Origin of the sequence: Actinomycetospora sp. CA-084318 (assembly GCF_050955885.1) — a bacterium.
GTDB lineage: Bacteria > Actinomycetota > Actinomycetes > Mycobacteriales > Pseudonocardiaceae > Actinomycetospora.
The window spans coordinates 730,527-786,999 of the sequence record NZ_CP192098.1 but is presented as its reverse complement, the minus strand read 5'-3'; the positions used below and the strand labels follow the sequence as shown (position 1 = coordinate 786,999).

The following is a 56,473-nucleotide window of genomic DNA, read 5'->3' as shown; positions in this document are numbered from 1 at the left end:
TCTGCTGGAGGGCCAGGGACGTCGAGGCCTGGGTGTACCCCCGCGTGTCGCTGAAGAACGACGACACGACCAGGTAGACGACGAAGAGCACCACGATCCAGATCAGTGGATTGCGGAGCAGGCGCTTGCGGTCCATGCGGTGGCGGCCGGTCCGGCCTCGACCCTCCCCGGGTTGACTCACTGCCGTCTCTCATGCCAGGGAAGCCCTGATGAGGCCAATGTACCCCGGCCCACCGACACCGACCCGCGTGCGGCGTGACGTGCGCGACCTCAGCGCCGGCGGCGCGCCGTCCCGAACATCCCGCGGGTGATCTCCTGGGTCGCCTCGCGGGCCACGGTGCGCACGATCTGCTTGAAGATGGAGCTCTTCATCGCCTTCTCGAAGAACCCCGGCCCCTCGTCGGCCTCGGGCGGCGGGGCCTGGGGCGGCGCCGGCTGCGGCGGCTGGTCGGCGGGGACCGGCTCGGCCTGCCCCTCCGGGGCCTGCGTCGCCCCGGTCCGGGCCGAGAGCCGCTCGTAGGCCGACTCGCGGTCGATCGTCTCGCCGTAGCGGGCCCACAGCGGCGACGCCTTCGCCGCCTCCGCCACCGCCGGCTCCCCGATCGCCGCCATCAGCGAGCGCGGCGCCCGCAGCCGCGTCCACGCCACGGGGGTCGGCGCGCCCCGCTCGGAGAGGACGGTGACGATCGCCTCGCCGATGCCCAGGGAGGTCAGCGAGGTCTCGATGTCGTAGACCGTCGACTTCGGATACGTCCGCGCGGTCCGCGTCAGCGCCTTCTGGTCGTCGGGCGTGAAGGCACGCAGCGCGTGCTGCACCCGGGCGCCGAGCTGGGACAGGACGTCGTTCGGGATGTCGGTGGGCAGCTGCGTGCAGAAGAAGACGCCGACGCCCTTCGAGCGGATCAGCTTGACGGTCTGCTCGATCCGCTCGAGGAACGCCTTCGACGCGTCGGCGAAGAGCAGGTGCGCCTCGTCGAAGAAGAAGACGAGCTTGGGCTTGTCGAGGTCGCCCGCCTCGGGGAGGTCCTCGAACAGCTCGGCGAGCAGCCACATGAGGAAGGTCGAGAACAGCGTCGGGTCGGCCTGCTGGTCGGCCAGTTCGAGGAGCGTCACCACGCCCCGGCCGTCCTCGACCGCGAGCAGGTCGGCGGGGTCGAACTCCGGCTCGCCGAAGAACTGGTCCCCGCCGCGGGCCTCCAGGTTCACCAGGGCGCGCAGGATGACGCCGGCCGTGGCCGTCGAGACGCCGCCGATGCCCTTGAGCTCGGCCTTGCCCTCGTCGGAGAGCAGGTGCGCGATGACCGCGCGCAGGTCCTTCGTGTCCAGCAGGGCGAGGCCCTTCTGGTCCGCCCAGTGGAAGATCAGGCCGAGGGTCGACTCCTGCGTGGCGTTCAGGCCGAGGACCTTCGACAGCAGGATCGGGCCGAAGGCGGTGATCGTCGCGCGGACCGGGACGCCGACGCCGGAGGCACCGAGCGAGAGGAAGCGCACCGGGTAGGCGGTGGGCGTCCAGTCGTCGCCGGTCTCCTCGGCGCGCTTCGTCACGCGGTCGCCGGCCTCGCCCGCGCGGGCGAGACCGGAGAGGTCGCCCTTGACGTCGGCGAGCATCACCGGGACGCCCGCCGCGGAGCACTGCTCGGCGAGGTTCTGCAGGGTCTTGGTCTTGCCCGTGCCGGTGGCGCCCGCGACGAGGCCGTGGCGGTTCAGCGTCGCGAACGGGATGCGCACCCGCGCCGCGGGGTCGGTCGCTCCGTCGATCACCACCGCCCCGAGCTCGAGCGCTGCCCCGTCCGTGGCGTACCCGGCGGCGATCTCGGTCGCGGCCTCGTTCCCGGTCACGGCGGGCAGAGTAGCGGGTCCGGTGGCGCACTCCCGGTTCCCGACGACGCGTGGGGTCCGTCCGTCCGACCGCCGCCCCGACACGCCGCGCGACCACCGAAGACCGACCGATCGGGGGACGCCGACCGTCCGGGTGCGGACCGCCGAGGACGGGACCGGTCCGTCGTCCCCCACTCGTCTCCCGCGACCCGGCCGGGCAGCCCGGTCGGGCACGCCGCACCGTGACACTGGGTCGGAGGGCTCACCCACCCGGCCGAGCAGGGCTGGGCATTGGACCCGGAGGCTGCCACGCTGCGGACATGGCGCTCCCCACCGCCCAGCACCGGGTCCCCGACCCCGGCGCGACCCCCCGTCGTCAGGTCTCGGCCGAGGTCGCCCGGGTGCTGGACATCGCAGCTGGAGAGGCCGCCGAGCGCGGCCACCACTGGATCGGCACCGCACACCTGCTGCGGGCCCTCGTCCGGGCCGACGGCCCGGAGGCCGGACTGCTCGCCGCGGCCGGCGTGACCGACCGCGGCAGCGACACGGCCCTCACGCTCGCCGTGTGGTCCGCCGTCGGCGAACCCGACCCCTCCGGCCCGCCCGGGCCCCCGATCGCCAACGGCGCGGTCCGCGAGGTGCTCGCCGCCGCCCACGTGCGCGCGGCCGGGCTCGACCACGACGTCTCGGTGTCCGACCTGCTCACCGCGCTCCTGCGCCACGGCGGGGACCAGGCCGCGGACATGCTCGCGACGCTGGGCGCGGACGCCGACCGGCTGCTCGACGCCCTCGCCGGGCTCGACGCGCTCACCGGCCCCGTGCCGGCGGAGGTCGTCGCCCGGCGCCCGTCCCCGGTCCGCCGGATCGCCCCGCGCGACCCGGGCACGCTCCTGGGGTGGCGCTCCGCCTCCTAGGAGGAGGAGGTGGCCTTCGGCCAGGTGAGCAGAAAGGGTCGTTATAGCGACCTTTTCTGCTCACGAGCGCGAAGCGCACCCCGCACCAGGTCCGCCGCGGTGCGGGCGGGCGACCCGGCATCGTCGGGCACGCCCTCCCGCCACCCGGCCCAGGCGCGCCGGGCGGCCTCGAGCCCGGCCCGCACCCCGGCCTCGTCGGGACGGACCGTCCACACGCCGTCGGCGCCGGCGAGCGACGCCGCGACCCCGGCCACGTCCGACACGACGACCTGCAGGCCCGCGGTCCGCGCCTCGATCGCCGTGAAGCCGTAGACCTCCTCGGTCGAGGGGAGCACCAGGCTGTGGGTCTCGGCGAGCACCGCGGCGACCTGCTGCTCGTCGAGGAACCCGTGGAACGTCACGCGGTCCGCCACGCCCAGCGCCGCGGCGTGCGCCCGCAACCGGGCGGCCTCCGCGCCGTCGCCGACGACGTCGAGCCGCGGTGCGCCGTCCAGCGCCGCGAACGCGGTGAGCAGGACCTCGACGTTCTTGCGCGGGATCAGCTGCCCGACGACGACGAAGCGGTGCGGCCCGCCCGGGTCCCGACCCGCCCGCAGCTCCCGCGGACGGCGGGCGAACACCTCGTGGTCGACCGCGTTGACCGTCTCCACGATCCGCTCCGGGGCCACCCCGTCGGCCAGCACCGCGTCCCGTGCGGCCGGGCCGGGCACGACGACCGCGCCCGCCCCGGCGAGGAACCAGCGCCGCACCCGGTCGACCGGTCCCGCCGCGACGCGTCGACTGTCGAGCGTGCTCTCGGAGAACACCACGTAGGGCACCCCGCGGCGGCGCGCGGCGAGCGCCACCGTGACCGACGCGAGCTGTGCCCAGGTCAGCATCACGACGACGTCGGTGTCGAGCACGCGGCGCAGCGCCCCGGGCCGGAGCACGGCCTGGTAGGAGTCCAGGGCCCGCAGCGGGCCGACCCGCGGCAACCGCCACGCCCGGAGGACCTCGGCCGCGTAGCCGGGGTGCGGCCGGAAGGCCATCCGGCGCTCGGGCTCGTCGTCGAACAGGAAGACCGCGCGGAACGTGCTCCGCCGCGCCAGCTCGCAGAGCACCGGCTCGCGGTAGGGGGCCTGGACGTCGTCGAACCAGACGAGGCGCACCTCAGCGTCCCGGCAGGTCGACCCGGGTGGCGATGATCTGACCGCGCTGGTCGCGCTCGCCGGTGATCGTGACCTGCTGGCCGGTGCTCACCGCGGCGACCCCGTTGGTCACCGGAGTGGCCACGACCGTGCCCGGCGTGGTCTGCAGCGGGGTCAGCGTGCCGTCGGCGGCGCGGATGGTGAGCACCGGGAAGCCGCTCGGGGTGACGTCCACCGACTCCACGGTGCCGAGCACGGGCGGGACCGAGCCCGGGCCGGTGGCGGGCGCGGTGGCCCGGCCGACGAACAGGCCGATCGCGAGGACGACGATCGCGCCGAGCACGAGCAGCAGGATGCGGGTCGAGCGGGCCATCCCGGGCCGCGACAGGCGGTCCCGCAGGGGCACGTCGTCGACCGGGCGGTCGAGGACGCCGACCCGGGTGGGCTGCTCGGCCTCCCAGCCCGCGGCCGGACCGCCGTCCCGGGGGCCCGCCTCCGCGCCGAAGTGCGGCTGCGGGCTGGGCGACATGATCGGCCCGGTCTCCCCCGGGTCCCGGGCGTCACCGCTCGCGCGGGTCTCGGGCTCCGGCGCCGCGCCGGACTCCTTCGGCTCTGTCATGACGACACTCCTCTACTCACGGCGCAGGGCCTCGATCGGGCGCAGGCGCGCCGCGCGGCGGGCCGGGTAGCCGCCGAAGAACACCCCGATGGCGATCGACACCCCGACCGCGAGCACCACGGCCGAGGGCACGACGACGGGCCGGAAGTCTCCCAGCGGGATCAGGGTGCCCGCCGTCCCCACCGCGACGCCGATGAGACCACCGAGCACCGACAGGATCACCGACTCCACCAGGAACTGGCCCAGGATGGCCGACGGCGGGGCGCCGAGGGCCTTGCGGATGCCGATCTCGCGGGTCCGCTCGGTGACCGACACCAGCATGATGTTGGTGATCCCGATCCCGCCGACCACGAGCGAGATCGCGGCGATCGCCGCCAGCAGCAGGGAGAACGCCGACAGCGTCTGGTCCAGCACCTGGGCGAGCTGGCGGGAGCTGATCACCTGGTAGTCGCGGTCGTCGGGGGTGGCGATCCCGTGCCGGCGGTCGAGGATCGAGTTGATCTCCGACTCGGCGGCGGCCTGCGCGTCGGTGGAGCGCGCGCCGACGACGATCTGCGACAGGTTCCCGTAGCCGGTGAGCGAGCTCTGCACCGCCGTCAGCGGGGCGAGCACGTTCTGGTCGGGGTTCGCGAGCCCGCCGCCCTGCCCGCGGGCCTCCAGCACGCCGATGACCTGGAACGGCACGTTGTCGAGCAGGATCTCCTGGCCGAGCGGGGTCGAGTTCACCCCGAACACGTCGTCGGCCACGGTCCGCCCGATGAGCGCGACCTTGCGCGCGGCGTCGAGGTCGGCGGCGTCGTAGGCGCGCCCCGCCGCGATCTTGGTGTTGGAGCCGGGGAAGTAGTCCGGCGTCGACCCGACCACCGTCGCCGTCGTCGAGCTGCGTCCCGACGCGGCGTCGACCGAGGTCTGCACCACCGGCGCCACGTAGGCGACGTCCGGGGCGCCCTGCGGGTCGGCGATCGCGGCCGCGTCCTCGGCGGTGAGCGGCCGCGCCGACGCCCCGGACGTGGACCCGGCGGACCCGCCGGCCGCCCGCGGGATGATCGTGATGCTGTTCGCGCCGAGCCCGGTGATCTGGCCCTGGATGTACTGCGCGGCCCCGTTGCCCAGCGCGGTCAGCAGGATCACCGCGGCGATGCCGATGATGATGCCGAGCATCGTCAGCAGGGACCGCAGCCGGTTCGCGAGCAGCCCGGCGACCGCGAAGCGGACGACCTCGACGACGTTCACCGGCTCACCCGCCCCACGGCCTCCTCGCGGGCGGCCGGGGTCGCCTCGCGCAGTACCCCGTCGGTGACGACGACGATGCGGTCGGCCCGCGCCGCGACCTCGTCGTCGTGGGTGATCAGCACGATCGTCCGGCCGGCGCGGTGCAGCGAGTCGAAGAGCCCGAGGACGTCGGCCGTGCTGGCCGAGTCGAGGTTGCCGGTGGGCTCGTCGGCGAGCAGCAGGGCCGGGGTGGTGACGAGGGCCCGGGCCACCGCGACGCGCTGCTGCTGGCCGCCGGAGAGCTCGTTGGGCCGGTGGTCCTCCCGCTGCCCGAGCCCGACGAGGTCCAGCGCGGCGCGCGCCCGCTCGCGCCGGACCCGGCGGTTGACCCCGGCGTAGACCAGCGGCAGCTCGACGTTGGCGAGCGCGGTCGTGCGCGGGATGAGGTTGAACGACTGGAAGATGAAGCCGATCTGCCGGTTGCGCAGGATCGACTGCTGGCGCTCGTCGAGGTCGGCGACGTCGAGTCCCTCGAGCAGGTAGTGCCCCGAGGTCGGGGCGTCGAGGCAGCCGAGGATGTTCAGCAGCGTCGACTTGCCCGAGCCGGACTGGCCGATCACCGCGACGTACTCGCCGCGCTGCACGACGAGGTCGACGTCGCGCAGCGCGTGCACGGCGGTCTCGCCCTCGCCGTAGACCTTCGACATGGCCCGCACGTCGAGCACGGGCACGTCGGTCACCGGCCGCCGCCCTGGCTCCCGCCCTGAGAGCCGTTGCCCTCGGTACGCGGCGGGCCGCCCTGGCCGAAGACGTTCGGCGTGTTCGGGTCGGGCAGCACCACCAGCTCGCCCATCGACAGGCCCGAGGTCACCTGTGTGACGGTGTCCGAGGAGAGCCCGATCCCGATCTGACGCTGCTGCGTCGTCCCGTCCGCGGCGAGGACGTTCACGGTCGCCGCGCCGGAGTTCGGCCCGCCGAGCGGCGTCACCGCCACCGACGGCAGGAACGTCACGTTGTTCGCCTGCCGGACGGTGATCGCCACGCTCGCCGACATCCCCGGACGCAGGCCCAGCGGCGGCGGGGTCATCGCCACGGCCGTGCCGTACTGCACCGTCGAGCCGGAGCCCGGCAGGACGTTGACCGTCGAGACCGTGCCCGGGATCTTGTCACCCGGCAGCGCGTTCACCGACACCGTGACCGGCTGGCCGCCGAGGACGCGCCCGACGTCGAGCTCGGGGATCTGGGCGAGGATCTGCATCGAGGCGAGGTCCGCGATCGTCATGACGGCGGGTGCGGCCGGCGCGGCGGTCACGCCCGTACCTCCGGTGGCGCCACCGCCCGAGGCCGCGGCCCCGGCGGCGGCCGCGCCGGACGCCGCACCCGACGACGCGGACTGCCCGGACCCGGCGCCGCTGGAGATCGCCGACCCGTCGGGCAGGCGCCCGCCCGCGGGGTTCCCGGTCGCGGTCGAGCTCACGACGATGCCCTGCGGCCCGGCGAGCTGCCCCGCCACGCCGTCCAGGCTCACGACGGTGCCGTCCTGCGGGGCGACGAGGTCGAGGTTCTCGGTGGACTGGAACGCCTGGATGCGGTTGGCCTTGGCGGTCGCCAGGGCCTGCTCGGCCTGCCGGACGGCGAGCTCGCCCGGGTCCTCGGAGGTCTGGGCGGTGGCCCCGCCGGTCTGGCCCGACGTCGAGGCGGTGGAGCCGCCGGTCGAGCCTCCCGTCGAGCCACCGCCACCCTGGGTCTGGGCCGGGAACGCCTCGATGCCCTGCGAGGAGCCGGAGAAGTTCATGCCCCCGCTCAGGATGCCGCCCTGGCGCTCCGCCGGAGCCGGCACCGGCGCGGGCGGCGCCGGCTGGCCCTGGCCGCCGGTCGGAGACCCGGAGCGCAAACCGGTGCCGCCGGTCCCGGTCGTGGTCGATGTGGTGTTCCCGCCCGTAGCGGTGCTCGCGCCGTTCGGCGTTCCGGTCGAAGGCTGGCCGCCCCCGGCCGTCGTTGACGTGTTCGGCTGCTGCTGCGTCGACTGCGGGTGGTCCTTGGCGTACCGGGCGTCGTCGAGCTGCTGCTCGGCCGTGGCCACCTGCGCGTCCGCGGCGTCCAGGTTGGCCTGCGCGTACTCGCCGTCGAGCACGGCGACGGTCTGTCCCTTGGTGACCCGGTCGCCCAGGCGCACCCGGACGTCCGCGATCTTGCCGCTGGTGGAGAAGTTGAGGGTCGCGCTGGTGGCGCTCGTGACGGTCCCGGAGGCGGTCACGGTCTCCGCGACCGTGCCCCGCCCCAGCGGCGTCGTGCGCAGCGACGTGTCCTCGCTCGACGAGGTCCGGGTCAGCCCGTAGACCGTCCCGCCGGCGGCGAGGAGGACGGCCAGCACGACCAGGCCGTTCACGATCCAGAGTCGCCGGGACCCTCCAGCCGCCATGCGGCGCAGACTAGGGGGACCCGCACCGTGCGTTGCGCCCGGGGGGTGACGATCCGGCAGCGCACTCCCGGCTGTGTGACGCGAGCGTGACGCTCAGGCGTACACCGAGGGGTCGAGGGTGCCGATGTAGGGGAGGTCCCGGTACCGCTCGGCGTAGTCGAGGCCGAACCCGACCACGAATTCGTTCGGGATGTCGAACCCGACATAGCTGACGTCCACGTCGAGCTTCGCGGCCTCGGGCTTGCGCAGCAGCGTCACCACGTGCAGCGAGGCCGGGCCCCGGGACTCGAGGTTCTTGCGCAGCCAGGACAGCGTCAGGCCGGAGTCGATGATGTCCTCGACGATCAGGACGTGGCGCCCGGAGATGTCCCGGTCGAGGTCCTTGAGGATGCGCACGACGCCCGACGACGACGTCGCCGATCCGTACGAGCTGATCGCCATGAACTCCAGCTGCGTCGGCACCGGGAGCCGGCGGGCGAGGTCGGTCATGAACATGACCGCGCCCTTGAGCACGCCGACCAGCAGCAGATCCGGCTCCCCCGGACCGGGCGAGCCGTAGTCGGCGGCGATCCGGTCCGCGAGTTCCCCGATCTTGTCCTGGATCTCCTCGGAGCTGATCAGCACGGACGCGATGTCGCCGTCGTACACCTCGAGCAGACCCCTTCGTCGCTACGTCCCCGGCCGCGCCGAGCGCACGATCAGCCTGCCACGCGTGCGGATCACCTCCAAGCCGCCGGGGAGTGACGGCGGCCCCTGTCCGCGCCAGCGGGCGATCAACCCGTCGACCGCCCGCAGCTGCGCCTCGTCCCAGCCCCGCGCCCCCTGTGCGGTCAGCCATGCCCGCAGCACCCGCCGCCGCACCGCCGCGGGTTCCTTCCCGACGACGGGTGTGGCCAGGCCGCCGTCGTCGTCCTCCGCGGCGCGGCGGACGTCCTCGGCGAGTGCGGTCAGCGCCGCGTCGTCGTCGGCGAGCTGGGCGGCCGTGCGGGCGAGCGCCGGCGCGACCCCGCCCGCGAGGACCTCCTCGAGCAGCGGCAGCACCTCGTGGCGCAGTCGGACGCGGGTGTAGTGCGGGTCGTCGTTGTGCGGGTCCTCCCAGGGCTCCAGGCCCGCCTCGGCACACGCCTGCCGGGTCGTCGTCCGCCGCACGCCGAGCAGCGGCCGGCACCACGGCGGGTCCCAGGTCCGCATCCCCGCCAGCGACCGCGCCCCCGAGCCCCGCCCCAGCCCGAGCAGCACGGTCTCGGCCTGGTCGTCGAGGGTGTGGCCCAGCAGCACGGGCGCTCCCCCGAGCCCGTCGGACGCCTCCCGCAGGGCGGCGTACCGCGCGCGGCGCGCCTCCCCCTCGGGTCCGTCCGGGCCGTTCCCGACGACGACCGCGCGGACGACCGCCGCCGCCCCCAGTCCCTCGAGCTGCGCGCGGGCGCGCTCGGCGACCTCACCGGACCCGTCCTGGAGCCCGTGGTCCACGACCACCGCGTGCACCTCGGCGCACACGGCCACCGCCGCCGCGGCGAGCGCGAGCGAGTCGGCCCCGCCGGAGCAGGCGACGAGAACCGGCACCGACCCGACGTCCGGAACACCCTGCCGCAGCGCCCGCCGGACATCGGCGACGGCCGGAGGGACCTTCATCAGCCGTGGACGCGGTCCATCCAGGCCGTCGGGTCGGTGATCTCCGAACGGCGGGGCAGCGTGTCGGGCGAGGTCCAGACGGCGTTGAAGCCCTCCATGCCGATCGTGCCGACGACCTCGTCGACGAAGACGCGGCCCTGCTCGTACTGCTTGACCTTGGCCTGCACGCCGAGCAGCACCCGCAGCAGCCGGTCGATCGGGCCACCGCCGCGGCGGCGCGCGGAGAAGCGCCCGCGGATCGTCGCGACCGAGGGGATGACGGCGGGCCCGACCTCGTCCATGACGTGCTCGGCGTGGCCCTCGAGCAGCGTGGTCAGGGCGAGCAGCCGGTCGAGGATCGCGCCCTGCTCGGGGCCCTGGAGCAGTTCGAGCATCGACAGGTCGCTGCGGGAGCGGATGGCGCGGGTGATCTCGGGCAGCCGGTCGAGCGCCGCGGTCACCCCGCTCTCCATGCCGGAGGCGAAGGCGGTGACCTCGTCGCGGAAGTGGTCGCGCAGCCAGGGGACGGCGGTGAACTGCAGCCGGTGGGTGGCCTCGTGCACGCACACCCACAGCGCGAAGTCCTCGGCGTCGACCTCCAGCGCCTGGCGCGCTGCGGTGACGTTGGGGGCGACCAGCAGCAGGTGGCCGGCGTTCTGCGGGCCGGCGAACGGGTCGTACTGGCCGAGCACCTTGGTCGACAGGAAGGCGAGCAGGCCGCCCATCTGGGCGCCCGCGACGGTGGAGGTGACGCCCGCCGCAGCCCGGGAGATCAGGCTCGGCGACGTCCGGGCGGCCGTGGGCAGCCGGACCTCCGAGGTGAGCGTGCGGATGCCCTCGACGCCCGAGGCGATCCAGCCGGGCCGGTCGACGACCGCGGCGTCGGGGATGTCGTGCCCCGCGCCGAGCCCGGTCAGCTCGCGGACGTGTCCCTCGCCGACCCGCGCTCCGGTGGCGAGACGCGCGACCTCGGCGGCCGCCTCCTCCCGGTCGACGGCGGGGCCGGGCGGGACGAGGCGCGAGCCGGTGGCGACGGCGAGGTCCCAGCGCACGGGCAGTCCGGTCGCGGGGCTCTCGGTGAGGGTCACGGGCTCCACCGTACGGATGCTCTCCCGGCCCGCCCCCTAGCGGCAGCCGCAGCCCCGCAACGCCGTCGCGAGCGCGTCGAGCCGGGGGCGGGCGCCGACCGGGTCGGGCCCGTTGGACATGAAGGCGAAGACGAGCAGGCGGCCGTCGGTGTCCGGGACGACCCCGGCGAGCGCGTTGGTGCCGGTCAGGGTGCCGGTCTTGGCGCGGACCCAGCCGCGGCCGTCGGCGTTCGTGGAGCCGGCGGTGAAGCGGTCGACCAGCGTGCCGGTGCCCGCCGCGACCGGCAGGCCGTCGAGCAGGGGCCGCAGGGTCGCCGTGCGCGGGTCGGCCGTGGTGGGCGCGGCGGCGGGCGTCAGGACGCCGGCGAGCACGGAGGCCGGGATGCGGTTCTCGGTGGAGAGCCCGGAGGCGTCGGAGGTGGTCACGCCCGTGGTCGCGAGGCCGTTCGCGTCGAGCACCCTCCGGATCGCCGTGGTCGCGCCCTCGAAGGACGCGGGCGCGCCCTCCCGGATCGCCACCTCCCGGCCGAGGGCCTCGGCGAGCAGGTTGTCCGAGTTGGTCATCGCGGTGTGCACCAGCTCGGTGAGCGGCGGCGACTCCACCCGACCGAGCACCGGCGCCCCGGCAGGTGCCGTGCCGTCGCGCACCGTGACCCCGCCGCCGAGGCGTTCGCCGAGCGCGGTGCCGGCGTACTGCGCGGGCGTGGCGGTCCGGGCGCCGTCGAGCGCGGTCGGGTCGAGCCGGCCGCCGTCGAGCATCAGCGGCACCATCGGGGCGAGGTTGCCGCCCGCGATGTCGATCGGGTCCCAGCCGGGGGCGAGCAGCGGTCCGCTGTAGCGCGACGTGTCGACGTAGACCGTCCGCAGCGGCTGTCCGCCGCGCGCTGCCCGGACCTGGGCGACGAGGTCGTCGAGGTGCGCGGCGCCGGGGTAGACCGACTCGCGTCCGTCGGGCAGCGAGGAGAGCGAGACGTCCCCACCGCCGACCAGCACCACCGAGTCGGGCGTCGGGCCCGCCGTCACCGTGGTCGCGAGCCGCGTCTCCGGGTCGAGCGAGAGCAGGGCGGCCGCGGCCGTCAGGATCTTCGTGGACGACGCCGGGACCTGCGGCTCGCCGGGGTTGCGGCTCCACAGCGGCGTCTGCGGCGACGCCGGGTCGACCACCACCCCGGTCAGGTCACCCAGGCCGGCGGTCCGGCCGTCGAGGGCGGCGGCCACCCCCTGCGGCGTGGGGGTCGGCGCGGAGGTCGGCAGGGCGTCGAGCTGCGGCCGGAAGGCGACCGGGGCCGGCGGGTCGACCGACGCGGAGACCGGCAGGCCCAGGGACCGCGCGAGGCCGGGCGCGGTGAGCACCGCGGCCGTGCCCAGACCACCGAGCAGCGCCAGGACCACCAGGACGACGAGCGCGCGGGTGAGGAGGCGGCGCGACCGCGGCACCTCCGCGCGGTGGCTCGTGGGTCGCTCGTCCGCCCGTCCCTCGGAGCGGTGATCGACCTCGCTCGCCGTCAGGACCGCCTCCCCCGTCGCCGATCGGTGCGACCTGGCCCACGCCCGTCCGTGGTCACGTCCCGGTACCGGTACGACACACTAGAGGCGACCGACGACGGCACCACCGACCCCGGTCGGGTGACGGGCCCCAGACGACCGCAGTGAGGACGCGCCGTGGAGTTCGACGTTCTGATCGAGATTCCCAAGGGGAACCGGAACAAGTACGAGATGGACCACGAGTCCGGGCGGATGCGTCTCGACCGAACCCTGTTCACGGCGACCCAGTACCCCGCGGACTACGGGTACGTGGAGAACACGCTCGGCCTCGACGGGGACCCGCTCGACGCCCTGGTCCTGGTCCAGGAGCCGACGTTCCCGGGCTGCCTGATCCTCGCCCGCACCATCGGCATGTTCCGCATGACCGACGAGAAGGGCGGCGACGACAAGCTGCTCTGCGTCCCCGCGGGCGACCCGCGCCAGGAGCACCTGCGCGACATCCACCACCTCTCCGAGTACGACCGCCTCGAGATCCAGCACTTCTTCGAGGTCTACAAGGACCTCGAGCCCGGCAAGAGCGTCGAGGGCGCCTCCTGGGTCGGCCGCGCCGACGCCGAGCAGGAGATCCGCGACTCCTACAAGCGGGCCGAGGAGCAGGGCGCCCACTAGCCCTTCCCGACGACGGACCGAGAGCCCCGACCCGGCGGGTCGGGGCTCTCGTCGTCGGCGCCTCAGTGCACGCCGCGGCCGACCTCCCGGGGGCCGTCCTTCCGGTCGAGCCCGTTCTCCACCGCGCCCCAGGCGAGGATCGCGGCGACCGGGGCGATGATGAGTGTGGTGGCCCGGAGGACGGGGCCGATCGCTCGCAGGGCCAGACCGAGAACCATGGGGACGCTCCTCCGTGTCGCGGGATCGCCGAGATAATGCCCGCGGCACCGGACGACGAACCACCGCCTGAACTCGGGGTGGCGCCCGCAGCGCGCTCAGGCGGAGACCGGTTCGCGAGCCGGGGTGAGGGTGAACCCCGGGTATCCCTGCTCCGCCTCGGCCGCCAGCTGCTCGCGGTAGGCCCCGATGCCCGCCATGTAGAACATGACGGCGTTCTTCTTGCCCGGGATGTTCGCTCCGAAGATCCACGAGTCGGCCTGCGGGAACAGCGTCGCGTCGGCGATCTCCCGGCAGGTCTCGGTCCAGCGCTCCTCGGCCGCCACGGTCGGCTCCACGGTCCGCAGACCCCGGTCCTCGGCGAACCGGATCAGCTCGCCGATCCACTCGACCTGCGACTCGATGCTCGGCGGCAGGTTGGTGAACGGGCCGTTCGGGCCGAGGATCATGAACATGTTCGGGAACCCGGCCTTCGACAGGCCCAGGTAGCTGGTCGGCCCGTCGTTCCAGTGCTCGTCGACGTGCCGGCCGCCGCGACCGCGGAGGTCCATCGCGCGGTAGTTGCCGTCGACGGCGTCGAAGCCGGTGGCGAACACCAGGACGTCCAGTTCGTGCTCGACCCCGTCGTCGGTGACCACCCCGCGCTCGGTGATCTCCCGGATCGGGTTCTCCCGGAGGTCCACGAGCTCGACGTTGTCCTGGTTGTAGGTCTCGTAGTAGCCCTCGTTGCACAGCGGGCGCTTGGCGTAGACGTCGGTCGGGGTCAGCTTCCGGGCGGTCTCCGGGTCGTCGACGATCTCGGCGATCTTCTCCCGGATGAAGGCGGCCGCCGCGGCGTTGGCGTCGGGGTTCGTCGCGATGTCGGAGAACGTGCCGAACATGAACCGGAAGCCGTTGCCCTTGTCCCAGTTCTCCTGGAACACCCGGTGGCGCTCCTCCGCCGACACGCTCATCGCCTCGACGGTGCTCTCCTCGAAGCCGAACGCCACCACGGAGTTGCGGACCTGCTCCCAGATCGGGCCGAAGTTCTCCTTCGTCCGCGCCACCTCGTCCCGGTCCACCGGCCCGTTGCCCGACGGCACGGAGTACTGCGGCGAGCGCTGGAAGACGGTGAGGTGCCCGGCCGTGCGCCCGGCCGCGACGATGAACTGGGTGCCGGTCGACCCGGTGCCGATGACCCCGACCCGCTGCCCGGTGATGGTTAGGTCGTCGGGCCAGGCGTTCGTGTGCACGAGGCGCCCGGCGAAGCGGTCGCGGCCGGGGATGTCGGGCATGTTGGTGCGCGCGAGCAGGCCCAGGGCGTTGACGACGTAGCGGCAGGTGGTCGAGGCGCCGTCGGCGGTCCCGACCGTCCAGAGGTCGGTGTCCTCGTCGAACCGGGCCGCCGTGACCTCCGTGCCGAGCCGGATGTCGCGGGCCAGGTCGAAGCGCTCGACGACGTGCTCGAGGTAGGCCAGGACGTCGGGCTGGTCGAGGTAGCGGGTGCTCCAGTCCCACTCCTGCAGCAGGTCCTCGTCGAAGGAGTAGCGGTAGACGAAGCCCTCGGTGTCGGACTTCGCGCCGGGGTAGCGGTTGAAGTACCAGGTCCCGCCGACGCCGTTGCCCTTCTCGAAGGCGCGCACGGTCAGGCCGAGGCGGTCGCGCAGGGTGTGCAGCATGTAGATGCCGCCGAAGCCGGCGCCGATCACGACGGCGTCGACGTCCGGGGTGGTGGTGCTCATGGTCGTCTCCTCGTGGGTGTCGGAACGGGGTCAGCGCCGGTGCCAGGCGGCGATCGCGGCGATCTCGTCGTCGGCCTCGGGGGCGTGGCCGGCCGAGAACGGGAAGACGTGCTGCAGCCCGTCGGCGACGGACAGGGTCACGTCCACCCCGGCGGCCTCGGCCCGGGCCGCGAGCCGCCGGGCGTCGTCGAGCAGGCACTCCCCGCCGCCCGCGTTCACCCAGAGCGGGGGCAGGCCGGTGAGGTCGGCGTGCAGCGGGTTGGCCAGCGGGGTCCGCGGGTCGATCGCGCCGCCCGCGAGGACGCCGGCGATCATGCCCTCGAGCAGCGGGACGGTGACGAGGGCGTCGGTCGCCGCGTTCGTCTCGAGCGTCCCGCCCCGGTTCTCCATGTCCAGCCACGGCGAGAACGCGATGACGCGACCGGGCAGCGGGTGCCCCCGCTCGCGCAGTGCGAGCGGGATCGCGACGGCGAGGTTGCCGCCCGCCGAGTCGCCGATCGTCGTGATGTCGGTGGGTGCGACACCGCGGGCGGTCAGCCCGAGGAGGGCGGCGACCCCGTCCTCCACCTGGGCGGGGTGCGGGTGCTCGGGCGCGCGGCGGTAGTCGAGCACGAAGGCGGTGACCCCGAGGGCCTTCGCGACGTGGCCCGCGAGCTTGCGGTGGCTCGCGGCGGAGCCGACCGCGAACCCGCCGCCGTGGGTGTAGAGCAGCACCCGGGTGGCGTCGGCCCCGAGGGGCAGCGTCCAGATCCCGGGGATCCCGCCGACGGTGTCCTCGCGGTAGGTCACGTCCTCCGGCTCCCGCGTGGCCTGGTGCCATTCGTCGAAGATCGCGCGGAAGAGCCGGGTCGTGAGGTCGGGCGTCGTCGCGATGATCCCGGACCAGTCGGCGTAGAGGGCGCGGAGCGCCTCGGCCCCGGGCGAGGTCTCCGGTGAGATGTCGGGCGAGCTCTCCGGCGGGCGGGTCGACGGCGTCGTCGTCATCGGTGTCCTCCGTGCGGTCGGTGCTGGTGTGACCTGGACCTCACGGTGGCGCAGGAGGCACCATCGACGGGTGTTCCATCCTGGAACGCCTCGCGTGTGACCCACGGCGCGACGCTGAGCAGGTGATCGTCATGGCCCACGACCGGAGCCGGGTCCCCGTCCTCTCGCCCCGGCAGCGGGAGCGGGTCCGCCGCAGCCGGGAGTCGCTGACGCACGGCGGGCTGTTGGAGGTGCCGCCGGGCTCGACCGGCGTCCCCGAGGTGATCGAGGCGAGCTGGCGGCGCTGCGTCGGCGAGCAGGTCCCGGTGGCGCCGGCGCGGATCGACTACCGCGAGCCCGACGACGAGCCGTCCCCGTTGCGCCGTGCGGCGCAGCCGGTGCTCGACCGGCTCCGCTGGAGCCTCGCCGACGTCCCGGTCGCGATGGTGCTGTCCGACGCCACCGGCCGGATCGTGGCTCGGCACGTCGAGGTCCGCCGCCAGCGCCGCCTGATGGACCGCGCGCACGCCGCGGAGGGCTTCGACTTCTCCGAGCCCTCCATCGGCACCAACGGGCTGGGCACCGTGATCGTCGAACGACGCCCGGTCCTGGTCCGGGGGCCCGAGCACTACAACGCCGAGCTGGAGGGGCTCACCTGCGCCGGGGCACCGGTGGTCGAGCCCTACACCGGCCGACTGCTCGGCTGCTTCTCGCTCGCGTGCGCCACGCGGGACGTGCACCCGCTGATGACGGCGATGACCGGCGACGTCGCGCACCAGATCCGGGCCGCGCTGCTCGACCAGCTCGGAGACCGCCGGCGGCAGCTCCTCGAGGCCTACCTCGCCGTCGACCGCGCCGGGAGCGCCTCCCTGGTCGTCGACCAGGAGACGGTCCTGGCCAACCGGGCCGGGTCGGCGCACGTCGGCCCGGACCTCCACGCCGTCCTGTGGGCACACCTCCGGGAACACGGCCGCTCCGGCCGGATGGCGGTCCCGCTCTCCGACGGCCTGCACGACGCCCTCGTGGAGCCGATCCGCGACGGCGGCCGCCCCGCCTTCGGGCTGCACCTGCTCGACCGCCCCGACACCGGCGCCCGCTGTCGGCCGCAGCCCGCGCCCGTCGTCGGGACGCCCCTGCACCACGACCCCCGGGTGGCGGCCCAGCTCGCGGAGGCCCTCGCGCTCGGCGGCCCCGTGGCGCTGCTCGGCGCGGGCGGCACCGGGAAGCTGCGGGTCGCGCTCGCGCTGCTGCGCCGGCGGGAGGTCGACACCTTCGTCGTCGAGCCGGCGCTGGACCCCGACTGGTTCCCGGCCGCCCGCGCGGCGGCCGCGACCGGACGCGGGGTCGTCGTGCGGCGGGCGCACGAGAGCCCGCACCCGACGACGGGTCGGCTGCAGGCCCTCGCCGCGACGGCTCCGCTGGTCCTCACCGCCGACCTCGACGGCGCGGACGACGCGATCACGGGGACGGTCCGACGGCTCGCGACCACGGTCCGGCTCCCGACGCTCGCCCGCAGCCGCGACCACCTCCCCGCCCTCGTCCGGGCGGTGCTCGGCGAGCTCGACGGGCCCGCCGCCGGGACGGCCTTCTCGCCCGACGCGTGGGAGCGCCTGCGCGCCTGGCACTGGCCCGGCAACCTCGCCGAGCTGCACACCGTCGTCGCCGGCCTCGCCCGCCGGGCCGCGGGAGGCACCGTCACCGCCGACGACCTGCCCGACGAGCTGCGCGGGACGCGAGGGGCGACGGGCCTCCTGCAGTCCGCCGAACGGGACGCCGTGGCCGAGGCGCTGCGGGCCGCGGACGGGAACCGGGCTGCGGCCGCCCGGGCGCTGGGGATCGGCCGGAACACCCTCTACCGCAAGATCCGGGAGTTCGGGCTCTGACGGCGAACCCGAACGGTCGTGGCACGGACCCTCGGCCCGAGTACGGTCGGGGCGCATGACGACGCCGTCGGTGCTCGACGAGGCCCAGCTGGGGCACCTGCGGCACTGGGACGACCTGTCCCGTCGGCTGCCGCACGACTGGTCGGGGATGCAGGGCAAGGGCGCCGGCGAGGACGACTTCGGCAGCTACCGCTTCCAACTCGCGTACATGATCTACGGCCTCGCGCTGACCCACCGCCACCGGCTGCCGGCCGCACCGGGGCTGTTCCGCCCGACGATCCAGCGGCTGATCGACAAGCTGCTCATGCCCGACGTCTGGCTGTACTGGCGCGACGTCTCGCGCGGCGGGATGGTCATGAACGCCCACCTCTCGGAGAACTACCACGAGGAGTGGGACCCGGTGGTGCGCGACAACATCATGTACTCGGCCTACGTGCAGTCCTGCGCGCTCCTGCACGACGTGCTGTTCGCCGACGACCGCTACGCCCGTCCCGGGGCGCTGACCTTCGAGCACTGGTCGTTCTTCTGGGGCGGCGAGCCGAAGCGCTTCGCCTACGACCGCGACTCGCTGAACGAGCACCTGTACTGGCAGATGGTGCAGAACGGCTACCTCGGGATCGCCTGCGAGCCGAACTGCGTGTTCCAGATCTGCAACCAGCCCGCCATCCTCGGGTTCCGGCTGCACGACGTGATCACCGGCGGGGACCGCGCCGAGGAGGTCGTCGCCGGCTACCAGCAGGCGTGGGCCGACTTCGGGCGCCTCGACGACACCGGCCACTACAACCAGATGATCCTCGAGGACTCCAAGGTCGTCCGGCCGAACGCGCTGCAGGCCCCGTGGATCGACGCCTGGTGCGGTGCGCTGATGAACACCTGGAACCGCGACTTCGTCCGCGAGCACTACCCCCGCCAGGTCGCCGACTTCCTGATCCCCGGACCCGACGGGACGATCTCGGTCCGCTCCACCCCGGCGATGAACGTCATGGGGCAGACCGTCGTCAGCGACACCTGCGACCTCGGGTGGGTCGCCGCGTGGGCGTCGGAGATGGGCGACCGCGCCACCCTCGACGGGATCCTCGCGCACGCCGACCGCTTCATGGCGCCGACCTGGCGCGACGGCGCGCTGCACTACCCCCGCCACGACACCCCGACCGACGCCGACGGGAACCGCACCGAGATCGAGCCGATGTCGGGCAACGTCCTGCTCGGCTACGCCCGCCTGAACGTCCCCGACGGCCTGCACCGGCTCTACCAGGAGCCCTGGGGCGCGGAGCACTTCGCCGACCCCGCCCTCACCGAGGTGGGGCGCGACGTCGAGGTCAGCCGGGCGGAGGTCGTCGACGGTGTGCTGCACGCGCGGCTGCGGCGGCGTTCCGGGGACGACGTCCGGGTGGTGATCGACCGCGTGCCCACCGGCGCGCGGCTGCTGTTCGACGGGCAGGAGATCGCGGCCGAGGGCGGTGTGACCCTCGAGGTGCCGGACGGCCCGGCCCGCGACCTGGAGCTCCGCCCGTGAGCGCACCGACGGCGATCGGGTTCGACCTCGTCGACCACCACGGCGCCCCGGTCGACGCCGGTTCCTACCGCGGCTCCTGGCTGCTGGTCCAGTTCGGCTTCACGTCCTGCCGGGTCGTCTGCCCGCGCGCGCTGACGAAGCTGACGGCGGCGCTCGACGCGCTCGGCGAGGACGCCCGGCGCCTCCGCCCCCTCTACGTGACGGTCGATCCCGAGCGGGACACACCCGACGTCATGAAGGCCTTCCTGACGACCGCGTACCCGCGATTCACTGGCCTCACCGGCACGCCGGAGCAGGTCGAGGCCGCGAAGGCGGCCTTCCGGGTCTTCGCGCGACGGCGGGCGGACCCGGACGACCCCGACGGCTACGCGGTGCCGCACACCGCGTTCACCTACCTCGTCGACCCCGGGGGACGACTCGTGCGGCACTGGTCGGACACGGTCGGGGCGGACCCGCTCGCCTCGGACGTGGCCGCCCTGCTCGCCGCGCGTCCCGCGGAGTCCGCCTGATCGGCCCCGCGTGGTGCCGGGATCGCGTGGTCGCGACCGCGCAGCACCGCCACGAGGCCACTGATGCGTTCCGGGCGGTCGCTGTGCCGGTGCATCGGGACCGCGTGGATCACGGCGGTGTCGTCGACGTGCACCCGCTCCCAGTCCTCGTCCGGGAACGTCCGGGCGAGCTCGTCGACGCCGAACGGGCGCGGGGTGGGCAGCCCGGACGCGATCGCCCGCGCCAGCGGGTGCGGCAGGCCCCGGGCGCCGGCGCCCAGGCTCTCCAGGTAACTCAGCAGGGAGCCCCGGTGGTTGGTCTCGGCGACGACGAGGGTGCCGCGTTCGCCCAGGAGCAGTCGGATGTTCCGCACGACCTGCCGTCGTGCCTCCGGGGTGAGCACGTGCAGGACGCCACGTACGAACACATGGGCCCCGTCCGGCCCCTCGTGCACCCCGTCGACCGCACCGGGTGCGGTGAGGTCGGCGACCACGAACGACGGCCCGTCCGGCGCGGCACCCGCCTCGGCGCGCGCGAGGGCGACCGCCGCCTCCGACACGTCGACCCCGACCCCGCGCCATCCCCGCTCGCAGATCGCCCGGGTGAACCGGCCGTTCCCGCAGCCGAGGTCGACCACGGGGAGCGCAGGATCGGCGAACCGCGCCAGGATCGCGAGGTACCGCTCGGGCTCCGCCGGGTCGCCGGAGTCCCACAGCACGTCCCCGCCGTCGCCGGTCGTCCCGACGCCCGCCCAGTAGCGGTCCCACCCGCCCTCGGCGCCACGCGGAGCGCGGATGCCCCACCGGACGAGGTGCGGCAGCATCAGCAGCCGGCGCAGCAGCATCGTCGTCCCCCTCGGCGCGCGGATCGCCCGGGGAGAACGCTAGGGACGCCAGGAGGCCGACCACAGGGCCGAACGGGGGTCGGACGGAGCCGTCAGCGGGACGACCGCCGGCCGTCCCCCGAGGTCCACCAGCGGAAGACCGACGGCGGGTCGGCCGTCCCGAGCAGCCACGACACGGCGTCGGTTTCGTCGACGAAGAACCGCATCGGCATCGGATGGGACGCGACCCCGAGGGCGAAGTTCGCGATGATGCTGTCGACGCGGGAGCGGCCGAGCAGGGCGAGCCGCGACACCTGGCAGGGCCGGGTGAACACCAGCCGGGCGTCCCGGGACAGCGTCCGCGTGCCGGTCATGACCACGAGGAGCGGGCGCTTCCGCTCGCCGTTGAGGTCGTCGACGAGGGTCACGGCGGCGTCGGCGAGCTCGCCGTCGATGTCCAGGCCCGGGGCCCACGTCAGGACGACGAAGCCGCGGTCGTCCTCGCGGACGGCCATCGCGTCGTCGTGCTCCACGGCCGGATCGTAACCAGCCGGGAGGCCCCGGACGGCCGCTCGCGCGCGGGCGGGAGCCGTTCGTGGTCGTCACGACCGTTCGGGGTACAGGGCCCGACGTGGAGAGATACCTGCTCCTGTCCGCCGCCGCGATCGGGATCCTCGTGCTCGGCACCGCCGCGATCCGGGCGGTGCACCGGATGCGGGCCGGGTCCGCGCGCCGCGCCCGGCGGGGCGCCGCCGCCCGACGACGGGTCGCGCACGCCACCGACCGCGCGGACGCCGCGACCGAGACGATCGCCGTGGCCGACCGGTTCGGCGCGGGTGGACCGCTGCTGCTCACCGCCGAGCCGCAGACCGGCGACCTGCTCTACGCGGCCGCGTCCCCGTCGCCGCCGTTCGACCTGACCGCGCCCGGCGCCGCCGACGCCCTGCAGGACTGGGAGAGCGCGGCCCCGGCCCGCCGGCGGACGGTGTTCGTCCGGGCCTACCTGGCCCACCCGCTGCCGCGGGTCCGCACGGAGGCCCTGGAGCTCGTCGGCCGGTTCGGCGGGGAGGACACCCGCGTGCCCCGCCACCTCGCCGCGCTGCTGCGCGACGATGCCGCCTCCGTCCGTCGGACGGCGGCGGGCCTGGCGTGGTCCGGCGGGGTGGAGGCGGTCGTCGCCGTGCTCCGCGAGGAACCGGCCGCGGAGGCCGACCGTGCGCACGCCGAGCTGGTCGCGCACGCCCCCGAGGGCCGCGAGCCCCCGGCCCTCTGATGCACGAACGGCACCCTCGCAGCATCGACGTGCGCGAGAGTGCCGTTCGTGACCGCTGGGGTCAGCGCGTGACCGGCAGCGGGGTGGTCTCGGCGTCGACCGGGCTCGCCTTCGCCACCGGCTGCGGCGGGTCGACCGTGAGCTCCACCGCCGCGGGGCGACCGGTCGCCACCGTCACCTGCTCGGAGACCGGCGCGAAGCCGCTCGCCGTCAGCAGGTAGCGGCCCTCGGCCAGGTCCTCCACCGCGAAGCGCCCGGCGGTGTCGGTGACCGTCGAGGCGACGACGCGGCCGTCGGCGCCCATGAGCACCACGAGGGACTCGGGGACCACCGCGCCGGAGGTCGAGCGCACCTGGCCGCGCACCGCGTGCCGGGCGACCGGCACCCGGACGTCGTGGCGCGTGGTGCGACGCCCGGCCGGGGTGGCCTCGGCGACGACGAGCCGCTCGGCGACCGGCTCGCGCCCGGGGGCGAGGACGGCGACGGTGTAGCTGCCGGGCTCGAGCTCCGGGCACTCCCACGAGCCGTCGGCCCCGGTGCGGCGGACGGCGCGGACGCCGCCGCTCGCGTCGGTGACGGTCACGGTCGCGCCGACCACCGGGGTGTCGGCGGTGTCGCGGACGGACCCGCCGACCGGGGTGGCCCGGCGCAGCGCCAGCGGCCGGTGCACCGGCACGCCGTCGAGCGTGACCAGCTCCGCGTGCGGCTTGAACGTGCTCGGGTTCGCGACCACGACGTAGTTGCCGGGCAGCGGGGCGTGCAGCCGGTACGAGCCGTCGGCGGCGGAGAACGTCCGGTCGACGACGGTGCCGTCGAGGGCGTGCAGGGCCATCGGCACCCCGGCGACGTCGTCGGAGAAGCGCACCGACCCCTCGTCGGGAAGGGGACCGTCGGAGAGCTGCCCCAGGACGACCGAGTCGCCGCGGACCGGTGCCTCGTGGCGCCCGTGTCCGTTGCCGCTGCTGCTGTGGCCGTTGCCGACATAGCCGTTGTTGTCGAACCCGTTGCTGCCGTTGCTGCGCGGCACCGGCGAGGGCCGCAGCACCCGCTCGCTGCCGGCCGCACCGGCTGCACCGACGGGCGGCGTCGTCGTCGGCACGTCGAGGGCGCCGCGGGCGGGCCCGTCGATCTCGGCGGCCGAGTCGACCGCGCCGGGGCCCTGCGCCCGCCCGGCCTCCTCGGCCTGCCGGGCCTGGATGCCCGACGTCGTGCGCAGCGGGACCTCCTTGAGGAACCAGATCAGCACGAAGCCGACCGCGATGACGCAGGCGGCGACGAGGAAGACCAGGTCCATCGAGGCGGCGAAGCCCTCGAAGAACGGCCGCGCCAGGCGCGGGTCCATCTGCTGCAGGATCGACGAGTCCTGGGTGACCTGCGCCGCACCCGACGCCGGGTTCACCGCGGCGGCGTTGATCGGGTTCGACGCGACGGCCGGGTCCGCCAGGGCGGCCTGGAAGTCCGCCGACTGCGACGCCGTGCGGAACGCGGACGTGATGTTGCCGGAGAGCGTCGAGAACAGGATCGACAGGAAGACCGAGACGCCGACCGTGCCACCCATCTGCCGGAAGAACGTGGCCGAGGCGGTCGCGACACCCATGTCGCTCGCCGGCACCGCGTTCTGCACGGCGAGCACCAGGGTCTGCATGCAGTTCCCGAGCCCGAGGCCGAAGACGACCATGAGGACCGCGACCTGCCAGTACGGCGTGTCGGCGTGCAGCAGGAAGTGGAACAGGAACATCCCGAGGGTCATCAGCCCGAGGCCGATGACGGGGAAGACCTTGTAGCGACCCGTCCGGCTGGTCAGCTGACCGGAGATGATCGAGGCGACCATGATGCCGCCGACCAGCGGGATCATCTCGAGGCCGGCCTTGGTCGGGCTCGAGCCGCCGACGATCTGCAGGTACTGCGGGACGATCGCGATCCCGCCGAACATCCCGATCCCGGTGATGACGGCGATGACGGTCGTCAGGCTGAACACGCCGTTGCGGAACAGGCGCAACGGGAGCAGTGCGTCGTCGCCGTAGGCCCGCTCGGCGAGGACGAAGCCGATGATCCCGACGACGCCGATGACGTAGCAGACGATCGCCCAGGTCGAGTCCCAGCCCCAGGTCTGGCCCTGCTCGGCGACGATCAGCAGCGGCACGAGGGCCACGGCGAGCGCCGACGCGCCCGGCCAGTCGATGCGCCGCTCGCGCCGGGTGTGCGGCAGGTTGAGCACGCGCCACACGACGGTGAAGGCGATGATCCCGATCGGCACGTTGACCAGGAAGACCCAGCGCCAGCCGGTGATGCCGATGATCGAGTCGGTGCCGGCGAAGAAGCCGCCGACGACGGGACCGATGACGCTCGAGGTGCCGAACACCGCGAGGAAGTAGCCCTGGTACCGGGCCCGCTCCCGGGGCGGCACGATGTCGCCGATGATCGTGAGCGCGAGGCTCATCAGACCACCGGCGCCGGCGCCCTGGATCGCGCGGAAGATCGCCAGCTCGTACATCGACGTCGAGATCGTGCAGAGCACCGACCCGATGACGAAGACCCCGATGGCGAACAGGAAGAACGGCTTGCGGCCGTAGAGGTCGGACAGCTTGCCGTAGAGCGGCGTCGAGATCGTCGCCGTGATCAGGTAGGCCGTCGTCGCCCAGGCCTGCAGGTTCAGGCCGTTCAGGTCGTCCGCGATGGTGCGGATCGAGGTGGAGACGATGTTCTGGTCCAGCGCGGCCAGGAACATGCCGAGCATGAGGCCGGACAGGATCGTCAGGATCTGGCGGTGGGTGAAGGCGCCCGTGCTGGACGTCCTCGCCGCGCTCGCCGGCGGCGAGGCGGTGGTCGTGCTCATCGGTCCTCCTCGACGCCCGCGGCGTCGGACTCGTGGTGGTTCTCGAGCGCGGTGGTGAAGCGGTCCATCAGCGTGACGAGCCGCTCGCGGTCGTCGTCGTCCCAGTCGCTCGTGATGTCGGAGATCCAGCGGTTGCGCAGGTCGCGGTTCTTGGCGAAGACCCGGTGGCCCTCGTCGGTGGCGGCCAGCAGGCACGCGCGGCCGTCGGCCGGATCGGGGCGGCGCTCGACGTACCCGACCTTGACCAGCGCGGCGATCTGCCGGCTGACCGTGGACGGGTCCGAGTGCACCGCCTCGGCCAGCGCGTTCGACCGGTGCGGCCCCTCGATCACCAGGCGGGCGAGCAGGACGTAGGCGGCGCGTTCGACGCCGTCCTTCTTCGCCTTCATCACCCGCTGGCGCTCGATGAGCCGGATCAGCCGGATGAGCTGCAGGCCGATCCGGTCGGAGGTCACCCAGCGCTCGTCGACCCCCTCGGGGACACCGAGCGGCGACCGGTCGCCGACCACTGCTGTGTTCAATGCGTGCTCCGTACAATCGCTTGTTCGGTACAACTATGCACCTGCGGTCGGACGGGCGCCAACGGGGCTACCCGGTCGGGGCGCTGTGATGTGCGAGTCAGCCCTCGGGTGGCAGGAAAGCTGCCGCGCGGGAGGCGCCGTTACCGTGCGCCCATGCCCGATGCCGCCGAGCGCTTCCACGACCGGGTCCGCTACGAGCGCACCGGCCACGTCGCGACGATCACCTACGACCGCCCCGACAAGCTCAACGCCATCGACGGCGCGATGCGCGACGGGCTGAACGCGGCCTTCGACCGCCTCCGCGGCGACGACGAGGCGTGGATCGGCGTCGTCACCGGCGAGGGGCGGGCGTTCTGCGCGGGCGCCGACTTCGGGTCCGAGCGCAACCCGGCCGGCGAGTTCCCCGGCTCCTACTGGGAGCGCCCGACGGTGAACTCGTTCGAGTCGGGCTGGGAGATCCACAAGCCGGTGATCGCGGCGGTCAACGGCCTGTGCCTGGGCTACGGGCTGACCCTCGTGACGTGGTGCGACATCGTCATCGCCTCCGACCGCGCGACCTTCGGGTTCCCCGAGGTCAAGCTCGGCGTCCCGACGATCGTCGGCGCGCTCCGGCTGCCCGGCCGCATCGGGTGGCAGCCCGCCATGGAGCTGCTCCTCACCGGCGAGACCATCTCCGCCGCGCGGGCGCAGGAGATCGGGCTCGCCCTGCAGGTGGTCCCGCACGACGAGCTCGGCGCGGCCGTCGACGCCTTCGCCCGACGTCTCCTCGCCGGCGCGCCGCTCGCCCAGCGCGCGATCAAGGAGGTCGCCCGGCGGGGCCCCGGGATGTCGCAGACCGACGCCATCCGCTTCGGCGAGACGATGCGCCGGGTCGCCGGGGCCACCGAGGACGCGAAGGAGGGTGGCCTGGCCGCCCGCGAGAAGCGCCCGCCGCGCTGGCAGGGTCGCTGACCAGCCGGGGCTACGACAGGCGCTCGAACACCGCCGCGAGCCCCTGGCCGCCGCCGATGCACATCGTCTCGAGCCCGTAGCGGGCCTCGCGGCGGTCCATCTCGCGCAGCATCGTCGTCAGGATGCGGACCCCGGTGGCGCCGACGGGGTGGCCGAGGGAGATGCCGGAGCCGTTCGGGTTGACCCGCTCGTCGTCGATCAGGTCGATGCCCCACTCGCGGGCCACGCCGAGCGCCTGCGCGGCGAACGCCTCGTTGAGCTCGATGACGCCCATGTCGCCGAGCGTGAGCCCGGCCTGCCCGAGGGCCTTCTCGGTCGCCGGGACCGGCCCGATGCCCATGATCTCCGGCCCGCAGCCGGCCACGCCCCACGACACGAGCCGCGCCAGCGGCCGCAGCCCCAGCTCGGTCGCCTTCTCCGGGGTGGTCACGATGCACACCGCCGCGCCGTCGTTCTGGCCCGAGGCGTTGCCCGCGGTGACGGTCGCCTCCGGGTCCTGCTTGCCCATGATCGGGCGCAGCTTCGCCAGCGACTCCAGGTTCGCGTCCGGGCGGATGTGCTCGTCCTGGTCGACCACGGTGTCGCCCTTGCGGCCGTGGATCGTCACCGGCACGAGCTCGTCGGCGTAGCGGCCCTCCTTGACCGCGGCCGTGGCCTTCTCGTGGCTGCGCACCGCGAGGCGGTCCTGCTCCTCGCGCGGGATCGAGTACTTCTTGCGGACGTTCTCCGCGGTCTCGATCATCCCGCCGGGCACCGGGTGGTTGACCCCGCCGGCGTGCACGCGGCCCTGGGCCAGCGAGTCCTTCATCTCGAACCCGCCGGCCTTGGTGCCCCAGCGGACGCGGTCGGTGAAGTACGAGGCGCCGGACATCGACTCGGCACCGCCGGCCAGCACCAGGTCGTTCGCCCCGGACGCGACGGCCATCGCCGCGTAGAGCACGGCCTGCAGCCCCGACCCGCAGCGCCGGTCGATCTGGATGCCGGGCACGGTGACGTCCAGCCCCGCGTCCAGGGCCGCGACCCGGCCGATCGCCGGCGCGTCCATCGTCGGGTAGCAGTGCCCGAACACCACGTCGTCGATCTGCCCGGCGGTGACGCCCGTCCGGCGCACCAGCTCGCGGATCACGGTGGCGGCCAGTTCCTGCACGGGGACGTCGCGCAGCGACCCCCCGAAGCCACCGACGGGAGTACGGACCGGTTCACAGATGACGGCGTCGCCCACGCCCGCCATCCTTCCAGGTGGCCTTCGGCCCTGTGAGCACTAATCCGTGCCGGAGCACGGATTACTACTCACAGGCGCGGAGCGCTCCTACAGCACGTACCGCAGGATCACCTCGGCCACGCAGGCCGGCTTCTCGGAGCCCTCGATCTCCACGGTGCCGCCGATCGTGGCCTGCACCCCGCCCTTGACGTCGGTGACGTCGACGAGCCGGCAGTGCCCGCGGATGCGGCTGCCGACCGGCACCGGCGAGGGGAACCGGACCTTGTTCAGGCCGTAGTTCACCGTCATCGACACGCCGCTGACCTCGAAGGTGTCCCAGCCGAACTTCGGCATGAGGGCCACGGTGAGGAAGCCGTGCGCGACGGTCTGCCCGAACGGCCCGTCCGCGGCGCGCTCGGGCTCGGTGTGGATCCACTGGTGGTCGTCGGTGGCGTCGGCGAAGACGTTGATGCGCTCCTGGTCGACGAGGACCCACTCACTGGTGCCGAGGTCCTCCCCCACCGCCGCGCGCAGTTCCTCGACGTCGGCGAACTTCCGCAATGCTGCTCCTCGCTCGGTGCTGAACGGTCCTACCCCAGGTCGGACGCGATCTCCTTGGCCTGCCCGACCAACGCGACCCGCTCCTCGGTCGTGCCCCCGAGCGGTGTGATGTTGAGCGTCGTCACCCCGGCCTCGGCGAAGGCGGCCATCCGCTCGGCGACGTAGGAGCGCGGGCCGATCAGGGAGATGGCGCGCAGCAGCTCCTCGGGGACCTCCCGCGCCGCCTCCTCCTTCTTCCCGGACAGGTACAGGTCCTGGATGGTCTCGGCCTCGTCGTCGTAGCCGTAGCGCCGGGCGACGTCGTTGTAGAAGTTCTTGCCCTTCGCGCCCATGCCGCCGACGTAGAGCGCGACCATGTTGCGCATCCCGTCGAGCATCTGTCCGGCGACGTGCTCGTCCTCGGTGACGAAGAACGAGGTCTGCAGGAAGACCTGCAGCGGTCCGAGCGACGGGTCGCGCTTCGCCTTCCCGGCCGCGAGCGACTCGCCCCAGACGTCCTGCGCCTTCTCCGGCACGAAGAAGATCGGCTGCCAGCCGTCGGCCTTCTCGGCGACGAGCGTGACGTTCTTCGGGCCGAGCGCGGCGACCAGGATCGGGATCTCCGACCGCACCGGGTGGTTGATCAGCTTCAGCGGCTTGCCCAGGCCGGTGCCCTGCCCCTCGGGCAGCGGGATCGTGTAGTGCTTCCCGGCGTACTCGACCCGCTCCCGGCGCCACACCTGCCGGCAGATGTCGAGGATCTCGCGGGTCCGGCCGAGCGGGGCGTCGTAGGGCACCCCGTGGAAGCCCTCGATGACCTGGGGACCGGAGGCGCCGATCCCGAGCGTGAACCGGCCACCGGAGACGTAGTCCAGACCGGCGGCGGTCATCGCGGTCAGCGTCGGGGTCCGGGTGTAGATCTGCAGGATCCCCGAGGCGATCTCCAGCCGCTCCGTCCTCGCCGCGATGTAGCCGAGCTGGCTGACGGCGTCGAAGCTGTAGGCCTCCGGCACGAAGACGATGTCGAGGCCGGCCTTCTCGTGCTCGGCCAGCTCGGCGACCGTCTCCGCGAAGCCGCCGGCGTAGTTAATCCCCATCCCGATGCGCACGACCCGGGAGCCTGCCACGATCACGCCTTCGTGAGCACTTCCGGACACCACGAGTCCATCACCGTCCGCGGGTACGAGACCGACGCGAACCGGCACCTCAACCACGCCGAGTACCACCGGTACGGCGAGCACGGGCGCGAGGAGACCCTCCGCGCCGCGACCGTCGGGATCAACGCGCTCTCCGCGGACGGCATCGGCCCGGTGATCCTGGAGACCACCGCCCGCTTCCTCGCCGAGCTCGTCGTCGGGGACCGGGTGGACATCCACACGACGACGACCTTCGGCGCCGGGAAGACCTTCCGGATGGACGCCGAGCTCGTCCGCGCCCGCGACGGCGTCACCGCCGCCACGATCACCGGGGTGCTGGGCCTGCTCGACCACGCCAGCCGCCGGCTCGTCGCCGACCCCTACGGCCGGCTGCGGGCGCTCGCGGAGGACACCGCCGCGTTCGACGCGACGATCCCGCCGACTCAGCTGCCCGAGGGCTCGTAGCCCTCCGGCCAGTCCCGCACGTCGATCCGGCGCTTCTCCAGGACCTCGCCGATCGTCGACCACTGGTTGCCACCGAGGCGCGCGAGCGGCTTGAGCCGCTCGATCCGGGGGCGGCCGTCGACGAGCACGTCGTCGGAGATCGCCGCGTGCACCACGCGGCCGAACACCACCGTCGAGTCGCCCAGGCACACCGTCGAGTGCAGGACGCACTCGAGCGCGACGGGGGAGCGCGCCACGCGCGGCGGGCGCACGTGGGTCGCCGGTTCGCGCTCGAGGCCGACCTCGGCGAACTCGTCCTGGTCGTGCGCGAAGTTCGTCCCGGTGGCGTTGACCTCCTCGAACAGCCACTCCGGCGTCAGCGAGATCGTCATCTCCCGGGTCGCCTCGACGTTGGCCAGCGAGTCCTTCCGCCCCACGGAGGTGAACTGCACGACGGGCGGGTCGACGCACGCGACGGTGAAGAACGAGTGCGGCGCCAGGTTGTCCACGCCGTCGGCCGACGTCGTCGCCACCCACGCGATCGGGCGCGGCACGACCACCGAGTTGAGGAGCTTGTAGAACGCACCCGGGCCGAGCTCGGCGGGATCGAAGTCGGTGCGCACGACGGGGGTCCTCCCGGGGACGATCAGTTGGCGGGCTGCTCCAGCGTCGTGGTCACCGCCGGTTCCCGCGACCGGGACGTGGTGGTGCGTGACCCGGCACTCGTCGTCGTGGTCTCCGCGGGGGCCGTCGTGGTGGTGGTCGGCGCCTCGGAGGTGTCCGGGTCGGTGGTGGTCGTGGTCGCCGCCGAGGGGCGGGTGCCGATGACCTCGCCGACGCTCGTCCCGGTCCCGCCCGACAGCGGGGAGCCCTTCACCCGCTCGATCCCCGTCACGACGACCATGGCCACGAGGAAGACGAGCAGCCCGGAGGCGACGAGGGCGGCGACCGTCGTCCGGCGACGGCGCCCGGACGCGGCCACGGGCGTCAGGTGCACCGTCGGCGACTCGTCGGGCGGCGGTCCGTCGGGCAGCACCGCGGTGGGGGCGGGCGGCGGGCGGCGCGCGTCCAGCCGGGTGCGGACGTGGTCGCGGGTGCGCTCCAGCGAGCGCTGGTAGACGGCCTCGCCCACGGTCGTGACGACGGAGGCGACCGCCGCGCCCGCGATCGTCCCGGTGGCACCGCCGAGCACGCCGCCCACGGCGGCCGTGGTCGTGGCCGCCAGCGCCTGACCCGTGACACGGAGGCCGGAGAGACGGCTCGCCGGCGCGGACGCCGGTGCCGTCCCGCTCAGCAGGACCGTCGCGGACTCGTCGGGTGGGGGTGGCCCGGGCCGCGGGGACCCCGGACGGGGCTCAGTCCCCCGAGCGTCGATGACGACCACCGGAGCCGCGGAGCATGACCGGGCGGGACACCCGGTCCGGTCCGGCGACGCCGTCCTCCCCGCGGAAGGACCGCCGCTCCGCGAAGCGGCCGGACCGTCCGAGCGAACGCCTGACTTCGTCGTAAATCGGCGTGTGGGTCATGCCGCGAGACCCTACGACCACCGGCCTCGGCGACCCGGTTGACCCCGCCCACACGTCCAGGGCGTTTGTCGGGCCGATGACCAGGGCAAACAGGCACGAGTGGGGGCCGGCGGGGGCCGATCCGGAGCCGGAGAGTTCCCGGTCGTCACGGCAGTCCACGCCATCGGACGAACTTTGTGACCTACCCGACACTCTGTGTCACGAGAGGCGCGCGTGCACGGCAAACGGCCCGACATGACCGTCCACTCCGACCAGCCGTACAACGCCGAGCCTCCGCGTTCGGCCCTGGCCGGGGCCGACCTCACGCCGACCGACGCCTTCTACTCGCGCAACCACGGCCCGGTGCCCGAGGTGGACGCCGGGGCGTGGCGACTGGAGGTCGACGGTCTCGTCGGGACGCCGTTGTCGCTCTCCCTCGACGACCTGCGCGCCCGGTTCCCGCAGGCGACCGAGACCGCGACGCTGCAGTGCGCGGGGAACCGCCGCGAGGGCCTGGTCGCGGTCCGCGACATCCCCGGCGAGGCGCCCTGGGGGCCGACGGCCACGGCCACCGCGACCTGGACGGGCGTCCGGCTGGCCGACGTCCTCGCCGCCGCGGGCGTCACCGACGGAGCCACCGACGTCGAGTTCCTCGGGGCGGACGTGAGCGAGGAGGCGCAGCCGCCCCAGGAGTTCGGCGGGTCGGTCCCGCTGCGCAAGGCCGGGATGCCCGAGGTGCTCCTCGCCTGGGCGATGAACGACGAGCCCCTGGCGCCCGTCCACGGGGCGCCGGTGCGGGTCGTGGTGCCCGGCTACATCGGGGCCCGCAGCGTGAAGTGGGTGCACCGGGTCCGGGTGGCCGACGCGCCCTCGCCCAACTTCTTCCAGGCATCCACCTACCGGTTGCTGCCGGCCGACGCCGAGGTCACGGGGACCCCCGGGGAGGGCGTCGCACTCGGGCTCGTCGCGGTGAACAGCGACTTCCTCTCGCCCGACGCCGAGTCGTCCCACCCGGCCGGGCCGCTGACCGTCACCGGGTACGCCTTCGCCGGCGGCGACCGCACGGTCGCCCGGGTCGACGTGTCCACCGACGGCGGTCGGTCCTGGTCGCAGGCCGAGCTCGAGGAGCAGGTGAGCCCGTGGGCCTGGCGCCACTGGTCGAGCACGGTCGAGCTGCCGCGCGGCGGGACCGAGGTGCTCGCCCGCGCCTGGGACTCGTCGGCAGCGCTGCAGCCGGAACGGCCCGAGCACGTGTGGAACCCGAAGGGTTACGTCAACAACTCGTGGGCGCGGCTGCGGCTGCACGGGACGTGACCGCGCCGGGCCCGGACCGGATCAGCCACACCAGCCCGGCGACGGTGACGACCGCGCAGGCCGCGGCGAGCACGGCGCCGCCCGGGCCCCCGGTGAACCGCTCGCCGAGCACGGCGATCCCGATCGACCCGGCGACCACCGGGTCGATCGTGGTCTGCGTCGCGAGGCCGGCGTCGAGCCCGCCGTCGCGGTAGGCGGTCTGGAGCAGCAGCAGGCCCAGCACCGGCAGCACGAGGACGGCCACCCCCGCCGTCAGCAGCCCGGCGTCGAACGGACCGCGGTGCAGGCCGTGCAGCACCGGCCGGACCAGACCCGACGTCGTGCCCGCGCACAACCCCGCGCCGGCGGCGCGGCAGACCGCACGGCTGCCCGCACGCAGCCGCGTGCTGGTCGCGACGAGCAGCGCGAGGACCACGCCCGCCGCGGCGACGGTGATGACGAGGCCGCCCGGGAGGGCGCCGCCGGGCTCCGGACGGTGGGGAGCGAGGGCGAGGAGGCCCCCGAGCCCGGCGACCAGGACGGCGGCCGCGGCCCACTCGGCGCGGGTGACCACCCGCCGTTCGAACCGGGCGTCGAGCGGCAGGGCCAGGACCAGGGCGAGCACGCCGATCGGCTGGACGAGCGTCACCGACCCGAGCCCGAGCGCGACGACGTGGATCCCCGCTCCGGCCGCCATGGAGCCGACCCCGCCCCACCAGACCGGCTGGCGGACGAGGGCGCCGAAGAAGTGCGAGCGCCCGGACGTGCGCCCGGCCGCGAGTCGCTGCAGGGCCGCGGCGAGGGCGTAGAGGAAGGCGGAGCACAGCGCGAGGCCGACGGCGAGGAACGGGTGCGCCGCGACCGGGGGCGGAGGCGGTCGCAGGAGCACGACCCCGACGGTACGTCCGGTGCTCCGACGGCCGGACGGCCGGGAGGTCCGCCGGTGCCGGTCGGCGTGATCAGTGGCCCGCGATGGTGGACACTGCGCGGGAGCCGAGCGGAGGAGGGCGCATGCCGGAGGCCGGAGCGGCATCCCCGCAGGAGGAGCACGCCGGCGGGCCGGACGACGAGCGCGAACCCGACTACCGGTTCACCCTCGCCAACGAGCGCACCTTCCTCGCCTGGCTGCGCACCTCGTTGTCGTTGCTCGCGGCCGGCGTGGCGGTCGTCCAGCTCGTCCCCGCGTTCACCATCCCCGGCGCCCGGGCCGTGACCGGCGGCCTGCTGGCGGCGCTGGCGGTCGTGGCCGCGGCGTCCGGGGTGCTGCGGTGGCGCAGCGTCGAGACCGCCATCCGACGCGACCGCCCCCTCCCGGCGCAGCGGATCCCCTGGGTGCTCGCCGCCGGCCTCGTCGTGCTGGCGCTGTTCGGGTTCGTGCTGATCGTGCTGCGGGGCGCGACGTGACGTCGCCGTCCGACGCGGGGCTGCAGGCCGAACGGACCGGCCTCGCCTGGAGCCGGACCTCCCTCGGGGTGGCGGGCAACGCGGCGCTGCTGGCGATCCGCGAGTTCCAGCACGCCCAGCTGACGCTCGCGGTGGTCCCCGCCACCCTCGCCGTCGTCATCGCCGGCGCGACCGCGATCTACGGCCGCCGACGCACCCGGGCCCTGCGGCACTCCCCGCTCCCGGTCCCGCTCGCCTCGTCCCGGGCCGTGCCGCTGCTCGGGTGGTCGGTGGCGGTGCTGGCCGTCCTCAGCGGCGTCGCACTGATCGTCTAGGAGGGCGCGTGCAGCAGCCGAACGCCCCGGAGGGCCGGCGGGGCCTCATCACGCTGAACCCCCGCTTCTGGGTCGTGGTGCTGCTGACCGGGGTCGGGGCGGGCCTCGCGGGCGGCGCGCTGACGCTGCTGCTCTACCTCGTCCAGCACACCGCCTTCGGCTACACCGAGGAGACCTTCCTCCAGGGCGTCGAGCAGGCGCCGTGGTGGCGGCGCCTCGGGGTGCTCGCCCTCGCCGGTCTCGTCGCGGGCCTCGGGTGGTGGCTGCTGCGCGGGCCGGTCAGCCGGTGGCTCGGACGCTCCTCCGGGGTCTCGGAGTCGGTGTGGTCCGAGCGGGGCCGGATGGGGTTCGTGCGGACCGCGCTCGACGCGGTCCTGCAGATCGTCATCGTCGGCATGGGCGCCTCGCTCGGCCGCGAGGGCGCACCGCGGGAGGTCGCCGCCGCACTGGGCTCCCGGCTCTCCGAGCTCGCCGGGCTGACCTCCGCCCAGCGACGGACGATCATCGCCTGCGGGGCGGGTGCGGGTCTGGCGGCGGTCTACGACGTCCCGTTCGGCGGCGCCCTGTTCACGCTCGAGGTGCTGCTCGGGTCGCTCGCGCTCCCGCTCGTGCTGCCGGCCGTCGTCACGTCGGTCCTGGCCGCGGTGAGCGCCTGGGTCGTGCTCGGCGACCGGCCGGTCTACCTGGCCGCGGCGCTGCCGACGAGCGGCTCGGTGATCGTCTTCGCGGTCCTGGTCGCGCCCGTCGCGGCCGTTGCCGCCGTCGGCTTCGTCCGGCTCGTCGCCTGGAGCCGGCGTGGTCGTCCGACCTCCTGGCGGCTGCCGCTCGCCACGACGGCGGTGTTCACCGCGATCGGGGCGCTCGCGATCCCGTTCCCCGAGCTGCTCGGCAACGGCAAGGGGCCGGTGCAGCTGGTGCTCGACGGCGGGGGATCGCTCGGGCTCCTCGTGGTGCTCGCCCTGCTCAAGCCGCTCGCCACGGCCGCCTCGCTGCGCAGCGGCGCGACCGGGGGCCTCTTCACCCCGACCCTCGCGACCGGCGCCCTGCTCGGCGCCGCCCTCGGCCACCTCTGGGTGCTGGTGTGGGCTGGCAGCCCGCTCGGTGCCTACGCCCTGATCGGCGGCGCGGCGTTCCTCGCCGCCTCGCTGCAGGCCCCGCTCTCGACCGTCGTCCTCCTGCTGGAACTGACCCACGTCGGGCAGGGCCTGCTCGTCCCGCTCGCGCTGGCCGCCACGCTCGGCACGCTGGTGGCCCGGCTCCTCGAACGGCGCTCGACGTACACGGCCGGGCTCGGGGACGACCTCATCGGTGCTCCCGATCCGCTCGCTCCCGACCCGGAGTGCGATCGGGCGGACGCCCACCCGACGATCACGCGTCCGCCGTGGCCGCCCGGGCCTGCTCGACGGTGAGGTAGTCGTCGGTCTGCTCGAACTCGGCGAGCCGCCCGCTGGCGTTCGTCAGGAACCCCATGCGCACCGCGTGGCTCGCGCCGAGACCGTGCAGGGTCCAGTTCGTGGCGACCCGCGCGACGGCGGCCGGCGATCGCAGCGCCCAGAGGTGGTAGCCGCGCGTCACCGCCTGGGCGGGCAGGCCGGCCAGGCCCACGCCGAGCGGCTTCGCCACGGCCTCGCGACCGCCGAGGTCGACGACGAGCCCGAGGTCGCGGTGGCGGTAGTCCTGCACCGGTCGCCCGGCGAGCGACGCGGCGACGTTCGCCGCGGCGACGGGAGCCTGGCGGGTCGCGTGCTGCGCCGTCGGCGGACAGAGCGCGTCGCCCCCGCTCACCAGGTCCGGCACCGCGGCCGCGTCACCCAGCGCGAACACCTCGGGCCGGCCGGGGACGGCGAGGTCGGCGCCCACCACGAGGCGTCCCTTCACCGTGTCCGCGCCCAGCCGTCCCATGAGCGGGTTCGGGGCCACACCGGCCGTCCAGATCAGGGTGTTCGTCGCCAGGGTGCGGCCGTCGGAGAGCGTGACCGAGTCGTCGTCGGCGGCGGTGACGCTCGTCGAGAGGTCGACCTGCACCCCGCGGCCCTCCAGCACCCGCTTCGTGTCCTCACCGAGCTGCCGTCCGAGGCCGGGCATGAGCTCGTCGGCGTGCTGGACGACGTGCCACCGCACGTCCGCCGGGTCGAGCCCGCGGGCCCGGCGGGCCGCCGCCGTCGTCATGAGCTGGAGGTTCGCGGCGGTCTCGACTCCCGCGTAGCCCCCGCCCACGACCACGAACCGACAGCGACGTGCCCGCTCGTCGGGGTCCGACGAGGCGTTCGCGAGCTCCAGCTGGGAGAGCACGTGGTCGCGCAGGAACTCGGCCTCGGCGAGGGTCTTCACGCCGCGCCCGAACTCCCGCAGGCCGGGGACGTCCATCACCTTCGTGACGCTGCCGGGCGCGAGGACGAGCCGGTCGTAGGCCAGCACCTCGCGCTCGCCCGTGATCGACTCGACCACGACCCGCCGGGCGTCCAGGTCGACCCCGACGGCCCGTCCGGGGACGAGGGTCGTCCGGCGCAGCCAGCGGCCGAGCCCGACGACGGCGGCCCGCGGCGGGATCACCCCGGCCGCCACCTGCGGGAGCAGGGGCAGGTAGAGCGAATGGTCGTCGGGACAGACGAGCCGGACGTCGGCGTCGGGCACGAGGCGTTCCAGCCGGCGGGCCACGCCCGCTCCCGCGAAGCCGCCTCCGACGATCACGATGCGCGCCACGGGAGATGCGGTTCCCCCGCTCACGGCGGGCCACACCGGCGGGGCCGTCGGGAGCGGCTACCGGACGAAGGCGCTGTGCCCGGTGATCTTCTTCCCGACGATGAGCGTGTTCATCTCGCGCGTGCCCTCGTAGGAGTAGAGCGCCTCCGCGTCGTTGAAGTACCGCGCGATCCCGTTCTCCAGGATCGTCCCGTTGCCGCCGACGATCTGGCGGCCGAGCGCGACCGTCTCGCGCATCCGGTCGGCGCAGAACTGCTTCGCCAGCGCCGAGTGCGCGTCCGAGCCGCCCCCGCCGTCGATCAGCTGCGCGTTGCGGGCGGCCATCCCGAGCGAGGCGGTGGTGTTGCCGAGCATCTGCACGAGCGCGTCCTGGATCATCTGGAACCCGGCGATCGGGCGACCGAACTGCACCCGCTGCTGGGCGTAGCTCAGGGCCAGTTCGTAGGCCGCCATCTGCACGCCGACGCAGGCCCAGGAGGCGTTGCCGCGTGTGCGCCGCAGGACGCCGCCGGTGTCGGCGAACGTGCCCTGTCCGCCGGAGAGCCGACGGTCCTCGCCGACGCGGACGCCCTGCAGGGTGATGTCGGCGTTCTGCGTGATCCGCAGGGCCGTCTTCCCCTCGATCTTCGCGGTGGTCACCCCGGGGGTCTCGCGGTCGACGACGAAGCCGCGGACCGCGTCGCCGTCGCGGGCCCAGATGACGAGCACGTCGGCGAACGTGCCGTTGCCGATCCAGCGCTTGTGCCCGTCGATGACCCACTCGTCGCCGTCGCGGCGCGCGGTGGTCTCCATACCGCCCGCGACGTCGGAGCCGCCGTGGGGCTCGGTGAGGCCGAAGGCGCCGATCAGGTCCAGCCGCGCCATCGGCGGCAACCAGCGCTCCCGCTGCTCCGGGGTGCCGCAGGCGTCGATCGAGCCCATGGCGAGGCCGCTCTGCACCCCGAAGAAGCTGTTCGTCGACGCGTCGATCCGCGCGATCTCGGCGTGCACGAAGCCCATGAGCACGCGGCGGGCGGGCTCGGCGGAGAGCGTCGAGAGGCCGTAGGGCAGCCCCGCCAGGTCGAGGGCGGCGAACCCCCGCCGGAACTGCTCGGGGAACTCCGCGGCCTCCCAGGCCTCGTTCACCACGGGCGCGACGTCGGAGGCCAGGTAGCCGCGCAGCCGGCGCAGGATGTCGCGCTCGGCGTCGGTGAGCAGTTCGCCGTAGGCGTAGAAGTCGGCGACCCGCTCGGCGTCCGGGTCGAGCTCGAGATGCGGGCGGGGGAGGTCGGCGAAGGGGTCGCCGTGACCACCGGAGCGGTCCGCGGTGGCGGGCGCGAGGGAGGTGCGGTCGTCGGTGGGCGCAGCCATGACCTCAGCGTGCTCCGGGTGTCGCCCGGGCGCCAACGGATCGGTGGTGCACACCATCGGTGATCGCACGGGCGTCCGCCGCTAGATGCTTGTACGATGAAAGTGAAATTGGGGTGGCCCGTGGGGATTCGGGTGGCCGACGGGGTACCGGCTCCCCGAGAGTGGGGACGGACGCCCTCCCTCGTGGGCCCAGGGCGCCGAGACACAGCGGTTGAGGAGTGCGACGGTGGACGGACAGCAGCCGATCACGATCTTCGGGAAGATCACCCGTGGCGACGGCGGGCCGCTCCCGGGGGCGGCGCTGACGCTCTGCGACCTCGCGGGGGACCAGCTCGACCGCACGGTCGCCGACGACGCCGGTGAGTACCGCCTCTCCCCGTCGACCGGTGGCACGTACCTCGTCATCTGCTCGTCCTCGACCCACCAGCCGAAGGCCTCGCTGGTCGCGGTGTCGGACCGGCCGCTGCGCCACGACGTGTCGCTCTCCGGCGGGGGCGCCCTGCTCGAGGGCACCGTCGGCGCCTCGCGGGACGGCGCGCTCGCGGGGACGGCCGGTGTGGTCCTCACGCTGACCGACGTGCGCGGCACCGTCGTCGCCGTCGCCCGGTCGAACGCCGACGGCGGTTACCGGTTCGCCGACCTCGACGAGGGCACCTACACGCTCACCGCCGCCGCCCCGGACACCACGCCGGTCGCCGAGACCGTGCAGATCCCGGGCGAGGGCCGGGTGACCCGTGACATCGCGCTGGTCAGCCAGCTGCGCCTCTCCGGTGTCGTGCGCTCGGCCTCGGGCGGGCGCCCCGTCGCGGAGGCCCTGGCCACGCTGGTCGGGGCCGACGGCAACGTGGTGGGCGCCGCCGTCACCGGGGAGGACGGGAGCTTCGACTTCCCCGAGGTCGCCCCGGGGACCTACACGATCACCGCCAGCGGGTACGCGCCGGTGGCCAGCGAGATCGAGGTGGGCGCGGGACAGCCCTCCGAGGTCACCCTCACGCTCACCCCGCCCGCGCTGGGGCCGGCCGACGAGGCGCCGTCCGAGGTCACCCGGGCGTTCTCCGGCGAGGACTTCGGCGCCGACGCCGTCCCCGCGGGTGCCTACTCGAACGGCCACAACGGCCGCCACGCCACCGGTGAGCTCTACTCCGACCGCGGCTTCGACGCCGACGGCGGGCGGCGGTGACGGCCACGCAGTCGGGGACCCAGCGGGTCGGCGGCATCGCCGTCACCAGTGACGGCTGGCCGGTGCCGTTCGCCGTCGTCACGGTGATCGACGCCGCCGGGCGGCAGATCGGCGGCACGGCGGTCGACGACGACGGGCGGTTCGTCCTCGACGGGCTGCCCGCCGGGCCGTGCACCGTGATCACCTCGGCGGTCGGGCACACCCCGTCGGCGCGGCCGGTCGCCGGCCCCGCCTCGGGTGACCTCGGCCGCGTCGTGCTCACCCGCACCGGCGCGCTGGAACTCCCGGCGCCCGGGCGCTGGGAGATCGACCCGGTGCACTCGCGGATCGCGGCGTCGGCGTTCCACCTCGGCATCACGAAGGTGCACGGCCGGCTCCGCCGGTTCACCGGCGCGATCGACATGGGGCCCTCGTTGGACACCTCGCGGGTCACGGCGGCCATCGAGTCGGGCAGCGTCGACACCGACGACGAGCGCCGCGACGAGCACCTGCGCGCCCCCGACTTCCTCGACGTCCTGCGCTTCGGCGAGATCCGGTTCGCCTCGACGCAGATCGCGCGGCACACGGCCGACCACTGGACGATGTACGGCGACCTCGAGCTCAAGGGCGTCCAGAACAAGGTCGCCCTCGACGTCGTCTACCACGGGGCGGGGCCGGACCTCTGGGGCGGCGAGCGCGCCGGGTTCTCCGCGACCACGCAGCTCTCCCGCGACGACTTCGACATCTCGTGGAACCAGTCCGTGATCGCCGGCATCTTCGCGATCGGGCGCACCCTGCGGATCGAGATCGACATCGAGGCGGTCCGGGTCACCGGGTAGGTCCCGGCCCGCCGCGAGGGTCACACCAGGCAGCCCCGGCCGCCCGGAAACCTGCCCCACGTGCACCTCGCGGCGGCCCGACGCTCAGACCGACGCACCCAGCACCACGTCGTGCTCCACCGAGTCGCCCTCCACCGTCACGACGACCGCGCGCGGCCGGGAGGCCCCGCCGCCCATCCGGTGCGGCGTGCAGATCAGCACGAACTCGCCCGCCTCGGGCGGGCGCAGCTCGAAGTGTCCGTCGGGTTCGGTGTGCACCCGGGCGACCTGCTGCCCGGCCATGTCCACCAGCGTGACCGCCGCGGCGCTCGGGTCGCCGTCACCGTCGACGACCCGCCCGGTGAGCCGCCCGATCCCGTCCGCGGGCTGCTCGTCGACCAGGTGGTGCTCCTCGGCGGTCGCCTCCGCGTCGGGCACCTCGGTCTGCGGGTCGGGGGCGAACTCCGGTTCCCCGGCGACCAGCCCACCGTGGTTCGCGCGGGTCACGACCGCCATGAGCCCGATGGCCACGGCCACGAGCAGCACGGGGACCACGAAGGCGAAGTCCGGTTCCACCCGGGCGACCACGGCGTTGCCGCCCGCGGCCACCACGATGATCGCGATCCGCAGCGGTGAGTTCCAGTTCCAGGTGAACGGCTTGTGCAGCTCGACCAGGCTCGAGACCCAGTTGGTCACCGTGCCCGAGAGGAAGCTCGTCGGCGTGCCGGCGGGGCCGACGTAGCGCATCGCCGCGGCCTGGATGCCCATCGCCAGGCCGGCGCCCAGCACGAGCACGACCACCCGGGGCTGGGCGAGGGCCTCGTCGTCCACGGTGTAAAAGAACGCCCCGACCGCGACGAGGAGGGCCAGCTCGACGGTCAGCGCGACCCCGACCGCGTTGCGCCACGGCAGGCGCCGCATCGCGATCCCGCAGACGACCGTCCCGACGATCAGGCCGCTGCAGTAGCCGGCGATCGCGGTGAGGTTGTCCAGCGCCTGGAACCAGTCGCCCTGCCCGATCCCGAGGCCGAGCAGGACGAGGTTGCCGGTCATCGTCGAGGCGAAGACCTCGTTGAACGCGAAGAACGTGACGACGTCGATGGCTCCGGCAGCGGCCGTCAGGACGATCGTCACGGCGCTGAGCAGCCCTGGCCGGCGCTCCGGTTGGTCGAATCCGGTCATGATCTACATGATTGGGTCCAACCGTGACGAGCACATGAACGACGCCCGTGACGATCCTCATGAACCGGACGGACCGGTCAGCGGCGACCCAGCACGAGGTCCACGTCGACCGCGCCGCCGTCGACCGAGACCTGCGTGGCCCGCGGCGCCGCGGTGTGGGCGGCGTCCTGCGGGGTCGCGATGACCAGGAACTCGCCCGAGCGCGGCGGCTCGATCCGGAAGCGGCCCTCCGCGTCCGCCACCGCCCGGCCCGCCTGCCGGCCGGCGTGGTCCACGAGGGTCACGACGGCGGGTGCGGGTGCGGCGTCCGGGCCGGTCACCCGGCCCCGCAGCACCCGGCCGCCGCTCGGCGCGCCGACCAGGGCGCCGTCGCCGTCGTCGTAACCCGGCTGGACCGCCTCGGTGACCGCCGCGCCGTCGATCTCGTCCGCACCGTCCGCCGCCCGCTCGTCCGGCTCGACGTAGGCGTACTTCCCGCCCCGCAGCAGCGACGCGAGGGCCGCGACGACGCAGCACAGCGCGGCGAAGGACAGCGCGAAGGTGAGGCCGTCGGCGAAGGGCCCGCTGATCAGCTGCGGGAAGAACGAGCGACCGGTGAGGAACCCGGCCTGCTCCGGGCCCACCTGGGCGAGCACCTGCGGGCCGAGCAGGGTCTGCATCGGGTTGTAGCCGAGCAGGGCGGCGAACAGGGTCGAGACCGGCGGGAGCTCGGCGATGCGCTGGGCGGCGTCGGCGGGCACGCCGTGCGCCACGAGCCCGTCGTGCAGGGCGGTCGGCAGGGTGCGGGAGAGGCCGAGGATCAGCATCGAGAAGAAGATGCCGATCGACAGCACCGTCGCACCGTTCTGGAACGTCGACGTCATGCCCGCGGCCGCGCCGCGCTGGCGGGGCGGGACGCTGTTCATGATCGCCGCCCGGTTCGGCGACGAGAACAGGCCCATCGACAGCCCGTTGACCGCGAGGATGATCGCGAAGCCGACGTAGCCGAAGTCGACCGGCAGGAACGAGAGCAGCAGGAAGCTCACGGCCGCCCCGAGCATGCCGACCGTCGCGTAGGCACGGGCGCCGTGCCGGTCGGACAGGATGCCCGAGACCGGTCCGGCGACGAGGAACCCGATGGTCAGCGGGACCATGTAGATGCCGGCCCACAGCGGCGTCGACTCGTAGTCGTAGCCGTGCTGGGGCAGCCAGATGCCCTGCAGCCAGATGATGAGGATGAACTGCAGGCCGCCGCGCCCGAGGGCGGCGAGCAGGCTCGCGATGTTCCCCGCGGTGAAGGCCCGGATGCGGAACAACGACAGGTGGAACATCGGCTCCGCGACCCGCGTCTCGATCACGGCGAACGCGCCGAGGACCACGACACCGCCGATGAGGCAGACCAGCACGAGCGGCGAGGTCCACCCCATCACGTGGCCGCCGTAGGGCTGGATGCCGTACGTGATGCCCATGAGCACGGCGACGAGGCCGACGGCGAAGGTGACGTTGCCCCACCAGTCGATCCGCGCCTCGTGCCGCTCCCCCACCTCGCGCAGCTTGAGGTAGGCCCAGATCGTGCCGAAGACGCCGATCGGGACGCTGACCACGAACACGAGGTGCCAGGCGATCGGCGCGAGGACCCCGCCGACGATCAGGCCGATGAACGACCCGGCGATCGCGGCGACCGAGTTGATGCCGAGGGCCAGGCCGCGCTGGTGGGTGGGGAACGCGTCGGTGAGGATCGCCGTCGAGTTGGCCAGCAGCAGCGCGCCGCCGATGCCCTGCAGCACGCGCATCACGATCAGCCAGATCGCGCCCGCGTCGCCGTGCATCCAGGTGACGGCGAGCAGGATCGAGAAGAGCGTGAAGACCGCGAAGCCGAGGTTGTACATCCGGGTGCGGCCGTACATGTCGCCGATGCGCCCGAAGCTGACGACGAGCACCGCGGTCACCACGAGGTAGCCCATGATCAGCCACAGCAGGTAGCTGATGTTCGACGCCGCGAGCGGGTCGATGTCGATCCCGCGGAAGATGTCCGGCAGCGCGATGAGCAGGATCGACATGTTGATCGTCACGATCAGCACGCCGAGGGTGGTGTTGGACAGCGCCACCCACTTGTAGCGATCGGTCGACACGCTGCCGCCCCCTCGTCGTTAGCCTACGCAAATAGACTGTACGCGCGCGGGACCGGGGCGGCGAGACGACGGCGGGGTCAGGACCCGGCGGGCACCAGCACGGGCAGCACGCGCTGCGCCAGGTCGACGAGCAACGACCGCTGCTGGTCGGCGGACATCGCACCGCCGCGCGTCAGCGTCAGACTCACCGTCACCTGCCGGTAGGCGACGACGAGGATCGGCCCGTCGGGATCGGAGAAGAACGTCCCCTGCGCCGCGCCGATCGGGGTCGCCACGCCGGTGACGCCCTCGCCCTGCAGCACCTGGTTGTTCACCGCGACCTGCGCGAGCGCGGCCTCGGCCGAGTTGTAGCCGCTGGTCAGCAGCTTGAGCACCTGCGCACCCTGCGGCGCGGCGCCGGGGCCGCCGGTCGAGGTGTAGGTGCAGGTGACGCGCTCGAGACGTCCCACCGAGGGCGCGGGGACGTCGCGCAGCGACCGCACGTCGACGGTGCCCAGCGGCAGGCCGAGCAGGTTCGGCAGGTCGTCCTTCGACAGGATCTGGTTGCAGTCGGTCGGCACGAGCGTCGACCGGGACGGCGGCGCACTGGCCGGGGCCGCGGCGCCGGGCCCGGGGAACGTCGGGACGGGCGGCGTCGCGAGCTGCTCCTCGGAGGAACAGGCCGCCGCGAGCACCACGAGGGCCGCCGCCACCGCGACCCGCAGAAATCGTCCCCGCACCCTCGTCCCCTCGACCGCACCGCCCGGACTCCCACGGTATCGGGACCTCCGGGCGGTCCGCGTCAGGAGCACCGGTCAGTCCTCGGGGATCTCCGCCAGCACCTTCTGTGCCACCCCGAACGCGCGGTTGGCGGCCGGGACGCCCGCGTAGACCCCGACCTGCAGGAGCACCTCACGGATCTCCTCCCGCGTGAGGCCGTTGCGCACCGCCGCGCGGACGTGCATGGCGAGTTCGCCGTCGTGGTGCAGGGCGGCGAGGACCGAGAGCGTGACGATGCTGCGCTGGCGCCGGTCGAGGCCGGGCCGGTTCCACACGCCGTCCCACGCGTACCGGGTGATGAACGCCTGGAAGTCCGCGGTGGTCTCGTCGGTGTTCGCGATCGCGCGGTCGACGTGCTCGTCGCCGAGCACCTCCCGGCGGGTCGCGAGGCCGGCGGGGTCGAGGTCGCTGTTCACGGTCGGTCCTCCTGGGAACGGGTGGCGAGGTAGTCGTCCACGAGGGCGGCGGACTCCCCCGTGTGCGACGACGGGTCGAGGGCGGCGTCGATCTCGGCGCGGGTGACGTCGGTGCCCGCCACGGCCTCGGCGAGCACCTCGGCGAAGGGGCGTCCGGAGTCGAGCGAGGTGGACGCGGCCGCGGTGACCAGCGTCTTCGGGTCGGCCACCCGGCCGCGCAGCATCGTCGTGACGTTCTCGGCGAGCAGCAGCCCGCCGGTGACGCCGAGCGCGGCTTCGATGGCGGCGGGCTCCACCACGAGGTGGCCGAGCGAGTCCGCGAGCCAGGCCGCGCCCGACCCGGTCGTGCGGAGGAGCTCGCGCAGCGGGACCCACTCCGCGTGCCAGGGGCCGGCGGCCCGCTCGTACTCGTGGCCGGACGCGGCCGTGAGCACGGCGGCGACGAGGCCCGGGACGGCCACGGCCGCGGCGCGGGCGGAGACCGCACCGACCGGGTTGCGCTTGTGCGGCAGCGTCGAGGACCCGCCGCGGCCGGGGACGTCCTCGCGCACCTCGGCCACCTCGGTCTGGGCGAGCAGCACGAGGTCGGTGGCCACCGACCCCACCGCCGCACCGGCGCGACCGAGGATCCCGGCGAGCGCGGCGATCCGCCCCCGCTCGGTGTGCCACGCGAGCACGGGCTCGTCGAGCTCCAGCCGACGGGCCAGCGCCGCCCGCACGGCCCGGCCGTCGCCGGCGAACGCCGCGAGCGTGCCGACGGCCCCGCCGAGCTGGACCGTGGGGCGCCACGCGCGCAGGGCCGCGACCGCGTCGTCGAGACCCGCCGCCCAGCCCGCGGCGCGCAGCCCGACGGTCACCGGCGCGGCCTGCTGCAGCAGCGTGCGTCCGGCGGCGGGGGTGTCGCGGTGCGTCCGCGCCAGGGAGGCCGCCGCGTCGGCCGCCGCGACCAGGTCCGTGGTCAGCGCCGCCACGGCCCGCGAGGCCACGAGCATCGACGCCGTGTCCATCACGTCCTGGCTCGTGGCGCCCCGGTGCACCGCGGCGGCCGCCTCGTCCTCGCCGTCGGCGCGCAGCACCGCCCGCAGCGCCGCGACCAGCGGCACCACGGGGTTCCCGGAGGCGGCGGCGTCGACAGCGAGAGCGGTGACGTCGACGCGGTCGGCCGTGCACGCCCGCCCCACCGCGTCGGCGGTCGACCGCTCCAGCGTGCCCGCGTCCGCGGCCGCCGCGGCCAGCGCGGCCTCCGCCTCGAGCAGCGCGTCGAGCCAGGCCCGGTCGGAGACGGCCTCGCGGGCGCCCCCGCGGGCGAGGATCGCGTCGAACAGGCCGGGAGCGGTCACGCGCGCATCATGCCGCGCGCGTCGCCCCGGCCCGCGACGGTCCTCCCGCTCAGGCGAACTCCTTGACGATCGTCGCGCAGAACGCGTCGAGGTCGTCCGGGTTGCGGCTCGTGATCAGGCCCTGATCGACGACCACCTGCTCGTCGACGACGGTGCCGCCGGCGTTGCGGATGTCGGTCCGCAGGCTGGGGAACGACGTGAGGCGCTTACCACGCACGAGGTCGGCCTCGACCAGGGTCCACGGCGCGTGGCAGATGGCGGCGATCGGCTTGCCCGCCCCGGCGACGGCCTGCACGAAGGCGATGACGTCGCCGTTCTGCCGGAGCGTGTCCGGGTTGCACGTCCCGCCCGGCAGGATCAGGGCGTCGAAGTCGTCGGCCGAGACGTCGGCGATCGCCCGGTCCACGGTGAAGGTGTCCCCCGGGTTGATGTCACCGTTCATCGCCTGGATCTCGCCCGTGTCCACCGAGATCAGCGTCGTGGTCGCGCCCGCGTCCTCGGCCGTCCGGCGCGGCTGTTCCAGCTCGACCTGCTCCACGCCGCTGGCCGCGAGGATCGCGACGCGCTTGCCGGAGAGTTCGTTCGCCATGCGGGGCTCCTCCGTCGGGGATGGTTCGTCCGGGCGGCGGTTGCCCACGGCCGGTCGCGACCGAAACGGTCAGCGCACGAGCCGCGGCGGCGTCCCGACGTCGAGTTCCCCACCGGCCTCGACGGCGTCCGCGCGGGTCTGCGCCCATGCGACGACCCCCTCGGCGTCCACCCCGTGCCGCCCGGCCACGGACGCCCCCGAGCCGAGGTTGTCCGCCCCGCGCCGCAGCAGCGAGACCGCGCCCCGCCGGTTGCCGCGCTGCGCGTGGGTGAGGCCCACCGCGAGCTGTGCGAGACCCTGCCAGAAGGCCCGCTCGTCGTCGGCCCCGGACTTCCACGCACCCTCGAGCACCTCGTGGGCGTGGAACGGGAACCCGCCGTCGAGCAGGCGCTGCGCCTCGCGCAACGCCTCGTCGGGCGGCAGGACGACGTCCTCGTCGACCCGCCCGACGCCGGCCGCACCGGGCGGCAGGGGGCGCCCGGCGGCGTCGCGGGGCCGGGCGTTGCGGGCCCGTCCCGTCTCGTCTCGGTCGCGGTCGGCGCGTGAGGTCACGCCCTCCACCGTGACACGGCGCGCTTGAGCGCCCCGTGTGCGGCGGAGTGCGTCACATACGGTGCGGATCGCCGCACTCCCCGACGGACGACGGGCCGCCCGTCACCGGTCTGCGGTGACGGACGGCCCGCTCGTGGGGGGGGTGGTGCGGCGATCAGGTCCGACGCGAGGCGTCCGCCGGCTCCTCCGCGGCGGCCGGGGCACCGGTCCCGTTCGACGAGGTCCCGTTCGACGAGGTCCCGCTCGCCGGGGTCCCGTGCGAGGAGTCGTCGTGGTCGTCCGGTCCCGTGGACGCGGTCCCGGCCTCCTCCTTCGGCGGCAGCCCCCGCGTCGCGTACAGGCTCGTGATGGTGACGACCGTCAGCGTCACGAGGATCACCGCCAGCGACAGCGGGGTCGGTACCTCGGGGATGGCCGGGTTGATGTCGACGTGGAGCCAGTGGAGGATCAGCTTCACGCCGATGAAGGCCAGGATGAACGCCAGGCCGTACGACAGGTGGACGAGGCGCTCGAGGAGCCCCACCAGCAGGAAGTACAGCGCGCGCAGGCCGAGCAGCGCGAACGCGTTCGCGGTGAACACGATGTAGGCGTTCTGCGTGATGCCGAAGATCGCGGGGATCGAGTCGAGCGCGAAGACGAGGTCCACCGAGAGGATCACCGCGACGGTGATGAACAGCGGCGTGACCCCGAGCTTGCCGCCGACCTTGCGCCAGAGCTGGCCGTCGTGCTTGTCGCCCGGCTTCGTGTCCTCCTCGTGGACGGTCACGAACTTGCGCGTGAGGCGCACGGCGACGTTGTCGCTCATGTCCTTCGGCTCGTCACCGTGCGAGCGCACGAGGCCGTAGGCGGTGTAGAGCAGGAACGCCCCGAAGATCACGAAGGCGAAGCTGAACGCGTTGATCACCGCGGCGCCGATGAGGATGAAGATCGCGCGCATCACGAGCGCGCCGATCACACCCCAGAGCAGCACCTTCTGCTGATGCCGCTTCGGCACCGCGAACTGCGCCAGGATCACCGCGAAGATGAACAGGTTGTCGACCGAGAGGCTCTTCTCGACCAGCCAGCCCGAGATGTACTCGACGCCCGACTGGGAGCCCATGAAGATCCAGACTCCGACCCCGAAGGCCAGCGCCACCACGATGTAGATGACCGACCACAGGGTCGCCTCGCGGAAGCTGACCTCGTGGGGTGAGCGGGCGTGCCAGATGTCGATCGCGACGAGGACGGCGATGCCGCCGACCGTCGCAGCCCAGACCCAGAACGGGACGGTCACCTCAGCCTCCTACCGGCCAACTGTCGATTCCCCTGTCCAACGACATGGGGAAGCCTTTGAGTTCCCTTTACCCCGTGAGGCCCGCCACGCCACCCGACGAGGGGAACTCTGCCGCTCCCGTCGCGTCGTCGCCCGCCCTGCACGCCCACTCGGGCGACGCTGGTGCTCCGAACAGCCGTAAGGAGCGTCATGGCAGTAGGCAGGGTCACAGCGACGACCGTCCTGGCGGTGGTCGTGTTCGCCCCGACCGCCCTCGCTGCCCCGCCTCCGACGCCCCCGGCGCCACCTCCTCCGGCGTCCTCCGACGGCCGGATTCTCGATGCCCTGCTCGGCGCGCGCGCCGACGACGTGCCGGGCACGCAGTACCGCGAGTTCACGACGACCGCGGCGGCCGGCCGGGTGCGCGGACACCTGATCCGGGTCGACCTCGCGAACCGGACGGTGGCGATCCGTCTCCTCCGACCGGCCGTCGTGAGCGCCGTGGGCACGGTGCCGGACCTGGCCGCGCGCGCCGGGGCGATCGGCGGGGTCAACGGCAACTTCTTCGACCAGGGCGGCACCGGTGCCTCGGTGGGCGTCGAGCTCGAGAACGGGGCCCTGGTGAAGTCCGCCGTCCCCCTCGGGCGCCGGCCCGCCCCACCCGGACCGCCCGGGTCGAGCCCGGACACCGTCCTCGGCATCGGCACCGACGGGGTGGGCCGGATCGGGCGCGTGCTGTTCTCCGGCACCGTGCGCCTCGCCGGGCGTGAGGTGCCGCTCGCCGGACTCAACCTCTACGCCGTCCCGGTCGGCGGGGTCGCGGCGTTCACGCCGGCGTGGGGCGGGGCGACCCGGGCCCGCACCGTGTGCGGCAGCGACACCGACGCGAAGGCCCCGTGCGCCCGGGACGCCGTGGAGGTGCGGGTGAAGGCCGGGAAGGCGGTGGCGGTCGGACCGGTCGGGACCACCGCGGTGCCCGCCGGGGAGGTCGCCCTGGTCGCCCGCGACGCGGCCGCCGCGGGGATGCGGGCCCTGCGTCCCGGCGACCCCGTCGACGCCCGCTGGACCGCCCTCGCCCCCGACACCCCGCCGCTGCGCACCGCCCTCGGAGCGCTCGCGCTGGTCCGGGACGGCGCCCCGTGGCCGGGACTGCAGACCTCCGAACGCGCCCCGCGCACCGCGGTCGGGCTCTCCGCCGACGGCCGGACCCTCTTCCTGATCGCCGTGGACGGCCGCCAGGAGGCGAGTGTCGGGGCCACGCTCGCCGAACTCGGACGCCTGGTCACCGATCTCGGCATCCCGCAGGCCGTCGCCCTCGACGGCGGTGGGTCGACGCAGATGGTGCGACGCCCGGCCGGGGGACGGCTCGGCGTCGTGAACGTCCCGTCCTCGTCCCCCCTGCGCGCGGTGGCCGACGGACTGGCCGTGGTGCCGGCCGGACGGGATTTCCCGGCCGGGGCGGGAACATCGTGACGGCGGGCGTGGTTGGATCGGGTGTCCGGGCCGGGCGCCATGTGCCCCCGGGTCTCAATAATAAGAGCCGCCAGGGACGATCGTTCGGCTGAAGCCCTGGTGTGCCACGCGCCGCGAGGCGGCTCATCGCCCGGCTCGGACACCCACGACGCGAACGGGCCCCGGCACCATCAGGTGCCGGGGCCCGTCGTCGTACCGGGGTCTACTGCCCGCCGCCCCCGCCGAGGTTCGGCAGCTGCGACTGGAACTGCTCCTGGCACTGCGCCAGGGCCTGCTGCACCGCGGCCGGGTTGCCGGCGTTCTGCGCCTGCGACAGGCACTGCTGCAGCTGGTCGAGCGAGTTCCCGCCGCCGGACTGGAAGAAGGCGAAGAGCCCGACGCCGACCACGATCATCAGGATGATGTTCACGATCACCGAGAGCAGGCCCAGCAGCAGACCGGTGAGCGCCACGCCTCCGTTGGTCGCCTGCTGCTTGCGCACCCGGCCGCGACCGATGACGCCGAAGATGACGGCGAGCAGCCCGAGGAGGAAGCCGACGATCGGCAGCCACCAGCAGGTCAGCAGGCCGAGGATGCCGAACACCAGCGCTGCCGTGCCCATGCCGTTCTTCGGCTTCGGCGGCGGGGTGGCGGTGCCGGCATCCCACTGGCCCTGCGGGAAGGGCTCGGTCACGTCGGTTGTCCTCTCGGATCGGGGCCGGGTGACCACCTTCTACCCTTCGCGTCCGGTTTCACACCGGAACGCGGCCGTACCCGGACGAACGAACGACGCGTTCGTGGCTTCTCTCCGCACGAACGCGTCGTTCGTTCCGGACGGGGCTCAGGCGCCCCGCGCCCCCGTGTGCGCGATGGCCTCGTCCTGCCGACGGGTCTCCGCGCCGGTCGCGATGGGCGCGTCGATCCAGGCCTCCGGGATGCCGAACGCGTCGATCAGCGCCCGGGCGTGCGGGCGCAGCCCGAGGCACAGCTCGTTGATCTCGGCGGTGATCGCCTTCGACCGTGCCGCCGAGATGCGGCCGTGCTCGAGGAACCACCCCTTGTCCTGCTCGACGACGCTCAGCGCGTAGAGGTCGCACAGCGAGCGCATCAGCTGCTGCGCCTCCGGGTCGGTCTGCGCCTCGCAGGCCCGGTTGAAGGCGTCGAGCACCAGCCCGTCCAGGTGGGCCCGGGCGGCGTGCAGCAGGTGGTCCTGGGCCCGGTTGAAGATGTCGAACGCCCGGTCGGGCGAGACGCCCTTGCCGCGGGCGGGACGCAGCCGCCGGACCAGCCCGTCGAGGGTGTGCTCCTCGCGGTCGTCGAGCAGCTTGATCTGCCAGGACGCGTCGAGGACGGCCTCGTCGTCGCCGCCGGCCGCCGCACCGCGCAGCCGCTCGGCGAGCTGGTGCAACGACGTGCGCTCGGCGACGGTGTCGAGCACCTGGTCGGCGACGAACCGGATCGTGCCCAGGGTGTCGAGGTTGCCGAAGTCGTCGGCGTAGCCCGAGATCAGGCCCTTGGCCACGAGCTGGAGCAGGACGGTGTTGTCGCCCTCGAACGTGGTGAACACGTCGGTGTCGGTGCGCAGCGTGCCGAGCCGGTTCTCCGAGAGATAACCCTGGCCGCCGCACGCCTCACGGCAGACCTGGATGACCTCGGTGGCGTTCCAGGTCGACAGCGCCTTGATGCCCGCGGCACGGGACTCGAGCTCGCGCTGGCGCTTCTCGTCGACCGAGCCGCCGGCCTCCCGCTCGGTCTGGATGTCGTGCAGCATCTCGACGAGCTCGTTCTGGGCCAGGCGCAGCGCGTAGGTGCGGGCCAGCAGCGGGAGCAGCTTCCGCTGGTGGGCGAGGTAGTCGAGGATGACGATCTCGCCGGCACCGCCCGGCGCCGCGAACTGACGCCGGGCCTCGGCGTAGCGCAGCGCGATCGTCAGGGCGAGCTGGGCGGCGCCGACCGCCGAGCCGGAGACGCTGATGCGGCCGCGCACGAGCGCGCCGAGCATCGTGAAGAAGCGGCGGTTCTCGCTCTCGATGGAGCTGGAGTAGGTGCCGTCGGGGGCGACGGTGCCGTAGCGGTCGAGCAGGTTCTCCCGCGGCACGCGCACGCCGTGGAAGGCGAGCCGGCCGTTGTCGACGCCGTTCAGTCCCTCCTTGTGCCCGTCGTCGGTGATCTCGACGCCGGGCAGGACGTCGCCCTGCTCGTCGCGCAACGGCACGAGCACCGCGTGCACGCCGTGGCGGGCCGGCGCCTCGCCCTCGGGCGCGGACCACAGCTGCACGAAGACGACGGCCATCCGCCCGTCCCGGGCGGCGTTGCCGATGTAGTCCTTGCGGGCCGACTCGGTGGGCGTGTCGACCACGAACTCCTGCGTCGCCGGGTCGTACGTGGCGGTGGTGTGCACCGACTGCACGTCCGACCCGTGGCCCGTCTCGGTCATCCCGAAGCAGCCGGGCAACGACAGGTCCATCACGGCGGGCAGGTACCGGGCCTGCTGCTCGGCGTTGCCCAGGGCCTGGATGGCGCCACCGAACAGGCCCCACTGCACGCCGCTCTTGACCTGGAGCGACAGGTCGGCGAACGCGAGCATCTCGAACGAGACGACCGAGCCGCCGATGTCGCCGCGACCGCCGACCGCCGTCGGGAAGCCGTGCACGGCGTGGCCGTCGGCGGCCAGCTGCCCGAGCATGTCCCAGACCCGGGCGCGGTAGCTCTCGGTGTCGGTGCCCGGGGCCACCCGGAGATCGGCGAAGTCGTCCCGACCCCGGATCTCGTCCCGCAGCCAGGACCAACGGCCGTCGAGGGAGCGGCGGACCGCGGCGACGGCGGCGGGGGTGACGTCGGACGGCAGGGACAGCGGAGCGGCCATCGGTGAGGCCTCCTCGGTGCTTGTTACTGGTCGGTAACCACGGTTGTACCGCGTACCGGGAGTACCCGCTTCCCCGCGTGGGGCGCGTCACCCGCTCAGGCGGAGGCGGCCGAGGAGTTGACGGTGCGGTCGAGCCCGCCCCAGGCGAGGTCGGCGACCTCGTCGGTGATGACCTCGCGCGCGACCTCGGGCCGCGCCGTCAGCCAGTGGTCCCCCACCGACCGGACCATCCCGACGACCGCGTGCCCCCATGTGACCGCCGGCGCCGGGTCGCGGCCCTGCCGGTGCAGCTCGGTGGTGATGATCTCGCCGACGTGGTCGCCGATGAACGACGTCAGGTCGCCCACGAAGTCGCCCTCGCCCGCCGACGCGGTGCGGTCCGAGCCGGGCGGGCGCATCACGTAGCGGTAGATGTCGGGGTCGCGCTCGATCAGGGCGAGGTAGGCGTCGATGCCCTGCCGGAGGATCTGCTGCGGCGGCCCGGCGGTCCGCATCGCCTCGGCCACCTGCGCCACGATCACGGCGCCCACCCGCTCGCAGACGGCCTGGTAGAGGTCGAACTTGTCGGCGAAGTGCCGGTACACCACGGTCTTCGAGGTCCGCGCCTGGGCCGCGACCTGGCTCATGCCCACGTCGGGGCCGAACTGCCGGATGGCGACGATCGTCGCGAGCGTGAGTTCCTGGCGCCGGGCCCGCCGGTGCTCGTCCCACCGACTCGAACGTTTGTCGCGACGGGGCGGCGGGGCAGTGTCCTGCTCCGATGCGCCGTCGGTCACAGCGCCCTCCGGCGACGAGGCACGGCGGCCACGCCGACCCGACCCCTCGTCCTCGTGACGATGCGAACGACGACTCACGGCACCCACGGTACCTGCTACTTTTGAGTAACCAAGCCCGAACCTCCCTGGAGGACCCCATGGCCAGCCCCCGTCGCGCGGCGGTCGTCGGCGCCAACCGCATCCCGTTCGCCCGCTCCAACGGCGCCTACGCGCGCGCCTCCAACCAGGACATGCTCACCGCGGCGCTCGACGGTCTCGTCGCCCGGTTCGGGCTGACCGAGGAGCGCATGGGCGAGGTCGTCGCCGGCGCCGTCCTCAAGCACAGCCGCGACTTCAACCTCACCCGTGAGGCCGTCCTCGGCTCGCGGCTCTCCGCCGCCACCCCGACCTACGACGTGCAGCAGGCGTGCGGCACCGGCCTCGAGGCCGCGATCCTCATCGCCAACAAGATCGCCCTCGGGCAGATCGAGGTCGGCATCGCCGGCGGGGTGGACACCACGTCCGACGCCCCGATCGCCGTGAACGACGACCTGCGCGAGGTCCTGCTCGAGGCCAACCGCGCGAAGTCCACCGCCGGCGTCGTCAAGGCCCTCGCCGGCCTGCGCCCGGGGCAGATCGTCCCCGAGATCCCGGCCAACCGGGAGCCGCGCACCGGCATGGCGATGGGCGAGCACGCCGCCATCACCGCCGCGCACTGGGGCGTCGAGCGGACCGCGCAGGACGAGCTCACCGCGCTGTCGCACCAGAACCTGGCGAAGGCCTACGACGCCGGGTTCTTCAACGACCTCATGACCCCGTTCCTCGGGCTCACGAAGGACAACAACCTCCGCGCGGACTCCACGGCCGAGAAGCTCGGCAAGCTCAAGCCGGTGTTCTTCCCCGCGGGTGGGGACAAGGCCGAGGCCACCATGACGGCGGGCAACTCGACGCCGCTGACCGACGGCGCCGCCACGGTGCTGCTCGCCTCCGACGAGTGGGCCGCCGAGCGCGGGCTGCCGGTGCTCGCGCACCTGGTCGACGCCGAGACCGCCGCCGTCGACTACGTGCACGGCGACGAGGGCCTGCTGATGGCGCCGGCGTACGCGGTGCCGCGGATGCTCGAGCGCAACGGCCTCACCCTGCAGGACTTCGACTTCTACGAGATCCACGAGGCCTTCGCCTCGACGGTGCTCGCCACGCTCGCCGCGTGGGAGAGCCCGCAGTTCTGCAAGGAGCGCCTGGGGCTCGACGCGCCGCTCGGCTCCATCGACCGCGCCAAGCTCAACGTGCACGGCAGCTCGCTCGCCGCCGGCCACCCGTTCGCCGCGACCGGCGCCCGCATCGTGCCGACGCTCGCGAAGATCCTGCACGAGAACGGCGGGGGTCGCGGGCTCATCTCCATCTGCGCCGCCGGCGGCCAGGGCGTCGTCGCCATCCTCGAGGCCTGAGAAGGGACACGTCCATGTCGCACGACTGGTACTCCGACTTCGTCAACTCGGGCTTCGGCCGGGCGATCGCCGGCAACGTCGGCCTGCCCCCGGTGCCGAAGCTGCGTCGCTGGCAGCCCGGCCAGCCGCTGCTCTCCGGGGCCGCCCTGCTCGGCACCGCGACCGCGAACGGCCGGGTGGCCAAGGTCGTCCGGGCCGTGCTCGCCGACGCCGGCGTGGAGGTCCACGAGGACCCGGCCGCCCCGATCGGGGGCGGCTCGTCGTCCTCGAAGGTGGCCGCGGCCGTCCTGGACGCCACCGGGCTGTCCAGCCCGCGCGACCTCGCCGCGATCCAGCAGTTCCTCACGCCGGTGATGCGCCGGGTCGGCCCGTCGGGCCGCATCCTCGTCGTCGGGGACGTCCCGGCGGAGGCCGAGCGCCCCGCCGTGCGGGCCGCCCGCCGCTCGCTCGAGGGCCTGGTCCGCTCGGCGGCCAAGGAGGCGCGCTACGGCGCCACCGTGAACCTGGTGCACGTCGCCGACGGGGCCGAGAACGACCTCGAGTCGACGCTGCGGTTCTTCCTCTCCTCCCGGTCCGCGTTCGTCGACGGGCAGCGGCTCGACGTCGGCACCGTGCCCGGCTACGCGGGCTCCTCCGCCGGGACCGACTGGGACCACCCGGTGACCGGCAAGGTCGCCGTGGTCACCGGCGCCGCGCGCGGGATCGGCCGGACCGTCGCGCAGACGCTGGCCCGCGACGGCGCGACGGTCGTCGCGGTCGACGTGCCGTCCGCGGGCGACGCGCTCGCCCACACCGCGAACGACGTCGGCGGCACGGCGCTGCAGCTCGACATCACCTCCGAGGGCGCGGGCGAGGCGATCCTCGAGCACTGCCGCCGCCACGGCGGGATCGACATCGTGGTGCACAACGCGGGCATCACCCGCGACAAGCTGCTCGCGAACCAGGACACCGACCGCTGGAACTCGGTCATCGACGTCAACCTGAACTCGCAGCTCGCGATCAACGACGTGCTGCTGGCGTCGTCCGACGACGACGGGTTCCACCGCGGTGGGCGCATCGTCACCGTCTCGTCGATGGCCGGCATCGCGGGCAACCGCGGCCAGACCTCCTACGGCGCCTCGAAGGCCGGCGTCATCGGGCTGGTCGAGGCCACCGCCCCGCTGCTCGCGGACAAGGACGCGACGATCAACGCGGTCGCGCCCGGGTTCATCGAGACCGCGATGACCGCGGCGATGCCGGTCGGCACCCGCGAGGCGGGCCGCCGGCTCTCGTCGCTGACCCAGGGCGGGCTGCCGATCGACGTCGCCGAGACCATCGCCTGGTTCGCGCAGGGCGCCTCCTACGCGATCAACGGGCAGGTCCTGCGCGTCGACGGCCAGAACTACCTGGGGGCCTGATGCCGACCGAGACCCTCGACAGCCCGCCCACCCTGGGCGCGCTGTACGGCCGGGCCCTGCTGACGGCCCGGTCGGGTGGCGAGACGCTGCCCGACCGGACCCTCGAGCTGGTCAACGCCACGATCGACGCCGACGCGGTGGCGGACTACGCCCACGTCTGCGGGTTCCGGGTGGGCGGCGAGCTGCCGATCACCTACCCGCACATGCTGGCGTTCCCGCTGCAGATGCGGCTGATGACCGACCGCGAGTTCCCGCTGCCCGCGCCGGGCATGGTGCACCTGCGCAACGTCATCACCCAGCAGCGTCCGCTCGCCGTCGGGGAGCCCCTGG

The 56,473-nt window shown here is 74.0% G+C and carries 55 protein-coding genes (2 of these 55 only partly in view); 18 read left to right on the top strand and 37 right to left on the bottom strand.

Translation table 11 applies throughout. The features are described 5' to 3' along the window. A protein-coding gene (gene ftsH / locus ACQPYX_RS03840) for an ATP-dependent zinc metalloprotease FtsH (protein ID WP_433801604.1) crosses the window boundary here: on the bottom strand, nt 1-136 show its beginning. The gene continues 2,429 nt to the left of window position 1, outside the view; 136 of the gene's 2,565 nt are visible here — the first part of the coding sequence; its start codon is at nt 134-136; the stop codon falls past the left edge of the window. 134 nt (nt 137-270) lie between these two features. Beyond that, nucleotides 271-1,839, bottom strand: coding sequence for a helicase HerA-like domain-containing protein (locus tag ACQPYX_RS03835; protein WP_433801603.1), 1,569 nt, complete (start codon nt 1,837-1,839; stop codon nt 271-273). 299 nt (nt 1,840-2,138) lie between these two features. Between ACQPYX_RS03835 and ACQPYX_RS03830 the strand changes: the two genes are divergently transcribed. Continuing rightward, entirely contained in the window at nt 2,139-2,732 is a 594-nt protein-coding gene (locus ACQPYX_RS03830) for a Clp protease N-terminal domain-containing protein (RefSeq protein ID WP_433801602.1), read from the top strand. A 41-nt stretch (nt 2,733-2,773) separates the two neighbouring features. Here the strand turns inward: ACQPYX_RS03830 and ACQPYX_RS03825 are convergent, their stop codons facing one another. From ACQPYX_RS03825 to dacB, 9 genes are all read right to left on the bottom strand, one after another. Beyond that, the gene (locus ACQPYX_RS03825; RefSeq protein WP_433801601.1) at nt 2,774-3,880 is read right to left on the bottom strand and encodes a glycosyltransferase; all 1,107 of its coding nucleotides are present in this window, start codon (nt 3,878-3,880) and stop codon (nt 2,774-2,776) included. A gap of 1 nt (nt 3,881) precedes the next feature. Beyond that, nucleotides 3,882-4,478: a hypothetical protein gene (locus ACQPYX_RS03820; protein WP_433801600.1), complete on the bottom strand. Its 597-nt coding sequence runs from the start codon at nt 4,476-4,478 to the stop codon at nt 3,882-3,884. Nucleotides 4,479-4,490: 12 nt separating this feature from the next. Further along, on the bottom strand, nt 4,491-5,711 hold the full coding sequence (locus tag ACQPYX_RS03815) for an ABC transporter permease (RefSeq protein WP_433801599.1): 1,221 nt from the start codon (nt 5,709-5,711) through the stop codon (nt 4,491-4,493). Further along, on the bottom strand, nt 5,708-6,397 hold the full coding sequence (locus ACQPYX_RS03810) for an ABC transporter ATP-binding protein (RefSeq protein ID WP_433803662.1): 690 nt from the start codon (nt 6,395-6,397) through the stop codon (nt 5,708-5,710). The genes ACQPYX_RS03815 and ACQPYX_RS03810 overlap by 4 nt, the downstream gene beginning before the upstream one ends. A gap of 29 nt (nt 6,398-6,426) precedes the next feature. Beyond that, entirely contained in the window at nt 6,427-8,112 is a 1,686-nt protein-coding gene (locus ACQPYX_RS03805; RefSeq protein ID WP_433801598.1) for an efflux RND transporter periplasmic adaptor subunit, read from the bottom strand. 93 nt (nt 8,113-8,205) lie between these two features. Next, nucleotides 8,206-8,760 carry a hypoxanthine phosphoribosyltransferase gene (gene hpt / locus ACQPYX_RS03800; protein WP_433801597.1) on the bottom strand — a complete coding sequence of 185 codons (555 nt, stop codon included), beginning with the start codon at nt 8,758-8,760 and terminating at the stop codon, nt 8,206-8,208. Between the two features lie 21 nt (nt 8,761-8,781). After that, the gene (gene tilS, locus ACQPYX_RS03795) at nt 8,782-9,744 is read right to left on the bottom strand and encodes a tRNA lysidine(34) synthetase TilS (protein WP_433801596.1); all 963 of its coding nucleotides are present in this window, start codon (nt 9,742-9,744) and stop codon (nt 8,782-8,784) included. After that, entirely contained in the window at nt 9,744-10,811 is a 1,068-nt protein-coding gene (locus ACQPYX_RS03790; protein WP_433801595.1) for a zinc-dependent metalloprotease, read from the bottom strand. Before ACQPYX_RS03790 ends, tilS begins: the two co-directional genes overlap by 1 nt. A 36-nt stretch (nt 10,812-10,847) precedes the next feature. Continuing rightward, a complete protein-coding gene (gene dacB, locus ACQPYX_RS03785) occupies nt 10,848-12,248 on the bottom strand; it encodes a D-alanyl-D-alanine carboxypeptidase/D-alanyl-D-alanine endopeptidase (protein WP_433801594.1) in 1,401 nt (466 codons plus the stop codon). Between the two features lie 225 nt (nt 12,249-12,473). Here dacB and ACQPYX_RS03780 point away from each other — a divergent pair, with 225 nt between their 5' ends. Continuing rightward, nucleotides 12,474-12,965 (top strand): inorganic diphosphatase, encoded by a 492-nt coding sequence (locus ACQPYX_RS03780; RefSeq protein ID WP_230759313.1) that lies wholly within the window; start codon nt 12,474-12,476, stop codon nt 12,963-12,965. A gap of 62 nt (nt 12,966-13,027) precedes the next feature. Here the strand turns inward: ACQPYX_RS03780 and ACQPYX_RS03775 are convergent, their stop codons facing one another. The 3 genes from ACQPYX_RS03775 to ACQPYX_RS03765 form a co-directional block, all read right to left on the bottom strand. Continuing rightward, a complete protein-coding gene (locus ACQPYX_RS03775; RefSeq protein ID WP_433801593.1) occupies nt 13,028-13,183 on the bottom strand; it encodes a hypothetical protein in 156 nt (51 codons plus the stop codon). A gap of 96 nt (nt 13,184-13,279) precedes the next feature. Then, a complete protein-coding gene (locus tag ACQPYX_RS03770) occupies nt 13,280-14,902 on the bottom strand; it encodes a flavin-containing monooxygenase (protein ID WP_433801592.1) in 1,623 nt (540 codons plus the stop codon). A gap of 30 nt (nt 14,903-14,932) precedes the next feature. Further along, nucleotides 14,933-15,886 (bottom strand): alpha/beta hydrolase fold domain-containing protein, encoded by a 954-nt coding sequence (locus ACQPYX_RS03765; RefSeq protein WP_433801591.1) that lies wholly within the window; start codon nt 15,884-15,886, stop codon nt 14,933-14,935. A gap of 131 nt (nt 15,887-16,017) precedes the next feature. On the opposite strand from ACQPYX_RS03765, the gene ACQPYX_RS03760 reads away from it, so the two are divergent. From ACQPYX_RS03760 to ACQPYX_RS03750, 3 genes are read left to right on the top strand one after another with little or no spacing between them, the layout of a single operon-like run. After that, on the top strand, nt 16,018-17,748 hold the full coding sequence (locus ACQPYX_RS03760; RefSeq protein ID WP_433801590.1) for a sigma-54-dependent Fis family transcriptional regulator: 1,731 nt from the start codon (nt 16,018-16,020) through the stop codon (nt 17,746-17,748). Nucleotides 17,749-17,803: 55 nt separating this feature from the next. Next, nucleotides 17,804-19,264 (top strand): hypothetical protein, encoded by a 1,461-nt coding sequence (locus ACQPYX_RS03755; RefSeq protein ID WP_433801589.1) that lies wholly within the window; start codon nt 17,804-17,806, stop codon nt 19,262-19,264. Next, on the top strand, nt 19,261-19,773 hold the full coding sequence (locus tag ACQPYX_RS03750) for an SCO family protein (protein WP_433801588.1): 513 nt from the start codon (nt 19,261-19,263) through the stop codon (nt 19,771-19,773). Before ACQPYX_RS03755 ends, ACQPYX_RS03750 begins: the two co-directional genes overlap by 4 nt. Here the strand turns inward: ACQPYX_RS03750 and ACQPYX_RS03745 are convergent. Next, entirely contained in the window at nt 19,656-20,597 is a 942-nt protein-coding gene (locus ACQPYX_RS03745; protein ID WP_433801587.1) for a class I SAM-dependent methyltransferase, read from the bottom strand. The genes ACQPYX_RS03750 and ACQPYX_RS03745 overlap by 118 nt on opposite strands. Before the next feature lie 92 nt (nt 20,598-20,689). Then, complete coding sequence (locus ACQPYX_RS03740) at nt 20,690-21,109, bottom strand: hypothetical protein (protein WP_433801586.1); 420 nt, start codon at nt 21,107-21,109, stop codon at nt 20,690-20,692. A gap of 98 nt (nt 21,110-21,207) precedes the next feature. Between ACQPYX_RS03740 and ACQPYX_RS03735 the strand changes: the two genes are divergently transcribed. Then, nucleotides 21,208-21,849: a hypothetical protein gene (locus tag ACQPYX_RS03735; protein WP_433801585.1), complete on the top strand. Its 642-nt coding sequence runs from the start codon at nt 21,208-21,210 to the stop codon at nt 21,847-21,849. A gap of 61 nt (nt 21,850-21,910) precedes the next feature. Here the strand turns inward: ACQPYX_RS03735 and ACQPYX_RS03730 are convergent, their stop codons facing one another. Both ACQPYX_RS03730 and ACQPYX_RS03725 read right to left on the bottom strand, forming a co-directional pair. After that, complete coding sequence (locus ACQPYX_RS03730) at nt 21,911-24,685, bottom strand: DHA2 family efflux MFS transporter permease subunit (protein WP_433801584.1); 2,775 nt, start codon at nt 24,683-24,685, stop codon at nt 21,911-21,913. After that, complete coding sequence (locus ACQPYX_RS03725) at nt 24,682-25,206, bottom strand: MarR family winged helix-turn-helix transcriptional regulator (RefSeq protein ID WP_433801583.1); 525 nt, start codon at nt 25,204-25,206, stop codon at nt 24,682-24,684. The genes ACQPYX_RS03730 and ACQPYX_RS03725 overlap by 4 nt, the downstream gene beginning before the upstream one ends. 153 nt (nt 25,207-25,359) lie before the next feature. On the opposite strand from ACQPYX_RS03725, the gene ACQPYX_RS03720 reads away from it, so the two are divergent. Then, the gene (locus ACQPYX_RS03720) at nt 25,360-26,157 is read left to right on the top strand and encodes an enoyl-CoA hydratase/isomerase family protein (RefSeq protein WP_433801582.1); all 798 of its coding nucleotides are present in this window, start codon (nt 25,360-25,362) and stop codon (nt 26,155-26,157) included. Nucleotides 26,158-26,167: 10 nt separating this feature from the next. Here the strand turns inward: ACQPYX_RS03720 and ACQPYX_RS03715 are convergent, their stop codons facing one another. From ACQPYX_RS03715 to ACQPYX_RS03705, 3 genes are all read right to left on the bottom strand, one after another. Next, nucleotides 26,168-27,379 (bottom strand): acetyl-CoA C-acetyltransferase, encoded by a 1,212-nt coding sequence (locus tag ACQPYX_RS03715; RefSeq protein ID WP_433801581.1) that lies wholly within the window; start codon nt 27,377-27,379, stop codon nt 26,168-26,170. 87 nt (nt 27,380-27,466) lie between these two features. Next, nucleotides 27,467-27,919, bottom strand: a complete 453-nt coding sequence (locus tag ACQPYX_RS03710; protein ID WP_433801580.1) for a MaoC family dehydratase — start codon at nt 27,917-27,919, stop codon at nt 27,467-27,469. 29 nt (nt 27,920-27,948) lie between these two features. After that, the gene (locus ACQPYX_RS03705) at nt 27,949-29,007 is read right to left on the bottom strand and encodes an LLM class F420-dependent oxidoreductase (RefSeq protein ID WP_433803661.1); all 1,059 of its coding nucleotides are present in this window, start codon (nt 29,005-29,007) and stop codon (nt 27,949-27,951) included. 30 nt (nt 29,008-29,037) lie between these two features. Here ACQPYX_RS03705 and ACQPYX_RS03700 point away from each other — a divergent pair, with 30 nt between their 5' ends. Further along, nucleotides 29,038-29,499: an acyl-CoA thioesterase gene (locus ACQPYX_RS03700; protein WP_433801579.1), complete on the top strand. Its 462-nt coding sequence runs from the start codon at nt 29,038-29,040 to the stop codon at nt 29,497-29,499. On the opposite strand, the gene ACQPYX_RS03695 is transcribed toward ACQPYX_RS03700, so the two are convergent. Then, nucleotides 29,478-30,101, bottom strand: coding sequence for a flavin reductase family protein (locus tag ACQPYX_RS03695; RefSeq protein WP_433801578.1), 624 nt, complete (start codon nt 30,099-30,101; stop codon nt 29,478-29,480). The genes ACQPYX_RS03700 and ACQPYX_RS03695 overlap by 22 nt on opposite strands. Nucleotides 30,102-30,124: 23 nt before the next feature. Then, nucleotides 30,125-30,679 carry a hypothetical protein gene (locus ACQPYX_RS03690; RefSeq protein WP_433801577.1) on the bottom strand — a complete coding sequence of 185 codons (555 nt, stop codon included), beginning with the start codon at nt 30,677-30,679 and terminating at the stop codon, nt 30,125-30,127. A 559-nt stretch (nt 30,680-31,238) separates the two neighbouring features. Here ACQPYX_RS03690 and ACQPYX_RS03685 point away from each other — a divergent pair. After that, complete coding sequence (locus ACQPYX_RS03685; protein WP_433801576.1) at nt 31,239-32,297, top strand: sulfite oxidase; 1,059 nt, start codon at nt 31,239-31,241, stop codon at nt 32,295-32,297. Here the strand turns inward: ACQPYX_RS03685 and ACQPYX_RS03680 are convergent. Further along, the gene (locus ACQPYX_RS03680) at nt 32,257-33,165 is read right to left on the bottom strand and encodes a DMT family transporter (RefSeq protein ID WP_433801575.1); all 909 of its coding nucleotides are present in this window, start codon (nt 33,163-33,165) and stop codon (nt 32,257-32,259) included. The two genes, ACQPYX_RS03685 and ACQPYX_RS03680, sit on opposite strands and share 41 nt — an antisense overlap. A gap of 122 nt (nt 33,166-33,287) precedes the next feature. Here ACQPYX_RS03680 and ACQPYX_RS03675 point away from each other — a divergent pair, with 122 nt between their 5' ends. From ACQPYX_RS03675 to ACQPYX_RS03665, 3 genes are read left to right on the top strand one after another with little or no spacing between them, the layout of a single operon-like run. Continuing rightward, nucleotides 33,288-33,680, top strand: a complete 393-nt coding sequence (locus ACQPYX_RS03675) for a YidH family protein (RefSeq protein ID WP_433801574.1) — start codon at nt 33,288-33,290, stop codon at nt 33,678-33,680. After that, the gene (locus tag ACQPYX_RS03670; RefSeq protein WP_433801573.1) at nt 33,677-33,994 is read left to right on the top strand and encodes a DUF202 domain-containing protein; all 318 of its coding nucleotides are present in this window, start codon (nt 33,677-33,679) and stop codon (nt 33,992-33,994) included. Before ACQPYX_RS03675 ends, ACQPYX_RS03670 begins: the two co-directional genes overlap by 4 nt. 8 nt (nt 33,995-34,002) lie before the next feature. Continuing rightward, nucleotides 34,003-35,403, top strand: a complete 1,401-nt coding sequence (locus tag ACQPYX_RS03665) for a chloride channel protein (RefSeq protein WP_433801572.1) — start codon at nt 34,003-34,005, stop codon at nt 35,401-35,403. Here the strand turns inward: ACQPYX_RS03665 and ACQPYX_RS03660 are convergent. After that, the gene (locus ACQPYX_RS03660) at nt 35,363-36,697 is read right to left on the bottom strand and encodes an NAD(P)/FAD-dependent oxidoreductase (protein WP_433801571.1); all 1,335 of its coding nucleotides are present in this window, start codon (nt 36,695-36,697) and stop codon (nt 35,363-35,365) included. The two genes, ACQPYX_RS03665 and ACQPYX_RS03660, sit on opposite strands and share 41 nt — an antisense overlap. 57 nt (nt 36,698-36,754) lie before the next feature. Then, nucleotides 36,755-38,047 (bottom strand): acyl-CoA dehydrogenase family protein, encoded by a 1,293-nt coding sequence (locus tag ACQPYX_RS03655; protein ID WP_433801570.1) that lies wholly within the window; start codon nt 38,045-38,047, stop codon nt 36,755-36,757. Between the two features lie 226 nt (nt 38,048-38,273). On the opposite strand from ACQPYX_RS03655, the gene ACQPYX_RS03650 reads away from it, so the two are divergent. Both ACQPYX_RS03650 and ACQPYX_RS03645 read left to right on the top strand, forming a co-directional pair. Next, nucleotides 38,274-39,227: an MSCRAMM family protein gene (locus ACQPYX_RS03650; protein ID WP_433801569.1), complete on the top strand. Its 954-nt coding sequence runs from the start codon at nt 38,274-38,276 to the stop codon at nt 39,225-39,227. Further along, nucleotides 39,224-40,045 carry a YceI family protein gene (locus ACQPYX_RS03645; protein WP_433801568.1) on the top strand — a complete coding sequence of 274 codons (822 nt, stop codon included), beginning with the start codon at nt 39,224-39,226 and terminating at the stop codon, nt 40,043-40,045. Before ACQPYX_RS03650 ends, ACQPYX_RS03645 begins: the two co-directional genes overlap by 4 nt. A gap of 84 nt (nt 40,046-40,129) precedes the next feature. On the opposite strand, the gene ACQPYX_RS03640 is transcribed toward ACQPYX_RS03645, so the two are convergent. The 8 genes from ACQPYX_RS03640 to ACQPYX_RS03605 all read right to left on the bottom strand — a co-directional run bounded on the left by ACQPYX_RS03640 (nt 40,130) and on the right by ACQPYX_RS03605 (nt 48,246). After that, a complete protein-coding gene (locus ACQPYX_RS03640) occupies nt 40,130-41,206 on the bottom strand; it encodes a DUF1275 family protein (RefSeq protein WP_433801567.1) in 1,077 nt (358 codons plus the stop codon). Between the two features lie 77 nt (nt 41,207-41,283). Continuing rightward, a complete protein-coding gene (locus ACQPYX_RS03635; protein ID WP_433803660.1) occupies nt 41,284-43,245 on the bottom strand; it encodes an MFS transporter in 1,962 nt (653 codons plus the stop codon). Nucleotides 43,246-43,394: 149 nt separating this feature from the next. Continuing rightward, nucleotides 43,395-44,036, bottom strand: coding sequence for a hypothetical protein (locus ACQPYX_RS03630; RefSeq protein ID WP_433801566.1), 642 nt, complete (start codon nt 44,034-44,036; stop codon nt 43,395-43,397). A gap of 75 nt (nt 44,037-44,111) precedes the next feature. After that, entirely contained in the window at nt 44,112-44,492 is a 381-nt protein-coding gene (gene pcaC, locus ACQPYX_RS03625) for a 4-carboxymuconolactone decarboxylase (RefSeq protein WP_433801565.1), read from the bottom strand. Continuing rightward, the gene (locus ACQPYX_RS03620) at nt 44,489-45,832 is read right to left on the bottom strand and encodes a lyase family protein (RefSeq protein ID WP_433801564.1); all 1,344 of its coding nucleotides are present in this window, start codon (nt 45,830-45,832) and stop codon (nt 44,489-44,491) included. The genes pcaC and ACQPYX_RS03620 overlap by 4 nt, the downstream gene beginning before the upstream one ends. Before the next feature lie 49 nt (nt 45,833-45,881). Then, complete coding sequence (locus tag ACQPYX_RS03615) at nt 45,882-46,421, bottom strand: type 1 glutamine amidotransferase domain-containing protein (RefSeq protein WP_433801563.1); 540 nt, start codon at nt 46,419-46,421, stop codon at nt 45,882-45,884. A gap of 69 nt (nt 46,422-46,490) precedes the next feature. After that, entirely contained in the window at nt 46,491-46,973 is a 483-nt protein-coding gene (locus ACQPYX_RS03610) for a DUF309 domain-containing protein (RefSeq protein WP_433801562.1), read from the bottom strand. A gap of 154 nt (nt 46,974-47,127) precedes the next feature. Further along, nucleotides 47,128-48,246, bottom strand: a complete 1,119-nt coding sequence (locus ACQPYX_RS03605) for a TerC family protein (protein ID WP_433801561.1) — start codon at nt 48,244-48,246, stop codon at nt 47,128-47,130. Between the two features lie 189 nt (nt 48,247-48,435). Between ACQPYX_RS03605 and ACQPYX_RS03600 the strand changes: the two genes are divergently transcribed. Beyond that, nucleotides 48,436-49,698 (top strand): phosphodiester glycosidase family protein, encoded by a 1,263-nt coding sequence (locus tag ACQPYX_RS03600; RefSeq protein ID WP_433801560.1) that lies wholly within the window; start codon nt 48,436-48,438, stop codon nt 49,696-49,698. A gap of 202 nt (nt 49,699-49,900) precedes the next feature. On the opposite strand, the gene ACQPYX_RS03595 is transcribed toward ACQPYX_RS03600, so the two are convergent. The 3 genes from ACQPYX_RS03595 to ACQPYX_RS03585 all read right to left on the bottom strand — a co-directional run bounded on the left by ACQPYX_RS03595 (nt 49,901) and on the right by ACQPYX_RS03585 (nt 53,319). Continuing rightward, nucleotides 49,901-50,371: a DUF4190 domain-containing protein gene (locus ACQPYX_RS03595; RefSeq protein WP_433801559.1), complete on the bottom strand. Its 471-nt coding sequence runs from the start codon at nt 50,369-50,371 to the stop codon at nt 49,901-49,903. A gap of 147 nt (nt 50,372-50,518) precedes the next feature. Further along, nucleotides 50,519-52,543: an acyl-CoA dehydrogenase family protein gene (locus ACQPYX_RS03590; RefSeq protein WP_433801558.1), complete on the bottom strand. Its 2,025-nt coding sequence runs from the start codon at nt 52,541-52,543 to the stop codon at nt 50,519-50,521. A gap of 95 nt (nt 52,544-52,638) precedes the next feature. Continuing rightward, nucleotides 52,639-53,319, bottom strand: a complete 681-nt coding sequence (locus ACQPYX_RS03585) for a TetR family transcriptional regulator (protein ID WP_433801557.1) — start codon at nt 53,317-53,319, stop codon at nt 52,639-52,641. Between the two features lie 137 nt (nt 53,320-53,456). Between ACQPYX_RS03585 and ACQPYX_RS03580 the strand changes: the two genes are divergently transcribed. The 3 genes in view from ACQPYX_RS03580 to ACQPYX_RS03570 are tightly spaced (at most 14 nt apart) and all read left to right on the top strand, a layout consistent with a single transcriptional unit that may run on beyond the window. Continuing rightward, nucleotides 53,457-54,746: an acetyl-CoA C-acetyltransferase gene (locus ACQPYX_RS03580; RefSeq protein ID WP_433801556.1), complete on the top strand. Its 1,290-nt coding sequence runs from the start codon at nt 53,457-53,459 to the stop codon at nt 54,744-54,746. Nucleotides 54,747-54,760: 14 nt separating this feature from the next. Beyond that, nucleotides 54,761-56,143: a 3-oxoacyl-ACP reductase gene (locus ACQPYX_RS03575; protein ID WP_433801555.1), complete on the top strand. Its 1,383-nt coding sequence runs from the start codon at nt 54,761-54,763 to the stop codon at nt 56,141-56,143. Beyond that, a protein-coding gene (locus tag ACQPYX_RS03570) for a MaoC family dehydratase (RefSeq protein ID WP_433801554.1) crosses the window boundary here: on the top strand, nt 56,143-56,473 show its 5' end (the start). It continues 524 nt past the right edge of the window; only the first 331 of its 855 coding nucleotides appear in the window; its start codon is at nt 56,143-56,145; the stop codon falls past the right edge of the window. Before ACQPYX_RS03575 ends, ACQPYX_RS03570 begins: the two co-directional genes overlap by 1 nt.

Bases quoted from the DNA above. Each gene is read 5' to 3' on its own strand.
- ACQPYX_RS03830 (WP_433801602.1), top strand. From the start codon at position 2,139: ATGGCGCTCCCCACCGCCCAGCACCGGGTCCCCGACCCCGGCGCGACC.
- ACQPYX_RS03820 (WP_433801600.1), bottom strand. From the start codon at position 4,478: ATGACAGAGCCGAAGGAGTCCGGCGCGGCGCCGGAGCCCGAGACCCGC.
- ACQPYX_RS03810 (WP_433803662.1), bottom strand. From the start codon at position 6,397: ATGTCGAAGGTCTACGGCGAGGGCGAGACCGCCGTGCACGCGCTGCGC.
- ACQPYX_RS03805 (WP_433801598.1), bottom strand. From the start codon at position 8,112: ATGGCGGCTGGAGGGTCCCGGCGACTCTGGATCGTGAACGGCCTGGTC.
- tilS (WP_433801596.1), bottom strand. From the start codon at position 9,744: ATGAAGGTCCCTCCGGCCGTCGCCGATGTCCGGCGGGCGCTGCGGCAG.
- ACQPYX_RS03775 (WP_433801593.1), bottom strand. From the start codon at position 13,183: ATGGTTCTCGGTCTGGCCCTGCGAGCGATCGGCCCCGTCCTCCGGGCC.
- ACQPYX_RS03770 (WP_433801592.1), bottom strand. From the start codon at position 14,902: ATGAGCACCACCACCCCGGACGTCGACGCCGTCGTGATCGGCGCCGGC.
- ACQPYX_RS03765 (WP_433801591.1), bottom strand. From the start codon at position 15,886: ATGACGACGACGCCGTCGACCCGCCCGCCGGAGAGCTCGCCCGACATC.
- ACQPYX_RS03760 (WP_433801590.1), top strand. From the start codon at position 16,018: ATGGCCCACGACCGGAGCCGGGTCCCCGTCCTCTCGCCCCGGCAGCGG.
- ACQPYX_RS03755 (WP_433801589.1), top strand. From the start codon at position 17,804: ATGACGACGCCGTCGGTGCTCGACGAGGCCCAGCTGGGGCACCTGCGG.
- ACQPYX_RS03745 (WP_433801587.1), bottom strand. From the start codon at position 20,597: ATGCTGCTGCGCCGGCTGCTGATGCTGCCGCACCTCGTCCGGTGGGGC.
- ACQPYX_RS03730 (WP_433801584.1), bottom strand. From the start codon at position 24,685: ATGAGCACGACCACCGCCTCGCCGCCGGCGAGCGCGGCGAGGACGTCC.
- ACQPYX_RS03720 (WP_433801582.1), top strand. From the start codon at position 25,360: ATGCCCGATGCCGCCGAGCGCTTCCACGACCGGGTCCGCTACGAGCGC.
- ACQPYX_RS03685 (WP_433801576.1), top strand. From the start codon at position 31,239: ATGACCGTCCACTCCGACCAGCCGTACAACGCCGAGCCTCCGCGTTCG.
- ACQPYX_RS03675 (WP_433801574.1), top strand. From the start codon at position 33,288: ATGCCGGAGGCCGGAGCGGCATCCCCGCAGGAGGAGCACGCCGGCGGG.
- ACQPYX_RS03655 (WP_433801570.1), bottom strand. From the start codon at position 38,047: ATGGCTGCGCCCACCGACGACCGCACCTCCCTCGCGCCCGCCACCGCG.
- ACQPYX_RS03640 (WP_433801567.1), bottom strand. From the start codon at position 41,206: ATGACCGGATTCGACCAACCGGAGCGCCGGCCAGGGCTGCTCAGCGCC.
- ACQPYX_RS03635 (WP_433803660.1), bottom strand. From the start codon at position 43,245: ATGTCGATCCTGCTCATCGCGCTGCCGGACATCTTCCGCGGGATCGAC.
- ACQPYX_RS03615 (WP_433801563.1), bottom strand. From the start codon at position 46,421: ATGGCGAACGAACTCTCCGGCAAGCGCGTCGCGATCCTCGCGGCCAGC.
- ACQPYX_RS03600 (WP_433801560.1), top strand. From the start codon at position 48,436: ATGGCAGTAGGCAGGGTCACAGCGACGACCGTCCTGGCGGTGGTCGTG.
- ACQPYX_RS03590 (WP_433801558.1), bottom strand. From the start codon at position 52,543: ATGGCCGCTCCGCTGTCCCTGCCGTCCGACGTCACCCCCGCCGCCGTC.
- ACQPYX_RS03580 (WP_433801556.1), top strand. From the start codon at position 53,457: ATGGCCAGCCCCCGTCGCGCGGCGGTCGTCGGCGCCAACCGCATCCCG.
- ACQPYX_RS03575 (WP_433801555.1), top strand. From the start codon at position 54,761: ATGTCGCACGACTGGTACTCCGACTTCGTCAACTCGGGCTTCGGCCGG.